Below are 55,851 nucleotides of genomic sequence, written 5' to 3' on the forward strand. Positions count from 1 at the left end.
GTACTCCCCCCCCCCCCCCCCCCCCCCCCCCCTCCCCCCCCCCCCCCCCCCCCCCCCCCCCCCCCCCCCCCCCCCCCCCCCCCACCCCCCCCCCCCCCCCCCCCCCCCCCCCCCCCCCCCCCCCCGCCGGCGTCTCCGGCCCGCTGACGCCTCCCCTCAGGACAGCTTGTAGGAGAGCGTGTAGTGGGCACCGTCCTCTCGGAACTTCATCTCGCCGTAGCCGAGGAGCGGAACCTGCTCGCCGAGCAGGTCGTCGTCGTCGAGCCGGTCGCTCTCGTACATGCGGACCGTCGCGACATCGCCCGAGAAGGGGAAGGACTTGTTGATATGGCGCTTGTCGATGTTCTCGATGCTGGTCGAGTAGACCCGCACGCCATTGATGGTGAGGTAGATGTCGTCCGCCCCGTTCCAGTCCTCCTGCTCGACGCATTCGAGCGTGTAGAACGTCACGACACTCATCGGTTCCCCCTAAATGGTCGGTGGTGTGCGCCTGCGGACCGATCTTGCCCGCCGGGGATCAACGGTTGCTAAACGGGGCTTGAGGAACATCCGCGCCAGATCGCGCGCCGCCGTCGCCCAGCTGCGGTCGCTTCCCGCCGCCGAGCGGGAGCACGATGTCCTGGACGAGGACGTCGCCCGGCTCTCCCCGCTCAAGCACGCCAAAGGGGAGGCTACGAGGGGCGGGCTGATCGGCGCCGGGGACGGGGCCGAGGTAGGTATGACCGGTCATACGGCAACAGGCGGGCAGGTCGAGCGGGACGGCGGTGACCTGCCCGGCCACGCCCTGCGCCTGGGCTGCGTCGCGCAGTTGCTCCGGCCCGGTGGGGCTGAAGTCCGTGGCCTGACGAGCCCACTGCCGTTCAGTCTTCCGGGCGGAGGGCCAGGTCGAGGAGGCCGGGGAAGCGGGCGTCGAACTCCTCGCGGCGCAGCCGGTTGAGGCGTTTGGTGCCCTGGTCGCGTTGTTCGACGAGGCCGGCGTCGCGAAGGACGCTGAAGTGGTGGCTCTTTGCGGCTCTGCCGACGGGTACGTCGAAGTTGCTGCAGCTGAGCATCCAGTCGGAGTGGGCCGCCAGCTCGCGGATCAGCTGAATGCGCACCGGGTCCGCGAGTGCGGCCAGGGCGGTGAGCAGGGCGACGTCGGCGGGGTGTGTGTGCACGGGCGCCGGTCGGTGCCCTCCGGCTTCGGTGCGCTCCGACATCCCTCTTCCTCCTGCGCGGTCATCACACCCGTTTGCGGAATGTTCGACTTCCATCTTACATTGCCGATGTTCGCTTCCGGTTGAACATTGATGGAAGGGGGGTCCGAGGATGCGCGCCGTCGAGTTCCAGGCGTATGGCGGCCCCGACGTGCTGCGGCTCGTGCAGGCCGCGGTGCCCGAGCCGGGGCCGGGGCCGGGCCAGGTGACCGTTGACGCCGCCTGGGCAGGGGTGGACTCCGCGGACGTGAAGACGCGCGCCGAGGGGTGCCGGGTGGCGTCCCTGCCCTACTGTCCCGGCCTGGAGGTAGCCGCGCTCGTCGACGACGGCGGCTGTGCCGAGGAGGTTCGCCGCGCCGCCAGCGGCAGGGGGTCGACCTTTGCGACGCGAGCGGCGCCCACCGGCTCAGGGGCGGACGCACCTCTACCGGCAAGCCGCTGCTGCGCGTCGCCGACCGACCGCCCACGTCCCGGGACACGACAGCCCGACAGCCGGTCGAACCTGTTCGACCATCCGCACGACCACCGGCCCCGGCACCTGCCCGGGGCCCGAAACCACGGACCGAGGAATGCAGCAACACAGCGCCGCCCAAGGACTGTCCGCCGTCGCAGGCAAGGTGCCCGCACCCTGTCTCGTCCTGGCCGGCGTGTGCGGGCTCCAGTTCGGTGCGGCCCTCGCCCCGCGCGCGTATCCGCAGGCAGGCGCCGCGGGCGTGGTGTTCCTGCGGCTGCTGATCGCCGGCGTGATTCTCTGCGCCCTGTGGCGCCCGAAGCGCCGGGCGCTGAGCTCGACCAAGGGGGCCTGGAAGACCGTGCTCACCGCCGGGACCCTCCTCGCGGGACACCACATCGCCTTCTTCGAAGCCGTCAACCACCTCCCCCTCGGAATCGTCGCCACGATCGAATTCCTCGGCCCCTTCACCATCGCCCTGGCCGGCTCCCGCCGCGCAGTCGACCTGCTCCCCGCCTGCCTGGCCGCAGCAGGCGTGTTCCTGCTGAGCGGCACAGGCTGCACCTCCCTGCCCGCGGTCGGCCTCGCCCTGGCCGCCACGGCGGCCTGCTGCTGGGCCGGATACATCCTCGTCTCCGCGCGCATGGCCACCCGCCTCAGCGGCGGCCAGGGCCTGGCCGTGGCCATCACCTGGGCGGCCCTGCTCAGCGCCCCCTATGGCATCGCCCACGCCGGCAGCGCGCTGCTGGACCCGCACGTCCTGTGGGTAGCGGCCGTAGTGGCGGTGGCCTCCAGCGTGCTCCCGTACTCGCTCAACCTGGAGGCCATGCGTCGGATCCCGCCACACGTCTTCGGCGTACTGACCAGCCTGGAACCGGCCGCAGGCGCTCTGTTCGGCCTGCTCATCCTCGGCCAGTACCTCGCCTGGCCCCAGTGGGTCGGTATCGCCGCAGTCGCCTGCGCCTCCATCGCGGCCACGTACCTGGGAGCCGGAAAGCGCAGGACGTCACGCGTCCGGGCCGCCGTCACCTCCCCGCCCGGCGCGACAGCCGAGCGGAGCGAAGGCGATGTCCCCGGGGGATGTTCCTCAAGCCCCTGAACGGACCAGACCGACCGGCGATCGGTGTTCCGCGTTCCGGGCCCGTTCAACTGCCGGCCACGAGCCTCCCGCAGAGTTCGGAATGAGAGATTCCGAATCTTGGTGACACCGCTGTGGCCGGGTCCGCCCGCCACCGCAGGAGGGCCCCATGGCCGGCATTGACATCACCACCGACCGTCGTCGATTCCTCTTCACCTCCGGTGCCGCCGTCGCCGCGACCGGCGCCGCCTTCGCACTCCCCCACATGGGCCGCGGCGGCACGACCGCGGGCGCCGTGCCGGCACAGCGCGGCGGCCCCGGCCCGTCGTCGGCACGCCCGCTCTCCGGACGAGCGGCACCGTATGGGACCACCACCTTGGAGACGACCGCCCGGCTCGCCGGCCGTGGTGGCTACCGGCGCATCGCCCCCGGCCCCGGATGGCCCCTGGTCGTACGGGGCGAACTCGCCACCGCCAGGGCCGCCCGCCGGGACCGGCGCACCGCCCTGGCGTGCTTCGTGCAGTTCACCGACCTGCATGTGGCCGACGTCCAGAGCCCGTTGCGGACCGAATTCCTGCGCGCCGGGTCCCCGGGATCGTGGCGGGGGCAGGAGGCGCTGTCCGTGGCGGGCGCGGTGTCGCTGGTGGAGCAGGTGAACGCGCTGGGCGGCGGCCCCCATACCGGCCGGCCGCCGGGCTTCGTGATGTCCACGGGGGACAACATCGACAACCACTCGATGGTGGAGCTGGAGTGGTTCCTCACCGTGATGAGCGGGGGCCGGATCACCCCCAACACCGGCGACCCGACGGCGTACGAAGGCGTCCAGAACTCCGGCCTCCCGCTGTACTGGCATCCCGACGACAGTCTGCGCGACCAGGACAAGCGGCGCGGAATGCCGCGGATACCCGGCTTCCTCGACGCCGCGATCCGCCCGGTCACCAGCCCCGGCCTGCGCATTCCGTGGTACTCGACGCCCGGCAACCACGACGACCTCCCGGGCGGTTGCCTGGCTCCGCAGGACCCTCAGCTGGCCGAGTACATCACCGGGGCGCGCAAGCTCTTCTCCGTGCCGGACGCCGACGTGGCCGCCTTCGCCAAGGTGCTGGAGACCGGCGACGATCCCAAGAGCACCGTGCTCAGGGACATCCTGCGCCGCAACTCCGCCAGGGCGCGGACGGTGACCGCCGACGACCGCCGGCGCCTGGCCACGCCGCACGAGTACCTGCGCGCGCATCTGGACCCGGCCTTCGCGGGAGCGGGGCCGGTGGGGCACGGCTACACCGAGAACCACCTGGACGGCGACCGGATGTACTACTCCTTCCCCATCGCGGACGGAGTGGTGGGCATCAGCATCGACACCACCTACCGCAGCGGCCACTACGAAGGATCACTGGGAACCGAGCAACTGCGCTGGCTGGAACGGACATTGGCCGCGCACAGCACGCGCCATCACGACGCGGACGGCCGGGTGGTGCGCAACCCCGGGGGCGACGACGCGCACCTCCTCGTCTTCAGCCACCATCACAGTCCGAGCATGACGCGGCGCCCCGACGCGGCCCGCACCGACGAGACCCGGCACGACGGCGCGGAGGTCATCGCGCTGCTCAGCCGCTTTCCGAACGTGGTGGCCTGGATCAACGGGCACAGCCACGTCAACCGCATCACCCCGCACGCCCATGCCACCCCCGCCCGCTCCTTCTGGGAGGTCAACACCGCCTCCCACATCGACTACCCCCAGCACGCACGGCTCCTGGAACTGGTCGACAACCACGACGGAACGCTGTCGCTGTTCACCACGCTCATCGAATCGGCCGCGCCGTACCGCACGGACTTCGACGACCTGTCCGCCGTCGGGCTGGCGTCCCTCTACCGGGAGCTGTCCTACAACGCCCCCGGTCTCGCCGACCGCATGCCGGCGCCCGGCGCGGTCCACGAAGTGATGGCGGGCACGGCCGCGGACCGCAACACCGAACTTCTCCTGCCCCGGGCGTGACCCATCGGACAGACCCTAAGGGCGGACCCCTACCCCCATACCTGAGAGCCAGGCCGTAAGTACGCTCCCTGGCGGGACGTGGACCAAGCGGTGTGATCCATAGCTTCGGTACCGGAAGCACCACCGGCTTCCGGTACGGAAGGATCACCGCTCATGGCGTCCCGCCCGCGCGGCCAGCGTCTGCTGCGCACCCTGCTCGCCACTCTTGTCGCCGCCTCGGTGGCCGTGCCCGTCTCGGGTGCGGCGCGCCCCGCGGCCGTCCCGGCGCCCGCCCCGGCCGACCTCGGCCCGCTGCGCTCCGCCACGCCGGGCGCGCTCGCCGCGCGGTACGCCGTCAACCGCGACGGCATCGGCGCGGCGGAGCGGATGGCCGCCGGCCACGGCGACCGGAGGCGGGCCGCCGCGCTGCGCGCCATGGCGGCTCCGGCGCGGCAGTTCCTGTCGTTCGACGGCCGCGGCGGGGGCCGCACCACCGAGGTCCTCGGCGACCTGGCGCGGGCCGAGCGGATCGCCGTACTGGTGCCGGGGTCCGACACCAGCCTCGACACCTACGAGCGCTTTCGGGCCGGTGCGCGAGCACTCCACCACGAAGTGGGCTCCCGCACCGCCGTCGTCGCCTGGCTGGGCTACCAGACCCCGGGCACGCTGAGCACCGAGGTGCTCACTCCCGCCCTAGCCGCGGATGCCGCACCCCACCTCGTGCGATTCGTCGACGAGTTGAACAAGGCACGGCCGACTGCGCGGGTCTCCGTCCTGTGCCACTCCTACGGCTCGGTCGTCTGCGGGCGGGCCGCGGCGGGCCTCGCCGTGGCGGACATCGTGCTGTACGGCAGCCCCGGCGCCGGCTGCGACGGTGTCGCCGCGCTGCGCACCCGGGCGACGGTCTGGGCCGGGCGCGGCGGCGCCGACTGGATCGCCGACGTGCCGCACGGGCAGATCCCTCTGCCGTTCGGCACACTCGGGCTGGGCGAGGACCCGCTCTCCCCGGCCTTCGGCGCCCGGATCTTCGCGGCGGGTTCCGGCGGCCACAGCGACTATCTGCGCCCGGGATCGGTGTCGCTGGAGAATCTCGCGCGGATCGTCTCCGGACGCCTGCCGGTCGAGGAGCGCCACCGTGCTGCGTGACCTCGTCCAGCGGATCGACTCCGCGACCCCGGCCGGCCGCGACCGCACCATCGACGCACTCCGCGCGCTGGCCATCCTCGGTGTGGTGCTCGGGCACTGGCTGGTGACCGCCCTCGTCGTCGACAGCGGCACCGTGCACGGTGCCAGCCCGCTGCAGTATCTGCCGCGACTGGCCCCGGTTTCCTGGGTGCTGCAGACCCTGGCGGTCTTCTTCCTGGTGGGCGGGCAGGCGGGGGCGCGCAGTTACGCCGCCGCCCGGGCCCGGGGCGGGACCTATCGGCGGTGGCTCGGCGCCCGGATGGCGCGGCTGTTCCGGCCGGTTGCCGCGGTGCTGGTGGTCTGGAGCGCCGCGGCGGCGGTGATGCTGGCATCCGGGGCCGGTGTGGAGACGGTACGGACGTTGGCCAAGCTGGTGCTGTCCCCGCTCTGGTTCCTGCTGGTCTTCGCCGCGCTGACGGCGGCGACGCCGCTGGTGGCCAGGCTGCACCCGCTGTGGGCACTGGCCGTCGTGCTGCACGTCGACCTGGTCCGGTTCGGTCTGGGCGGGCCCGCCTGGCCGGGCTGGATCAATGTGGTGGCCGGGTGGCTGGTCCCGTACTGCCTGGGGGCGTTCTGGTCGCGGGGCGGGCTGCGCGAACGCCGGACCGGATGGGCGCTGCTGGTCGGGGGCGCCGCCGCCACCGCCGGGCTCGTGCTGTGGGGCGGCTATCCGGCCGCCATGGTCGGGGTGCCGGGCGCCGGGATCTCCAATCTCAACCCGCCCACCCTCGCGGTCGTCTGCTTCGGTCTCGCGCAGTGCGGGGTGGCGCTGCTGGTGCGTGATCGGCTGCGCCGGGCGCTGCGACGTCCCGCGGTGTGGGCCGCGGTGGCGCTGCTGAACCTTTCGGCGATGACGGTGTTCCTGTGGCATCAGACCGCGATGATGGCGGTGACGGCGGTGGGTCTGCTGGCCGGCCGGCCGTTGCCCGGTCTGCACACCGTGCCCGACGGCGCCGGCTGGGTGCTCGCCCGGCTGGGCTGGCTGCCGGTGTTCGCGGTGGCGCTGCTGGTGTGCTGGGCGGCGTTTCGTACGTACGAGCAGGGGCGGCGGGCAAGTCGTGGCGGCAGCCGGGTCGTGCGGGAGCGGCGCTCCGTTCCGGTGACAACGGGGCGAGGCTAGAGTGGATCTTGTGAACGAGGGGGCCGGGGACGGCGGGGGGCGGCGGCTGCGGGCCGCCGCGGGGACGGCGTTGCGCACGCTGCGCGGCGATCTGTGGACGGCGGCGCGGGATCCGTTGCCGCGCATGCGCTGGCTCGGACGGCTGCCGCACGCCCATGTGGTGCTGTTCGCGGTGCTGATGTTCCTACTCAATGCGAATGACTACCAGGAGTTGCTCGGCGGGGACCGGCACCAGGACGAGACGTTCCCGACGCGGGTGCTGCTGCTCCTCGTGCTCCAGACGGCGGCGGCCGTCCTCGCGTTGACCCGCCCGGTCCTCGCCTGGTGGCTGTCGACACTCGCGCTCTTCCTGACTGCACAGGCCGCGGAGCCCGTCGTCGACCACGACAGTCTGTGGCCCTGGAGCGTCGCGGGGGTCGCCCTGCACACCCTCGTGCTGCTCCTCCTCGCGCTGCGGGTCCGCCCCCGCGTCGCGGTCGAGGCGCTGGTGGTCACGCTCCTGGCGGGGATGGTCAACATGGCCCTCGCCGCCCCCGCCCCGGCACCGGGCGGGCACAACAACGACCTCACCCGCGGCGCGGTGAGCTTCGCGACCGCGGTGGTGGTCGGCGCCTCGCTGCGCATCAGCCGGGTGGCCCGTAGCCGGCTGATCGTTCAGGAGGAGCTCACCGCCGAGGAACGGGCCCGCCGCACCCTGCTGGAGGAGCGTGGGCGGATCGCCCGCGAGCTGCACGACGTGGTCGCCCATCACATGTCGGTGATCTCCATCCAGGCACAGGTCGCTCCGCATCTGGTCGACAACCCGTCGGACGCGCTGAAGGAGAACCTCGCGGGCATACGGGAGAACGCCGTCGAGGCGCTGACCGAACTGCGGCGCGTACTGGGCGTGCTGCGCTCGGAGGAAGCGCCGTCGCAGGAGGTGCGGCACGCCCCGCAGCCCACCCTCGACCGGCTGGACGAGCTGATCGGCAAGGTGCGCTCCGCCGGGGTCGCGGTCACCGCCGAGACCACCGGAGAGCCGCGTCCGCTGGCTCCGGGCGTCGAGCTGTCGGCGTTCCGCATCGTGCAGGAGGCCCTGAGCAATGCGCTGCGGCACGCGCCGGGGGCGGCGGTGCGGGTGGCCATCGAATACCACGCCGACGGGCTCGCGCTCAAGGTCACCAATGCCGCGTCGGGCGGCCCCGCCCCGCTTTCCCCCGGCTCCGGTCACGGACTGCTCGGGATGCGCGAACGCACCGCCATGCTCGGCGGTGAACTGGCCGCGGGGCGCACCCCGGACGGCGGCTACGAGGTGACCGCGCTGCTGCCCGCCAACGCCCACCGCCCCTCCGCCGACCCTGGTTCCACCGGTACCCCTGATTCCCCCGTTGAGGACACCCCATGACGAGCATCCGCGTGCTGATCGCCGACGACCAGGTGATGGTCCGTCAGGGCTTTACGGTGCTGCTCAACGCCGAGCCCGGTATCGAGGTGGTCGGCCAGGCCGTCGACGGCCTGGACGCCGTCGCCAAGGTCGCCGAACTCGCCCCGGACGTCGTCCTGATGGACGTCCGCATGCCCCGGCTCGGCGGGATCGAGGCGACCCGCCAGATCACCGAACCGGCCGGCGCCACCGTCAAAGTGCTGGTCCTGACCACCTTCGACCTCGACGAGTATGTGTACGAGGCGCTGCGCGCGGGCGCCTCCGGCTTCCTGCTCAAGGACGCCTCGGCCGCCGAACTCGCCCAGGCGGTACGGGTGGTGGCCGCCGGTGACGCGCTGCTCGCCCCGAACATCACCAAGCGGCTGATCGCCGAGTTCTCCCGGGTCACCAGTACCCCCCGCACCCCGCTCAAGGACCGTGTCGGCGATCTGACGGAGCGCGAGACCGAGGTGCTGGCGTTGATCGCGCAGGGACTGTCCAACGGCGAGATAGCCGAGCGGCTGGTGGTGGCGGAACAGACGGTCAAGAGCCATGTGGGCCGGATCCTGGTCAAGCTGGGACTGCGCGACCGGACGCAGGCGACCGTCTTCGCCTACGAGACGGGGCTGGTGCGGCCGTCGGGGTACTGAGCCGAGGGGCCGGCCACCCGACGACGAGCGGCGGCTGCCCGGGTGCGCGTTTCACGCACCGGGGCAGCCGCCGCACACCTCGTGCCCGCAAAGGCTCCGTCAGGCCCGGGAACTCATCGCCCGGCGACCGCCGCGGCGAGCGCGAGGATCCGGCGGGCGTCCTCGACGTGCAGATTCTCGATCAGCCGCCCGTCGACGGTGGCGACTCCGCGTCCCTCACGGGTGGCTTCGTCGAACGCGTCGATGATCTTCCGTGCGCGCTCGATCTGGTCGGCGGACGGGGCGAACACCCGGTTGCACGGCTCGACCTGCGAGGGGTGGATGAGCGTCTTGCCGTCGAAGCCGAACTGCCGTCCCTGTACGCATTCGGCCTCGAAACCCGCGGCGTCCTTCACGTCGTTGTAGACGCCGTCGAGGATCACCTTGCCGGCGTCGCGGGCACCCAGCAGGGCCAGCGACAGTCCGGTCAGCAGCGGGGCGCGGCCGGTGACGTGTTCGGCGTGGAGCTCCTTGGCCAGATCGTTGGTGCCCATCACCAGTACGGTGAGTCGCTCGCTGGCGGCGGCCACCGCACGGGCGTCGAGCATCGCACGGGGCGTTTCGACCATCGCCCAGATGGCGGTGCGGTCCGGGGCGCCGGCCGCTTCGAGCGCGCGCTCGACCTCCCGCACGGTGTGGGCGGAGTCCACCTTGGGCACCACGACCGCGTCCGGGCCGGCCTCGGCGGCGGCCCGCAGGTCGTCGGCGTGCCAGGCGGTGCCCGGCGCGTTGACCCGGATCGTCACCTCGCGGTAGCCGTACTCGCCGGAGGCCGCCGCGGCGGCGACCCGCTTGCGGGCGTCGGCCTTGGCGTCGGGGGCGACGGCGTCCTCCAGGTCGAGGATGAGGGCGTCGGCGGGGATGGACTTGGCCTTCTCCAGGGCGCGTTCGTTGGCGCCCGGCATGTAGAGCACGGAGCGGCGCGGCCGCAGGGTCGCGTCGGACATGGGACTTACTCCTTGTTCTGCCGGGTGTCGGCCGCCGCGTAGGCGTCGCGCAGCTCGGGGTCGCGGGCGGCGAGGGTGTCCGCCAGCTGGGCGACCACCTGGCACTGCTTGTACGTGGCGTCGTCCTGCATCTTGCCGTCGATCATCACCGCGCCGGTGCCGTCGCCCATCGCCTCGATGACCCTGCGGGCCCAGGCGACATCGGCGGGGGCGGGCGAGAAGACCTTCTTGGCGATCGCGATCTGCACCGGGTGCAGGCTCCAGGCGCCGACGCAGCCGAGCAGGAAGGCGTTGCGGAACTGGTCCTCGCAGGCGGTGGTGTCCTTGATGTCGCCGAACGGCCCGTAGTACGGGAGGATGCCGTGCGCCGCGCAGGCGTCGACCATGCGCGCGAGGGTGTAGTGCCACAGGTCCTGCTGGAAGGTGGCCCGCGGCGCGGTGTCGTCCTGGCCGTGCGGGTCCTCCCGGACCAGGTATCCGGGGTGTCCGCCGCCGACGCGGGTGGTCTTCATCCGGCGGCTGGCGGCCAGGTCGGCGGGGCCGAGCGAGATGCCCTGCATCCGGGGGCTGGCTCCGGCGATCTCCTCCACGTTGGCGACGCCGGTGGCGGTCTCCAGGATGGCGTGCACCAGGATCGGCCGCTGGATCTGCGCCTTCGCCTCCAGCTGCGCGAGCAGCCGGTCGACGTAGTGGATGTCCTCGGCGCCCTCCACCTTCGGCACCATGATCACGTCCAGCTTGTCACCGATCTCGGTGACCAGCGTGAGCAGGTCGTCCAGCGCCCACGGCGAGTCCAGGCTGTTGATCCGGGTCCACAGCTGCGTCTCGCCGAACTCGGTTTTCCTGGCGATCTCCACCAGGCCCGACCTGGCCGCCTCCTTGCGGTCGGCTGCGACGGCGTCCTCCAGATTGCCGAGCAGTACGTCCACGGTGGGGGCGATGGCCGGCACCTTGGCCGCCATCTTCTCGTTGCCCGGGTCGAAGAAGTGGATCATCCGGGACGGCCGGAAAGGTACTTCACGCACGGGTGTCGGCGCGCCGACGGCCAGCGGGCGGAAGAAGTCCTTCGGAGAGCGCATGCAGTCTCCCTGGTCGGATCGAGGGGTGCGGGGCCACCGCCGGGTGTCCGGCGGCGGCATCCGGCCTCACTTTAGGCCCGCGGGGCGGTGACGCTACTGATCAGTATGTGTGCTGTTGGTCACCGAACGGCTCAGGTGAGCGCGGTCCGACGGCTCAGGTGAGGGCGCGGCCGGACCGTGCCGAGGTGCGGGTCTCGCCGGCGGCTTCGACGACGGTGACGGGCCTTCTCGCGCCTCTGGCGCTGGCGGCTCGCGCTCTGCCATGCGGTGCCGGTGCTGCTGGATCCGCCCGACCACGACCGTGCCGTGGCGCCAGGGCCTCTCCGACCCTGACCCATCGGACAGGCCCTAGTGGCCCCGGACATCGCCCCCCCCGCTCACCGAAGTGCTCAGAAGCCGGGGCTGGGCGGTCCGTTAGTGTCCCTCCCCGTACACCTGTCGGTGTCCACCAGTTGGAAGGAGAACGAGAGAATGCCGCACATACTCGTCGACTACGACGAAGCACTGCAGGAGTCCTTCGATCGCCGTGGCTTCGCCCGCGAACTGCACAAGCTGGCCGCCGAGACGGTCGACGGCATCACCGTCGAGAGCTGCAAGACCCGTTTCCGCCGCGTCGACGAGGCCGTCATCGGCCACGACGAGCCCGGACACGCCCTGATCCACGTGGAGTTCGCGATCCTGCCCGGGCGCAGCACCCAGACCAAGTCCGCGCTGAGCCAGGCGGTCCTGGACCTGGTACGGCGCCACACCGCATCGGCGGGTGCCGTGGCGGTGCATGCCTCCGTGGACGTACGCGACCTCGGCGCGGCGTACGCCAATCATGTGGCGCCCGCGAGGGACCGCTGACGATCCTCGTCTCCCGCGAGGGCGTCATCGGCGGGCCTCAGCGGCCGTCGCGGTTCAGCAGCCCGAACACCGCGCAGACCAGCACCGCCAGCAACGCGCCCGCCCCGAGGAGCGCCGGTACCCCGAGCGTGGCGGAGGACAGTGCGGCAAGGGCGTACGGAGTGAACATGCCGGTGTAGGCCAGCGTCCAGAACAGGGAGGTCAGGCGGGCCAGGTGTGCCCGCGGGGCGAGGGCGGCGACCTCGGTGAGGCCGAAACTCAGGGTCAGCCCGTAGCCGGCGCCGAGGATCGCGGCGGCGCCCAGCGCGAGCCACGGCTGCTCGGCGGCCGCGGCGGGTGCGGCGCAGGCGAGCCCGGCCGCGATGACCAGAAGGCCGGCGACCCCGTTGGCCAGCCGGTGCCGGGTGGCCAGGTGCCGGGCCAGCGGCTGGACGACCAGCCCGGCACCGGGGACGACGGCGGTGGCGACGCCGGCGTAGACGGTCTGCCACCCCGTCAAACCACCGTCGACCAGGCTCGGCAGGGTCACGAAGCCGATCGTCGGGGCCGCGAACACCCAGGGGGCGACCGGCAGTACGGCCCGCCAGAACCTCGCCCACGGGAAGGCCTCCGGCACGGCGGGGGCGGGGCCGGTTCCCACGGTCGGCCGGGGACGCACCGGCCGGGACTCCGGCGCGCCCCATGCCGCCGCGCCCGCCCCGACGGCCAGGACGAGGTGCGGCAGATACGCGGTGAGCATCGGGTACGGCGCCCACTGGGCGATCAGTGAGGCGATCAGCCCTCCCGAGGCGAAGCCCGCCGAGACGAACATCCCGGACCGCTTGGCGGCCGTGCCCGGCGAGGCGGTCGGGTCGTACGGCGGTGCGGACAGTTCCTTGACCCATGCGCTGCCGGCGGCCAGCAGCGCGCCCGCGCCGAGGCCGGTCAGGAAACGGCCCGGCAGCAGGCACCAGGTGGCGGCCGAGCCCGCCATGAGCAGGAAGGTCGATATCAGGTTGATGCCCAGGGCGAGGAGCGCGACGGGGCGGCGGCCGCACCGGTCGGCCAGTGGGCCGCCGGTCAGCAGCCCGGGGATCAGGCCGATGACGTACACCGCGAACAGGCCGGTCACCGCGGACTGCGACAGGCCCGCCTCGGTGCGGTAGGCGCCCAGCAGGGCGGAGAACTGGTTGGCGCTCCAACCGGAGGCCAGCATCAGGCAGGCGACGCGTCGTCCGTAGCGGCGCGGCGGTGGCATGGGGGCGGGGTCGGCGGTGCGGTCGGCGGCGAACGGCTCGGGGCGCGCCGGAGGGTTGACTGTGCTGCTCATGGCGCTCAGTCTCACCACCGCCGGTCCGTCGGCGCGGCCCGCGTTCACGAATCGTGAACGCCCGTGCGGGCGCCGCCCACCTGGCCCCTTAGGGTGGCTGACATGGACCTTCGCTTGCTGTCGTCCTTCCTGGCGGTGGTCGAGGAAGGACATTTCAAACGGGCGGCCGCGCGGCTGTTCCTCTCCCCTCCCGCGGTCACTCAGCATGTGCGGCAGCTCGAGAGTGAGCTCGGCACCCGGCTGCTGCACCGCAACCCGGTCTCCCCCACCCGGGCCGGAGCGCGGCTGGCCGGGCACGCGCGTACCCTGCTGGCCGCCGCGAACGCGGCGCTGGACGACATCTCCGAGGTCATACGCGAGCCCCTGGACGAGGTCACCCGCCCGCTGCGGATCGGCATCATGGGCCATGGTTCGGCGGAGCTGACACCGGCCGCGATCAACGCCTACCGGCGGGCCCGCCCCGGCGTCCCCGTCGAGCTGCGGCAGCTGAACTTCACCGAACACGTCACCGCGCTCACCGAGGACCGGGTGGATGTCGCGTTCGTGCGGCCGGCACCGGACGACGAGCGGGTCGTCGCGGACGTGCTCACCACGGAGCAGCGCATCGTCGCGGTGCCGGCGGCGTCGGCGATCGCGGACGCCCGTGAGGAGGGGGTGCGCGTGGCCGACATCGTCGACCTGCCGTTCGTCCGGGTGCCGGGTCACACACCGGCACCGTTCACCGACTACCTGTACTTCGATCATGAGGCCCAGCGCCGCAGCCCGGACTGTGCGCTGACGCCCCACGAGGTGCTGACCGGCGTGATCACCGGTCGCGCGGCCGGCTCGGGGCTGAAGTCCTTCGCCCGCTACTACGCGTGGCCGGGGGCGGCGTTCGTACCGGTGCTGGACGCGCCCTGGGAGAGCAGCTACCTCGCCGTACGGGCGGACGACGCCGACCCGGAGGTGAAGATCTTCCGGGCCCTGACCATGGCCCTGGCGCCGGAGCTGAGGCCCCACATCGAGCGGTGACCGCGGCGCCGTCAGGCGTTCCGGGTGGGCCGCAGGGCCCGCCCGGGTGCGGTGCCGAGGTATCCGTACGCGGAGAACGCGCTGGCGAGGAAGGCCTCCTCCGGGCGGGCGAGTTCGGTGGCGACCTCCTGTTTGCAGGCGGTCTGCGGCTCGGTGGTGCTCTGGCCGAAGCGGCAGGCGACGGCCATGAGCTTGATGGTGATGAAGTCGGCGATCTGGGCGCCGTACTGGATGGGCCGGCCGTTGATGGTGATGTCGCCGACGGTGAAGTCCTTGCCGGCGGGGACCTCGTAGACGGCGCGTACGCGGTGGTCCGCCTCGCCGCGCTCATAGGTCCAGTAGCTCTGCGGGTCGGAGCCGTCGGGGGTGGCCCAGCCCTCGGTGGACAGGCCGTCGAAGTAGAGGCCCACGGGGTCGGCGAGGCTGATGGACGCCTTCTGGCGGGCGAGCGCGTTGACCGACGCGCCGATGTGGGGGTCGCTGTTGCGCTCGGCCTGGCCGTAGGCGCTGCACTTGATGAGCTCCTGTTCGGCGGTCAGCTCCGTTCCGTCGACGACCCGGCGGATGGTGCCCGCGGCGGCCAGTTCGATCTCCGCGGCAAGGGTGTTGTTCTTCTGGATGAGGTGCATCGCACCGTTCGTCGTGGTGCTGTTCCACTTGTTGGCCCGGTCGTACTCGCCGTTGACGAAGAGGTCGCTCTCCTGCACGTCGGGGCTGATGTGCCGGCGGTAGAGGCGGAGCACGGTCTCCGGGCTGGTCTTCACCAGGACGTCCCAGTACTCGGGGCTCTCGCAGGTGAAGGCGGCCTTGGTGATCTTGCCGTCGCGGCGGGTGACGCTCCACTCGCAGTACTCGTCCTGGGCCTTGCGGCTGGCCTCGGCCTTCTTCCAGCGCTGCGCGTCGGAGGTGGAGCTGATCTTGAGGATGCGGGGGAAGGCCGTCCAGCTGACGGTGGCGGTCCGGGCGTCGGCGGCGGTGTCGGTCTTGGTGAGGTTGTAGAACTGCGACCGGGGGCTGTCGTGGAGCACCTCGCCGGGGTCGGGGCCCTGGATGGCGGCGTCGATGTTGTCCGAGACGAAGACGTCCCACGCCTTGCGGCCGAATTCGCCGAGGTCGGTCAGTCCCCCGGGCGGTCCATAGCTGCTGATGGTGGTCATGGTGGTGCTCCTCGCATCTGTGCGGTCGCGGTGGCGGCGCCGTCAGGGCTGGTCGGTCACGGTGGCGTCCTCGCGCATCCGCAGCGGCGGGGCGGTGGCGGGGATGTCGGTGGTGGGCAGGGTCAGCTCGAACTCGTGGAGCTTCATCGCCTTGAACTGCCTGCGGCGCGACTCGGCGAGCAGGACGTAGTCGTCGAAGCCTTCTCGTGTGGTGATCCGTTGCCGGACCTTCGCCAGGTAGTCGGTGAGCCGTCGGGAGAAGTCCGCGCGCCAAGTGGCGTCCGGGCGGGTCCAGTTCGCCGCAAACTGGGCTTCGGGGCTGTAGGCGGTCAGCTGGCCGGCGGCCTCCAGGATCCGCTGGGCGATCCGGTCGCCGAGTCCTTCGGCGGCGGTGGCCTCGGTGGGCACGTACCGCATCAGCCGGGCGCGGTGGGCGCTGAAGACGGGGTTGGGGAAGTCGACCATCAGCGCGCAGGCGGCGAACTTCGGTGAGATCAGTTGCTGTTCGCACATGGCCCGTACGACGCTGTTGTCCTCCAGGGCGGCTTCGGGCACCACGAAGGCGAAGAAGGTGTCTCCGGGCCGGCTGAAGCCGCTGGCCTTCTCCTCCAGCCGGAAGCCGAAGGTGTCGAGGCTGTCGGCGTAGAGGGTGGCGGTGGTGGCCGGGACGGTGGCGTCCACCTCGATCCCGAGGTCGTCGAGCAGCGCGTCGTTGTTCAGCCAGAAGCCCATCGGCAGCGGCAGCGGATCGTCACCGCCGCGGTCGACGGCCGCGCTCTGGGTGGCGGTGCTGGTGAGGTTGACGGCCGTCGTGGTGAACAGCTGCCGCAGGAGGTGGTCGGGGTTCTCCACGGTGGCGCCGGCGGTGACCGCGCGCAGCCTGGCCCGCGTCCAGCGGTCGATCTGGGAGCGGACCGTCGATTCCAGGTTCTCCGCGCCGATCACCCGCTGGTACAGGGGGTTGGCCCGCAGGGGGTCGTCCGCGTCGAGTTGGATGGCGGCGGACTGGGACTGCCAGTTGATCCAGGGTTGCTTCAGTTCCTTCATCACGACGCTGCCGTTGACGTGGCTGTCGAAGCAGCCGCTGCCGCGGGAGGCGGCGGCCAGCGCGTCCCAGGAGTTGCCGGTCCACACCCAGGCGGGGGTGATCCGCATGTAGTAGTTGAAGACCTGGTTCGCCTCGTCCCAGGCGGCGACCTGGAGGAACGTGGTCCTGGGGTCGCTGTTGGCGCCGGTGCTGATCAGCAGGTCGGCCTCGTTGCCCCGTACGGCGTAGGTGAGGGCGAAGCGGATGTCCCGCCGCAGGTGCGGTGCGTCGGCGGGCGGGATCGTTCCCGACTCGCTGACCAGGTAGACCTTGGGCTGATCCGCGACACGGGGAAGTCCGTCCAGGAGTTCCTCCACGGCCATGGGGAAACTGTTCCGCTGGAAGAACACGGTGGCCATGGGATCCCCCAGGGCGGCGAGTTCCTTCTCGCTCACTTCCCTGGCGTGCCGGTCCACTCCGCTCACCCTGCGGTAGAGCCGGCTGTCCCGCAGCGCGGGATGCCCGGGCCCGAGGTCGTCCTCTTCGCTGTGTTCCTCGAATTGTCCGTCAGGGCCGTGCAGCCAAGCCGTCGCCCGGCGCCGCTGCGAAAACTCCTCGGGCATTCCCGTCCTCTCGCCACCCGCCCGGTTCAAGGAAATGAAAGCCGTCATTTCCGCTGGATCAGAAGTGTCGGTGTCCGGTGGCAGTATGAACGTCGTACGGAAAAGACCCGATGAGCCTCGCCGCCGCGGGTCCGACGCCATGCGATCGCGTGAGTGAGAAAGGGGCCGAGTAGTCGAGCGAATCACGGATCCCCTCGCGACACGGGTGTCACCCGGACGGCGAAGTCCCGGCCCCCCACGCGTAGGCTCCGGCCATGCCATCGCTCCGCCACTTCGCCCTGGGCGCCGCTGTCCTGGCCCTGGCGCTCGGCACGGCGTGCTCCGCCGCCCGCCCCCGGCAGGACACCGACTCCGTGCGGCCGCCGGTCGCGAACGCCGTGTTCGACTATCAGCTCGGCGGCGCCTATGCACCACCCCGCACGGTACGGGCCGTCGCCCGCGACCGCACCGCCAAGCCCGTTCCCGGTCTCTACAACATCTGCTACGTCAATGCCTTCCAGGCCCAGCCCGACGCCGTCGACACCTGGCAGGCCCGCCACCCCGAACTCCTGCTGCGCGACGAGGACGGAAAGCCCGTCATCGACCGGGGCTGGGACGAGCCGCTGCTCGATATCTCCACCGCCGCCAAACGCGAGGCGCTGATGGACGTCGTCGGCCCCTGGATCGACGGCTGCGCCGAGGCCGGATATGACGCCGTGGAACCCGACAATCTCGATTCCTACGAGCGCTCCCGGAACAGGCTCACCGCCCGCCACGCGGCCGCCTTCGCCGAACTCCTCGCGCGCCGCGCGCATCAGCGGCAGCTGGCCATCGCCCAGAAGAACACCACCGATCTGCTGCCCCGGCGCGAGCGCATCGGCTTCGACTTCGCCATCGTCGAAGAATGCACCCGCTACAAGGAATGCAGCGATTTCGCGGACGCCTACGACAACAGGATCTTCGTCGTCGAGTACCGGAAGAAGGACTTCGCCGCCGCCTGCCGCTCCTGGGGCGAGAGCCTGTCCATCACCCTGCGCGATCGCGATGTCCGGCCGGCCGGCGCCGACGGCTACACCGACGAGCACTGCTGAGCCGGCGCGCGTCCCGGCTACGCGGTCTCATGCCCGACGGCGGTGCCGTTGATCTTCTCGATCGCCTGCCGGGCCTGTTCCTGCGGGGAGCGGGCCGGCAGCGTCGACACGGTCGTCCCGGCGACGGCCGGCTGCGCCCGCTGCTCCTGCGGCACCGTCTTGGGCTGGGGCGCCGGCGGCCGGATCCGCAGCCGGTGACTGGCGGCCTCGTCCAGGGTCACCGGGCGCTTCACCCGGGCCGCGAGGCGGGCCGCATCCTGGCCCAGCGCGGCGACGTCCTCCCACGTCAGGCGCACCACCAAGGACACCTCGGCGTCGCCGTCCGGCAGCGCCTGGATCGATGGGAAACCAGGGTCGGTCATGAGCCCTCCTCGCATCGTGGACCGGTGCCCTCCAGAGGCACGGCTACCAAGGGATACGGAAGTCCGCCCGCCTCCGTTCACCTCGATGTGTGCCCGGCCCATGCCAGGGGCGCATTCGCTCCCTCCCCGTGCGCCCTGCCCGACTGTCACACCCAGCCGTCACCATGGAAGGAGCAGCCCACCACCGGCTTGGAGGCCGACTGATGGACGCACAGCGCCTGGCCCGGCTCGACGACTCCGACTACGAACAACTGGTGCTCGACCACGCCCACCCCCCGGCGCGTGACCCGGACGTCTGGGCGGTGCTGATCGACCCCGCCCTCATCGACCGCACCCGCGGCGCCCTCAACACGCTCTTCCAACGCAACTCGTCGGTGCTGCGCAAACGGCGGGAAGAGCGCGAGCAGTTCCGGCTGGCGTGCTTCGCCCGCGGGCAGGCCGGCAAGGAGGAGTGGTTCGCCTCGAAGCGGGAGTACGACGCATGGCGGCACCGCGCGGCGAACTTCAGCCGGACGGTGCAGAACGCCCTGTCGGAGATCAACAAGGCGAAGAAGGACCTCAACCGTTCCCTGAACCACCAGGTCGCCCAGAACCACCGGGACCGCCTGCGCGACCTCGCCCTCGCCGTGCACAAGCACCAGGCCGCGCACGCCAGGGCCGGCGGCATCGCCGAGCAGGCCGACTACGAACTGTGGCGCGCCCTGGACCAGATCACGGTGCCGATAGGGCCGGCGAGCGAGCCGACGTCGCTGCGGACGATGCTCGACATCTACTGGACCGATGTGACACCGGTGGCCGAGGCCGACGAGCAACGTGCGGGCGCGGAGCGGACGATGCGTACGGCGCCGGGCGGGCAGGCCGCACGGTTCAGCGGCGTGCCCCGGGCCCGGCACGTGGACAACGGCAAGCACCTCGCCTGACCTGATCCGCTGCCCCGGCCCCCCGACGGTCGCTCGCCACCGCGGGAAGTCCCTACGGCGACGCTCCTACGCCACCGTGTGGAAGAGCGCCGCCGCCTCACCGCGGGACCCGACACCCAGCTTGGTCAGGATCTTCGCGACATGGAACTTCACCGTCGACTCGCTGATGTGCAGCTCCTGGGCGATCGCCCGGTTGCGATGGCCGAGCGCGAGCCGGGCCAGCACCTCCAGTTCCCGTTCGCCCAACGCGATGAGCGGGTCGGGGGCCGGGTCCTGGGATACCCGTAGCGGGATCGTCGCCGACACCGTGGTCCCCCAGCCGGGTACGGCATCGACGTCCAGCCGCCCGTTCAGTACGTCGAGACGGTCGGTGACCCGGCCTGTTGCCAGCCCGTCGGGGGTGAGGGTGCCCGGCCCGTCGTCGCGTACGGTCGCGCGCAGTTCGGCGTCGGTGAGCTGCCAGCCGACATGGACACGGGTCACGGTCTCCTGCTCCAGGACCTTCAGCAGCACGGCCCGCACGATCACGCGTGCCGTGTGCGCCACGTCGGCGGCCACCGTCCGCTGGGAGTCGGGCGCGCCCAGCTCCAGACGGACGGGGCTGTAGCGCACGAGCGGCCGGAGCGATTCGGCGAGCCGGGCGAAGGCCTGTCCGGCCGGCTCCTCGGCGATCTCCTGGTCGCGTTCCGCCTCCGCCCGCAGCTCCACCAGCGCCGAGACCGCCAGATCCGTGGCGGTGGCGCGGGCCGCCGCATCGTCGAGGGTGCGGCTGCGCAGCACACCCAGCAGGCCGGTGAGCGCGGCCGAGTACGCCTCGCCCAGCTCCGCGATCACCTGGGCCCGGGTCCCGGCGGCGGTCCGCGAGCGGGCCAGCGCCCCGGGCACGGCCTCGGCCGCCAGCCGGTCGAAGTGGCTGGTCACCACGTCCCACAGGGCCTGTACGAGCGCGGCGGCAGGCTCGTCGACCGCCGACAGCCCGCCCTCGTTCCCGCCTCCGTCGCCTTCTCCGCCGCCGTCCGCCTCCCGTACGAGCAGCAGAACGGCCCCCCGAGGTGTCGCATGGCTCGTCACGGCGAGCACGGGGCGCTCGGCGCCGGCGAGGGGGAGGGTGCCCTGCCACGGGCGGCCCGGGGTGCCCGTGGCGAGCAGCGGAGCCAGGTCGGCGGTGGAGAGCCGGCCGATGATCTCCGCATCGCCGTACGTCTTGAACGGTGAGTGCGCACAGTGCGTGGAGAGTTCGGCCGCCGCCCGGTGCGGGACCAGTTCGGCCAGGAGTGTGGAGAGTCGCGGCAGGATCTCGCCCAGCGGCTGGCGGATCACCTCGTAGGCGGCGGTCAGGGCGGGTACGGATCCGGATCCGGTCATCTCCATGTACTCCAGCGTAGCCAGCGACGCCGGGGCGAACGCTGGCCTTTCGGCCAGGCCGGACTGTCCTGATGGCCGGCGGCCGGACCCCACCCCACCGACGAAGCTGAAGCCATCAACCGATCCAGCACATGCGGCATATGCAGCACAGGTCAGACATACAACGCATACAACGCATACGCCGTAGCCAGTGCGTCCAACGCATGAGTGCGTTCAGCGCATCAGTGCATCAGTGAGTCAGTGAGTCAGTGCATCCAGCGGGGAGTTTCCACATGCAGGCGATCATCTACAACGAGTTCGGCGGCTCGGACGTGCTCACGTTCGGGCAGACCGACAAGCCGGAGCCCGGCCCGGGTGAAGTACGGGTCAAGGTCGTGGCGATCGGCGTCAATCCGCTGGACTACAAGCGGCGTTACGGGTGGATGGAGCAGTACTACCCGACGACGTTCCCCGCCGTGCCCGGCCTGGAGTTCGCCGGGGTCGTCGACGCGATCGGCGCCGACGGCGGGGGCACCACCGACCGCAGGGCGGCGGACGGGCTGGCCGTCGGCGACGAGGTCTTCGGCTGGACCAGGACCGGTGCGTACGCGGAGTACGCCATCGCGGGAGACATCGCACCCAAGCCGGCCGAGCTCTCCTTCGCGACCGCGGCGACGCTGCCCGTCGCCGGTGAGACCGCGCAGCGCGTACTGGATCTGCTGGGCCTGACGGCGGGCGAGACGCTGCTGCTGCACGGCGCGGCGGGGGCGGTCGGCCAGGTCGCCATCCAGCTCGCGGTGGCCTTGGGCGCCACGGTGATCGGTACCGCGTCGCCGGTCAACCACGACTTCCTGCGCGCGCTGGGCGCCGTCCCGGTGGCGTACGGAGAGGGCCTGGCCGACCGGGTCCGGGCGGCCGCTCCGCAGGGCGTGGACGCGGTCTTCGACGCGGCCGGCCATGACGCGCTGCCGGTCTCCATCGCACTGCGCGGCGGGACCACGGACCGCATCGTCACCATCGCCGATCCGCAGGCCGCCGATCACGGCGTGCCGTTCTCCGCGGGCGGTACGCCGTCGGAGCAGGTCGTGGCGGGCCTGGCCGCGCAGGCCCGCCTCGCGGTCGCGGGGCGGCTGACCGTACCGGTCGCCGAGACCTTCCCGCTCGCCGACGCCGCCAAGGCCCAGGAGCTGAGCGAGGCGGGCCACGTGCCCGGCAAGCTCATCATCGAGGTCTGAGCCGCATCGGGACGGTGGCGGGCGAGGAAACCGCCCGCCACCGTCCCGAACTCATCCCTCCATCTGGACACTTGAGCCACTTCCGTTGCCCGCGTCCTTCCGCAGCGCTTACGTTGAGCGCGCTCAATCCGTCTCAACCCGCCTTCCCTACGGCGGGCTTCGGAAGGAAACCCCCCATGATCAGACGCATATCCGTCGGCATATCCGTGCGCACCGCGGTCTCCGCCGGACTGGCCGTCGCGGCGCTGGCCGCCACGACGGCCGTCGCGGCCACCGCCCAGGGAGCCACCTCGGCCCCGCACACCCAACGCACCCAGAAGGTCGAGTACTTCACCGGTTCGGGCTCCCACCCTCGTGAGGCCACCGTCCCGGCCTCCAAGCCACTCTCCGCTTCCGACAAGGCCGCCATCGCCGCGGGCGACGGCGATGTCACGACGATCGTGCGGAACGGCCCGGTCGACAAGAAGCTCGACGTGGCCTTCGTCGGTGACGGCTACACCGCCGACCAGCAGGAGGACTTCCACGCCGACGTCCGTGCCAAGTGGGCCAAGATGACCGCCGTGGAGCCCTACGCCTCGTACACCGGCCTGTTCAACGTCTGGGCGGTCGACGCGGTCTCCAACGAGTCCGGCGTCTCCGGCGACCCCACGAAGGACGTGGTCCGCGACACCGCGCTCGACTCGGCCTTCTACTGCGACGGCATCGAGCGCCTGCTCTGCGTCGACACCGGCAAGGTCGAGTCGTACGCCTCCAAGGCTCCGGCCGCCGACCTCGTCGTCGTCCTCTCCAACTCCACCAAGTACGGCGGCGCGGGCTACAACGACGTCTCCTCGCAGGTCGGTTACGACGGAATCGCCACCGCCTCCTCCGACAACGACCAGTCCGACCAGATCGCCGTGCACGAGACCGGCCACTCGCTCGGCAAGCTCGCCGACGAGTACGACTACGGCCAGTCCGGCACCTACACCGGCCCCGAGCCCACCGAGGTCAACCTCACCAAGCTGTCCGCCGAGGAGATGGGCTCCCAGCAGCAGAAGTGGTACCGCTGGCTCGGCCAGGAGTCGCCGGACGGCGGCCCGGTCGGTGCGTACGAGGGCGGCGGCTACTACCAGTACGGCCTCAACCGGCCCACGGAGAACTCGATCATGCGGACGCTGGGCCGCGAGTTCAACCTCCCCGGCCGCGAGGCGATGATCGCGGGCTTCTACCGCTACGCGAGCGCGCTCAGCAGCCCGGTGGCCACCGACCGCGCACTGCACCGCGGGGACCGCATCCGGGTCACCGTGCCCTCCTCGGCGCAGGTCAAGTGGTACGTCGACGGCCGCGAGCGCAAGGCCGCGCGCGGCAAGACCTCGGTCGTGCCGCGGACGCTCGGCGTCCCCGCGGACGGCAAGCGGCACACGGTCACCGCCCGCGCCACCGACCGCACGAAGGCAGTCCGTGACCCGGCACTGCGCAAACTGCTGGCCGGGTCGCTGAGCTGGCGAGTGGCCCCGTAGGGCCTGTCTGACGGATCGGAGATCAGGTAGCCGCCGCGGGCTTGATGAGCTGTTCTCCCATGGACCTCTGGGGAGCGCGCCCGTACGGAAGCTCCTTCCTGGACCACGGCTTCGACCGGTCATTGACTCCGGCGAAGCCGTGGACCGGGTGCAGAGCCTTCCTGAGCAATACGCAGCTATTGCAGCCGTTCGGCTTGAATCACGTCAGTTGAGTCGTTTTACGGAAGTCGGCTACCGTTCGGCGGAACCAGAGGGAGGGGCCTTGATGTGGAGCCACGTACGCCGACAGGCGTCCTGGGTGCTTGGCGCCGCGCTGCTGGTGGGAGCAGCCGTCGGGTGTGCGCGGGACGAGCGCGAATCCGTTGAGTCGGTGGGCGGTCCCCGTTCGGCGTGCGAGTTGCCGGTGACGTTCGAGGTGGGCGGGCCCTGGAAGGCGAAGCCGCTCAAACCGAACGACCCGAGCACGAAGACGTGGGGCCGCTACACCCTTGCCTGTGACCTCGACCTGGGAGTGGGGAAGGAGAAGGTGAAGCTCTCCGTTGATATCGACGACGTGAAGGGCGACAACCCCCGCCGGGTACTGGGCGGCCACGACGGCGAGGGCATGGCCAACTACGGCGAGTACACGCACGACAGGCATGGGAACGACTCGACGACGGTCGCCGGAAAGCCGGCAGCGGAAATGGACTACCGGATCCAACCGCCGGCCACTATGCCCGACATCTGGGTCCGAAAGCTCGCGGTGGTGGCACCAAAAGGCACCATCGTGCTGCGGGTGCAGAGCAACGACCCCGGCGGCAAGGAACGTACCCGCCAGGTGTACGAGCGGGCGAAAGCCTCCATGCGGGTTGCCTCCTGACGTCTGCAGCCTGCGTTCAGTGGGCGATCCGGGCTGGGTTCCGTCTGCCGGACCCTGCCATTGCGGCTGTCCTGATGAGCGGTTGTTCGTCAGACCGTCCAGCGCAGGCCAAGGAGTGGCAACGGGATTACTGCACCAAGCTGGGCTCGGGGTAGAGACGCGGAAGGCCCCGCACGGAACCGGGAGGCCGGGGGTTCACGTGCGGGGCCGCGCTCACGGGGTGGGGGCCGTCAGACTCCGGTCAGGGTGTACGTACCCGTACCGTCCTGCCTGCCGCTGGAGTACTGGCGGATCAACTCCCCGTCCGCGTACCGGTCGTGGCCCATCATGGAGCCGGTGTACTTGTTCTGCACACCGATCTTCGAGCTGCCGGGTACGTCGCGGTAGATGTAGAACCGCTGGAGGTCGTCCTCCCCGCAGGTGGCCGTCGTCAGGTAGGCCTGCTCCTGGTTGGCGATGTTCGCCGGGACGGTCGCGCATCCGCCGTTGCCCCAGTTCCACAGGGACGCCTCGATGACCCCGTTGTGCTCCGTCACATTGCACAGCCGCCAGTTGTCCAGGTGGGCGCTGAAGAAGGTGGATTCGCGCAGGCGGATGCCGTCGTTGGCCAGGAGCGGTGCGCTCCAGTTCAGGGGCTTGCCGGGGACGTCGATCTTGTAGACGGCGGGTCGGCAGTTCAGGGCGGCCCGCGTGGCGGGGGCCGGGCTCCCGGTGGCCTTCACGCTCTTCTCAGCCTTGGCGGCCTTTTCGGCTTCGTGCTTGGCTTTGGCGGCCTTCGCCGAGGGGACCGGCCCGGCCGGGTGCTTCGCGGTGGCGGTGGCGGAGCCGCAGTCGAGGAGGTCCTGCGCCTTGCGCATGATGCTGTTGGCGGGGACCTTGTCCTCGCAGCGCACCGCGCCTTCTTCGAGGGTGGTGAAGGTGGTGTAGCTGCCGGTGTCGGCCCCTTCGATCCACTTCAGCGCCCAACTGCCGTCGTCCTGTTGGACGCGGTTGCAGTGGAGGCTGCCGTACGTACCGGTGACCTTCTTGGTGCCCTTGTAGAGGCCGTAATAGCCGGGATTGCGGAAGTTCCACGTGACGGCCGTCGACGTGCTGCTGGTGGAGGTGTAGTTCACCTGCACGTTCAGGCCCAGGCTCGCGCCGACTTTGCCGAGGGTCTCGACGGCGAAGCTACCTTCGACGTTGCCGGTGAGGCCGACGGACACCGAGATGGTCGTCTGGACGCTGGTGTTGACGGACTGGGTACCGGTCGAGCCGGCGGTGACGTACCAGCCTTTGAAGTGGGTGATCGTCGGGGTCACTTCGGAGGTCTTGATGTACGGGTGCCGTGTGCCGAGGTCGGCCGCCGTGCAGGCGCCGCCGGGCTCGACCTGCGTGGTGGTGGCGGGCTCGGCGGGTGCGGCGGCGGCCGGTGAGACGGCAAGTCCCACGGTGGCTACAGCGGCCGAGGCGGCACAGGCCATGAGTGTTCTGCCTATGCGGCTGACGGGTCTTAAGGGGCGCATCGTTGCCCTTTCCCCCTGGTTGTGTGTGTTCGGTCAAGGGGTGAACGTAGCGGCCACGGGGGTGGTGGTGTGAGCCCGCAACGGGCCAAAAATGATCATAGAGGGTCTTATTCCGCCCCTGTGCGCGCGGGCGGCGGCCCGGTTCGATCCCTGGTGGACCCGTACACCACCGATTGAGGGGAACCACCCTTTGAAACGCCTCAGACGCCTGCTCGCGGCCGTAGCCGCACTCGCCCTCACCGCGACCCTCCTCGCCCTGGGCACCTCACCGGTCGCCGCCGCACCCGCCAAGGCCGCCCCCAAGGGCTACGGCACATGCAAGGCCACAGCCCCGGGCTCCCAGGCGCGCCGCCAGGGCACCGGCTGGACCTGTGCCAAGGCGGTGCCCGTCGCCGACCCCGTCACTGTCACCGAACGCATCGTGCGCGGCGTCTCGGACGGTGCGTGCGCCAACGGCCGGGACTCCGACCGGCACAACTACTGCTGGGGCGAGAAGTTCACGAACTGGGCCTTCGACACCAACGGGCAAGGAGATAGGGCGCTCCGTCGTCGAGGCCGTGAGCTTCGCTCGCCTGAGCTCCTCCAGCGGGAAATGGACGGAGAACATCGCCGTCAAGGCCACCGAGATGGGGGGCAACGCGAAGACCGTGTCGATGGACCTGTCCGCCACCTGCAGCGGCCTGTGCACCGTGGACGCACCGGCCTGGGGCGGCGCGCCCGTCGAGCTGGCGCTGGGCGACGAGAGGACCGGGAACCTGTCCTTCACCTCCACTGTCGCCAAGGGCAGTTACTCGTTCATCTCCCCCACCTATACATCGCTCGGGGAGATCCTTGACGCGGGCGGCGGCCCTGCGAACCCGGTGACCTGGAACGGCCACGAGCTGCGCTGTGATGCGCAGGTCGGCCAGTACCCCGGCTGCATCGTGAGGGGACACCTGCCCAACGTGACCATCCGCGAATCCGCCTACGGGGCCGCCGCCGTCGCCTACGGGTGGGCGCAGAGCAACCTCAAGGGCGGCAACTTCGGCACCGAGACGAAGCCGCTGCAGCGTAATTCCGGTGGGCAGACGGAGGCGGCCAAGAAGCGCAGGCAGTCGTGCACGGCGGCCCCGGACCCGTTCAAGAAGGACCCCAGCGTCACGGACGACTCCTGCGACGAGTTTCCCTTCGCCAGCTCCGTGCAGGGTGGCACGAACGGCTCCGAGTGCACGGAGATCATCCCCAGGAAGACCGCCGGGGTGTGGCGCGTCGATGTCGTACGGGCCGGCCCCCACGGTACTAACGCGCCCTGTATCCGGGCTCATGTGCCCCTGCCCGAGAACACGGGGGCGGGGGGTGAACTCGGCCGAGCCGTCGTCGCGGACCGCATCCTCGAGATGGAGTGGTACGAAGTGATCATCGCCCCCTAGACGGCGGCCTCCCTCCCCGGCCAGGGCCGCGGTGCCGGCGGCCGCACCCGGGGAGGGGGCCCGGGACCGGCTACGTTCCGTGTGACGGGTCCTGCACGAAGCCACAGGCGTATGGCCGCAACGGTCACGAGTTCTCGTCTCGGTAAGTCACCGAACCATCAGACAGGCCCTAGTGAGGCCGAGGAAGGCAGTGATGAGCACACGCAGGATGCACGCCGACGAGGTGGACATCGACGACTCCCTCGTACGGCGGCTGCTCGGCACGCAGTTTCCGCAGTGGGCGGACCTCCCCGTCACGCTGGTCGAATCCGCCGGCACGTCCCATGTGATGTACCGGCTCGGTGAGGACCTGGTCGTACGGCTCCCCCGCATCGCGGGAGCCGCCGACGACGTGGCGAAGGAGCACCGGTGGCTGCCCCGGCTCGCCCCGCCGCTTCCGGTCGCCGTCCCCGAACCGCTGGGCATGGGAGCGCCCGCTGAGGGCTACCCCTTCCCCTGGTCCGTCTACCGCTGGCTCGAGGGCGAGACGCCGGTCGTCGGCCGGATCGCCGATCCCGGCCGACTGGCCAAGGACCTGGCGGAGTTCGTCGCCGCGCTGCACCGCATCGCCCCGGCGGACGGGCCCCCTTCGTACCGCAGTGAACCCTTGGCGGCGCGGGACGCCGCGACCCGCGCCGCGATCGAGGAACTGCGCGGAACCATCGATGCCGATGCCGCGGGCGCGGTCTGGGACACGGCCCTGGAGGCGCCCGCGTGGCCCGGCCCGCCCGTCTGGATCCACGCCGATCTGCAGCCCGGAAATCTGCTGATGGCCCGTGAACGGCTCAGCGCCGTCATCGACTTCGGGTGCCTGGGCGTGGGGGACCCCGCGGTCGACCTCATCGCGGCGTGGTACGTGCTGCCCGCCGGCGCGCGCGGCGCCTTCCGGGCCGCGCTGGACGCCGACGAGGCGACCTGGGCGCGAGGGCGCGGCTGGGCGCTGTCCGTCGCCCTCATGGAATGTGGCTACTACCAGGAGACGAACCCGGTGATGGCCGCGATCGCGCACCACGTCATCGATGAGGTCCTCGCCGAACGCCGACCAGGACCACACATGTGACCCACGTCACAGCGCGTGCTGTCATACGTCGCAGCCCCCGCATCCGTGTACGGAGCGACGGGCCCGCAAACAAGCAACGTCACTACGGGGAAAGGACATCACGTGCGTAACAAGCGAACTTTGACCACCGCACTCGCTGCCGCCGCGCTCACGGTCGTCAGCCTGGGCGGCGCCGCCCAGGCCCACGCCACCACCGGCACCGAGGCCGCCGCGCCGACCACCGCCTCCGCGCAGCACAAGGTCAAGCCGATGGACGGTCCTCCCGGAACGGTGTGGACCGGCAAGAAGTTCTGGACCCTCAGCGGATGCCAGGCGGCCGGCACCGACCTGGTCAGCAGCGGCAAGTGGGCCGACCCCTTCTGCGACGGCTCGGGCCTCCAGTGGGACCTGTGGGCACGGCCGCTGTAAAGCCTCGCGGCTTCGGGAGCTTCACCAGTAGTCGCAGATAGCCGCACCCGGTAAGCCGGCTCGTCCCCGCGCATGTCCGCGGCAGCGCGGGGACGAGCCGCCGCCCTTAGCCTCGTGACATGCTCACCGCCACCCTCGCCTTCGCCGGCGTCGCCGCGCTCATCAACGTCACCCCGGGACTGGACACTCTGCTCGTGGTCCGGACCTCCGTCGCACACGGCCGGACGGGCGGATACGCCGCCGCCCTGGGCATCATCACCGGCTGCCTCGCATGGGGCCTGGCGACCGCCGTCGGGCTCACCGCACTGCTCACCGCCTCCCGCCTGGCCTATGACACCCTGCGCATCGCCGGCGCCCTGTACTTGGCGTGGCTGGGCATCACGGCACTGTGGCGGTCCAGGCAACCCGGGCCGCATGACGGGGAGACGGACGCGACGGGCGACACCGCCGATGCCTCCCCCGCCGCCTCCCACGGACGGCTCGCCGCCTTCCGCGCCGGGCTCGCCACCAACCTGCTCAACCCCAAGGCGGGCGTGTTCTATATGAGCCTGATTCCGCAGTTCATCCCCCATGGGGCACCCGTCTTCAGCACCACTCTGCTGCTGACGGCGATCGACGTCGCGGAGCTGGCGATCTGGTTCGCGGTGCTCTCCCGGGCCGCTTCCGCCCTCGGCGAGCGGGCCCGACGCCGGTCCTTCCGCCGCCGCATGGAACAGGTCAGCGGCATCACCTTCCTGGGCTTCGCGGCGAACCTCGTGCTGGCCGACCGCGCCTGACGACGCAGGCGCGTACCCGACCCGCACGCGTCGATCGGACGCCGGGCCCGTACGCCCCTGCGGGAGGCCAGCAGCCGCGTCCCGAGGAAGGCCGCCGCCGTGGCCAGCAGACAGGCCAGTTCCAAGGCCGCGGCGTGGTCCGGAGCGATGCTCGCCGACCAGCCCGCCGAGCGCCGGTCCCCCTCGAACACCACCCGGTTGACGCTGAGCAGGGCGAGGTGGGCACCGATCGCCGTCCACAGCGGCGCCCGCCCCGGTGCCGTCCGCGCGGCCACCAGCGTGAGGCCGAAGACCGTGAGCAGCACCAGGTACGCGAGAGGGTCCTGCCCGGCGGGCGCGAGTCCGACGGGCGGAGCGCTCACCCCCACCACGTGCGCCACCCCGGCCTGCACCACGGTGGACGCGGCCGGTACCAGCAGGAAGACCGTCGTCGTCCCCAGAGCCGAGACCGCCCCGCCGAACCGCTCGCGCAACGAGGCCCAGGCGTGACCACGCAGCGTCAGCTCCTCCGGCAACGCCTCCAACAGCACGGCCACCAGGGCATTGCCCACCAGGAACGAGGCGAGGGCGACAGGCGCCAGCCCGGACCACCGGACCCATCCGACCGCGGTGCCGCCCGCGAGCACCAGGGCCGCACACCACCCCGTGACCACGATGCCGCGGGCGAGGCCCGCCGCCACCGCGGACGGCGGACCCAGCCCCAGCGGCCGACGCCGCGCCGGCCGCCCGGCCCGTAACCCCACGACGGCGGGCACGGCCAGCGCGCTCACGACAACGGCGGGCAGCAACCGGCCCGCATACCCCCCGATGTCGAGCGCCCGGGCACCCGCCTCCCCCACCGCGTTCCCGGTCCCCAGCGCACCCGCCATCACCGCTCCCCCGAGCAGCGCCCGTTGCCAAGGCCGCCAGGCCGACCCCCGCTCCCCCGCTCGCTGATACCTCGCCTTCACCGTCGCCGTCATGGGCTCCGACCTCCGCACACCTCTCCGCCAGGTCTCCGAGCCCTACGTGTGCCCGGGTCATCGGGCCTGATGCCGCACTCCGGCGCGCAGGACACGAACGGCCCGGCAAACCCTCCTGCGGTACGAACTGCCGGGGCCGGCACTACATCCGTCGGTCCAGCAGCCGTACGCGGAGGGTCCGAGGCCGCGGGTCACGGTTCAGTGGTGGCGGGGGCCCTCGTCCTCCGACGTCACCCCAGCGCCCGGTCCAGGTTGAACGCCGCGCTGATGAGTCCCAAGTGGGTGAAGGCCTGTGGGAAATTGCCGATCTGTTCGCCGGTGCGGCCGATTTCCTCGGCGTAGAGCCCGACATGGTTGGCGTACGTCAGCATCTTCTCGAAGGCGAGACGGGCCTCGTCCACGCGGCCGGCGCGGGAGAGCGCCTCGACGTACCAGAAGGAACAGATCGAGAAGGTGCCCTCTTCGCCGCGCAGTCCGTCGGGACTGCTGCGGGGGTCGTAGCGGTAGACCAGGGAGTCGGAGACCAGGTCCTCACCCAATACGTCCAGGGTCGACAGCCATTTCGGGTCGGTGGGCGAGATGAATTTGGCCAGCGGCATCATCAGCACGGAGGCGTCGAGAACATCGTCGCCTTCGTGCTGGACGAACGCCCTGCGCTCCGTGGACCAGCCGCGGTCCATGATCCGTCGGTAGATCGCGTCGCGGGCCCGGGACCAGCGGAGCATATCCGCCGGCAGGCCACGGTGGGTGGCGATCCGTATCGCCCGTTCGATCGCGACCCAGCACATCAGCTGCGAGTAGAGGAAGTTCTGGATCTTGCCGCGGGTCTCCCAGATGCCCTCGTCCGGCTGGTCCCAGTTGTCGCAGACCCATTCGACCAGCTTTCCGACGGTGTCCCAGTGGTCGCTGGACAGCGGCTCTCCCCATTTGTCGTAGAGATACAGGGAATCGATCAGGGCCCCGTAGATATCCAGTTGGAGTTGGTTGACGGCGTCATTTCCGATCCGGACCGGTGCCGAGCCCAAGTGGCCTTCCAGGTGGGGAAGTTCTTCCTCGGGGAGTTCGCTGCGACCGTCGATGCCGTACATGATCTGCAGCGGACCGTCGCAGCCGGTGTTGAGGCAGATGTTCTCGGACAGGAAGTGCACAAAGGCCTTGGCCTCGTCCGTGAATCCCAGTCTGAGCAGTGCGTAGATGCAGAATGCGGCGTCCCGCACCCAGGCGTAGCGGTAGTCCCAGTTGCGCTCCCCGCCGATCTGCTCGGGCAGGCTGGCCGTGGGGGCGGCCACGATCGCACCGGTCGGCGCGTACGTCAGCAGCTTGAGGGTGAGCGCGGAGCGGTGCACCATCTCCCGCCAGCGTCCCCGGTAGCGGGAGTGCGACAGCCAGCCGCGCCAGTACCGCACCGTGGCGCCGAACAGCTCCTCCGCCTCCAGCACCGCGCAGGACCGCGGCTCCAGCCCGCCGCCGATCCGGTCGAGGGCGAAGACCGCGGCCTCGCCTTCCTGCAGCGTGAAGGAGGACCAGGCGTCCGGACCGTCGATCCGCACCGGGACGGTGGACGTCAGCGCCAGGGACAGGTCCGGGGAGGCGAAGACGGTCTGGCCCTGCCGCGTGCTCACGGTGTGCGTCTGCCGGCCGTAGTCGAAGCGGGGAGCCACCCGTACGGTGAACGGGAGCGCACCGCGCACGCACAGCACCCGGCGGATCAGCCGGTGGCGGTCCGCCTCACGCGAGTCGTCGACGATCGGCATGAAGTCCTGGACCTCGCCGACGCCGTTGTCCGCGAAGAACCGGGTGATCAGGATGTTGGTGTCGGGGAAGTAGAACTGCTTCGTCCGGGCGGGCACGTCCGGGGCGAGCTCGAAGGCCCCGCCGCGGTCGGCGTCCAGGATCGCCGCGAAGACACTGGGTGCGTCGAAGCGGGTGCAGCAGTACCAGTCGATGGTGCCGTTCGTGCCGACCAGCGCGGCGGTGCGCATGTCGCCGATCAGGCCGTGCTCGGCGATGGGTGTGTAGCGGGGCGCGTCCGCCTTGCTGGGGCGCAGACTCTCGCAAGCGGTCATGGGACCTCCCCTGCGCGGGGGAGCAGGAGCAAGGGATTTAAGGTTACCTCCGGGTGGTTGCGGACCGCGACCAACCGCATCGGGGGCGGCTGACCTGCGCCGGAACCGGCGCGCCGGCCATCGGCGAGCGCGCCCGGGCGCCGTCTGCCGACCCACGGGCCGCGTCCCTCAGCGCGGGCCCCGGCCAGGTACCGCCCTCGGGAACGCCCGCCGGTACTCCCCCGGCGACACCCCCACCTGCTTGACGAAGTGATGCCGGAGATTGTTCGCCGTGCCCAGTCCGCTCAGCTCACCGATCTTGTCGATCGGCAGGTCGGTGGCTTCCAGAAGGCTCTGCGCACGACCCAGCCGCTGGTTGAGAAGCCACTGCAGGGGCGTCGTCCCGGTGGCCGCCTGGAGCCGGCGGTAGAACGTGCGCGGGCTCATCGCCGCCCGCCGTGCCAGGTCCTCGACCGACAGCGGCTGGTCCAGGTGCGCGCGAGCCCACTCCAGTACGGGCCCCAGGCCCCGGTCGTCGGTGACGGGTACGGACAGGTCGATGAACTGGGCCTGGCCGCCGGGCCGGTGTGCGGGGACGACCATCCGCCGCGCCAGCTGGTTGGCGACGTGTGCGCCCAGGTCGCGGCGTACGAGATGGAGGCAGAGGTCGAGTCCGGCGGTCAGCCCGGCGCTGGTGAGGACGTCGCCGTCGTCCACGTACAGCACCGAGTCGTCGACGTGCACCTTCGGGTAGCGCTCGGCCAGTTGGGCGGTGTGCATCCAGTGTGCGGTGGCACGGCGCCCGTCGAGCAGCCCCGCTTCGGCGAGCGCGAAGGCTCCGGTGCACAGGGAGACCATGCGGGCGCCCGCGTCGTAGGCGCGGCGCAGCGCGTCGATCAGGTCCGCCGGCAGCGGTGTGCCGTCCTCGACGCAGGGGTCGGGCACCGACGGCACGATGACGGTGTCGGCGCCGACGAGGTCGTCCAGCCCGTAGCGGGTCCGCAGCTCCAGGCCGGTGCCGCCGCCCGCGGCGGCCGGCTGGTCTCCCGCTCCGCACAGCCGCAGGTCGTACCAGGGGTCCGCCAGGTCGGGCTGCGGCTTGCCGAAGACGGTGCACGGGATGCTCAACTCGTAGAGGTCCCAGGAGGGAACCCCGATATCGGTGGGCACCACTACGGCCACGGAACCAGCGCTCATGCCTGAAGGATATGGCAGGAATTTGGTGCCGGCCGTCACCGCTGTCACTTCTTCCGGCCGCCGCCGGCTGCGAGCGTGGTCCGTACGTGATCGACCACCGCCGCGGGAGTCAGCCGCAGGCGGCGAACAAGGAGTTGTGCCATGAACGCCCTGAATACGCCTCACCCGGCCGTCACCGTCATCGGTTTGGGCCAGATGGGCTCGGCGCTGGCCGGCGCGCTGCTGGAGGCCGGCCACCCCACCACGGTGTGGAACCGCTCGGCACACAAGGCCGAACCGCTGGTCGCCCGGGGCGCCCGGTTGGCCGCGACGCCCGAGGAGGCCCTGGCGGCGGGCTCGCTCATCATCGCCTGCGTGCTGGACTACGAGGCGCTGCACACCGTCCTCGATCCCCTCGCCGGCTCCCTCGCCGGCAAGGTCCTGGTGAACCTCACCTCCGGCTCCCCGGAGCAGGCCCACGACGCGACGGCATGGGCCCGGTCGCACGGTGCCGACTACCTCGACGGCGCGATCATGACGACCCCGCCGGGCGTCGGAAGCCCGGAGATGATGTTCCTCTACAGCGGTTCCGACGCCGTCTTCGAAGCCCATCGGCCGACCCTCGCGGCCCTGGGAGACCCGCTGTACCTGGGCACCGACCCCGGTCTGGCCTCCCTCTACGACTCCGCCCTGCTCGGCCTGATGTGGTCCACCATGACCGGCTGGCTGCACGGCACCGCCCTGGTCGGCGCGGAGCAGACGCCGGCCACCGCCTTCACTCCCCTGGCAGTCCGCTGGCTGACGGCCGTGGCCGGCTTCCTGACCACGTACGCGCCTCAGGTGGACGCCGGCCGCTACCCCGGCGACGACGCCACCGTCGACGTACAGATCGCGGCCATCGACCACCTCATCCACGCGGCTGCGATACGCGGCATCGACAACGCCCTGCCGGACCTGCTGAAGGCGACCATGGAGCGTGCCAAGGCCGCCGGCCACGGCCAGGCCAGCTACGCGAGCGTGATCGAGGTGCTGAGGGGAGCCTGAGGCAGGGGGCCTGAGGCAGGGGGTCTGAGCAGTGGTGGAGCGGCGGGCTGTCGGCGCGGTCGGGCGCGCCGACAGCGCGCGCGAACCCTAGGTAACCGACTGCCGCACGGTAGGTGATCCCCGGGGCCTGCCACAGCGGGTATTGCAATGCACGAAGTCGAGGAGAATACTGAATATTCCTGGCTGGGAAGGCCCCGGAAACGCGCTGCGTGTGGACAAAGATGCCGCACGCAGCGTTTGTATTGCGCCCGCGACCACACAATGCGTGGACTGGACAACTTGGCAGGACCCGGGCCACCGTGACACCCGATGACATTCGAGGGCCACTTGAGAGAACCCCGGTTCACTGAGTGAACGAGGGTTCTCGTAGCGTCACTACCGATAGCTACCTGTTGCGGCCTTACTGCACACCGACCCCGTGACGCCTATGGTGTTTGCTTTTGCTTTCACCGTCGACGGCCGAAGTCAGTATGCCGCCGCATCAGATCGCACACCGATACGGGATATGAGGAACAGGCTCGGTGTCATCGAAGCCCGCGTCTCGCGGCAACTTACGAGGCCAGCCCTTATATGGGGGACCAGCCTCGAAGTTATCTCGTGAGTTCGCTAGAAACGGCCTCCGCGGCCGAATCCGCGTCCTCCTCGACCGTAGCCGCGTCCACGGCCACGTCCACGACCACGTCCGCGGCCGAAGCGACGTCCGCGACCGTAACCGCGTCCGTAGCCGTCATCCCAACCGCCGCAGTCGTCCCTGTGCCTGAGAGGGAGTACGTTGCGGAAGCTCATATGTGCCTCCTTGGGTCTCTGATGAATGGTCCAGCCCTCTCCAGTTGGACCACCTCCCACGGTACGCCGGGTCGCAAACCGAAATCAAACGCAAGACTGCTGAAACTTCACGTAAATTCAGGCAATTTCGTATACGCAAAGTGGCCGCCGGTCGCTCTCTGAATTCCCGCCACTCGCCCTTCCCTCGAGCCCAACAGATTCAGGCCAATCCACCGGCCCGTTGACCTCAGGTCCATCGCGAGTGGCGCCTGCCATAGCCGGTGTTGCCCGCGTCATCCGCTGCGGCGTCAGATCCGATACGCCGTCAAAGCTGCTCATGGAATCGGGTGTCGAGTTCCCTGAGGACTTCCACCACCCGGCCGGGGGGTACCCCTACCTCGAGCTGGGTGGGTAGCACGATCGTCCCGCGCGGTCGCTTTCAGAGATGCTGGGCCCACAAGCCGGTGATTGCCCAATGAATCCATAGGAGTTGGCTCGTGCGTGAGCAGGCATGGCAGAAGTTACGTTCGTCCGGGCGGCGGAGTGGTCCGCGCAGAACGGTGCCGGCCGCGGCCGTAGTGGCCGTCGGCGTCATGACGATGGGCGCCTTGGTCCCGCCCGCGGCGTCTGCCGCCGCCAGGCCGAACTCCGTCCAGCAGGGCCTCGACGCGCTGGTGCACACCGACGGCGTGCCCGCCGCGCTGGCGAGCGTCGAAGACCGTGCGGGCCGCACCCGTACCTACACCGCAGGGGTCGGCGACCTGGCCACCGGTGCGAAGGTGCCCAGGGACGGTCAGGTGCGCATCGGCAGCAACACCAAGACGTTCACCGCAGTGGTCGTGCTGCAACTGGTCAGTGAAGGGAAGATCGGCCTGGACGCCCCGGTCGACACCTTCCTGCCCGGCCTCGTCCGCGGGGACGGGATCGACGGACGCCGCATCACCGTCCGCCAACTACTCCAGCACACCAGCGGACTTCCCAACTACAGCGAGTACCTCGACGACGACATCCGCTACTACGACCCCCGCGAACTCCTCGACCTCGCTCTCCAGCACAAGGCCGACTTCGCCCCCGGCACGAAATGGGCCTACAGCAACACGAACTACGTGGTAACCGGCCTGATCGTGCAGAAGGTCAGCGGCCGCCCCCTCGCCGAGGAGATCGACCGACGCGTCATCAAACGCATCGGCCTGCGCCAGACGTACTTCCCCACCCCCGGCGAGGTGGCGATACGGGAGCGCCATCCCAAGGGCTACTACCAGGATTCGGCAGGCGCGCCTCTGGTCGACGCCACGGAATGGGACCCTTCCTGGGCCTGGGCCGCGGGCCAGATGGTGTCCACGACCTCCGACCTGAACCGGTTCTTCACCGCGCTGTTGGGCGGCCGCCTCCTGCCGAAGGCTCAGCTTGACCAGATGCGCACCACCGTCCCCGCCGGCTACCCCTTTCCCCCCGGTGCCCGTTACGGACTGGGAATCGTGAGCACGCCGCTGTCGTGCGGCGGTGTGTACTGGGGCCACGGCGGCAGCATGACGGGGTACGAAACCCGGGGCGGCGCCACCGACGACGGCCGCGCCGCCAACGTCGCCGTGACCATGCAGCCGAGCCGGACGACCAAGGAACGCATGGACGGTGTCCTGGAAACATCTCTGTGCCGCTGAACCGCCACGTCCACGGGCGTGTTCGGCAGGTCGCCTACGGCTCCCACCCCCCACTCCACACAGTCGCTATCGGAACGGTTCAGCCGGGCGTCTTCAGCGGAAGGCGGCACCGTTCTCTGATGCCCACTGCTGGAACGGTCTGGCCGGGGAGCCGGTGACGCGGGGAACGGTGTCGCGCACCTTCAGCAGTGCGCATACGTCCGCCCCCGGCGGCCGGGCTCGGTCAGCGCCGCGCAGGCCACCGCCGCTATGTCCGCGGGGTGGATGGCCGGAAGCCCGATGTCCGCATACGGCGCCCGGACCACGCCCTGCTCGTGAATCGACTGCGCCCACCACAGGTGCGCCCGGTCGTCCGAGGCGCGGCCCCGAGAGGCCTCGCAGGGCACCGTCACGCCGGCTGGGCTGTCGCCTGTCAGTGGTGTGTGCGAAGGTTCGGCACATGGTTACGACACCGGACGGACGCCGCATTCCGCCGCCGCAGGCGGATGAACGCACCATGCTGGAAGCCTGGTTGGACTTCCACCGTGCCACTCTCGCCCTCAAGTGCGCGGGACTCGACGATCGGCAGGTGCGCCTCTCCTCGGTGGCGCCGTCCTCGATGACGCTGCTGGGGCTGGTCCAGCACATGGCGGAGGTGGAACGCAACTGGTTCCAGCGGGTGTTCGCCGGGGAGGACATATCCGTGGTGTTCAAGGAAGGCAAGGGAGACGGCTTTGCGCTCGACCCTGACCGAGGGCTGGACGAGGTGCTGGCCACCTGGCGGGAGGCAGTCGCGCGCAGCCGCGCGCTGACCGCCGACGCTTCACTGGACGACTCCGGCCGGCTCTCCGAGTACGAGGCCGGCCATCTCGGCAGCCAAGAGGTCTCACTGCGCTGGATCCTGGTCCACATGATCGAGGAGTATGCGCGCCATAACGGCCATGCGGATCTGCTCCGGGAAAGCATCGACGGTGTCACGGGGGCATAAGGCAGTCATGAGTCGGCCCATCGTCGTACGTAGCCGCCGCGCCGTCCTGCTCGTTGCCGCGCTTCTCGGCCTGTCGCTCGCCGTCCCGTCCGGGCCGCTGGCGCACGCCGTGGACCCGCCGGACCGTTCGGCGGCGTCATCCGCCGACGCCTACTGGACTGCCCAGCGGATGGCGGCCGCCGAACCGGCCGTCGCCGCGCGGAGCGCGCGGGCGCCGCATCGGGCCGGGGGCACCGCGCCACCGAGCCACCCGTTCGACGGCCTCCCCCAGGTGGGAACGTTCTTCTGGACCGACGCGCACAACACCGGCCGGTTCTGCGGCGGAACGGTGGTCCGCAGCCCGCACCGCGACCTCGTGGTCACCGCCGGACACTGCCTGCGCTCCCCCGACCCCAAGCGCCGGCTGTCGTTCGTGCCGCAGTACCACGACGGGCTGAAGCCGCACGGTGTCTACCCCGTCGACCGCGTCTACCTGGACCAGCGGTACTACGACCTCGGCACCGACGCCGGTGCCCGCTGGGACTACGCCGTCGTCCGGCTCCTGCCGCGCGAGGACGGCGCCGAGGTGGAGGACGTGACCGGCGGCTTCGACCTCGTGCCGTACCCGGGATACGACCATCGGCGCGTACGGCTCATCGGCTACCCCGGCAACAGCGACACCACCCACCCCAAGCCGCTGGACTGCACCTCGTCCACGCATCGGTACACCAGTGCCGACCCGGCCGCCCCCGGCGATTTCCTGGAGATCGCCTGCGCCGGCTATATCGGCGGCACGTCGGGCGGACCGTTCCTGGTGAGGAACTTCACCGGTTACGCCCTGATCGGTGTCATCGGCGGGTACCACACCGGCGGCGACTTCCCCGACGTCTCCTACAGCTCGTATTTCACCCTCGACACCCTGGCGCTCTACCTGCACGCGGTGCGGGGCGACGCACCCGCGGAGCCACGCCGGTGAACTTCAGGGCCAGGGCAATGGCCAAGGCCACGGCCAGGACCAGGACCAGGACCCAAGGAATACGACGGCACGGTGTTTGACACGTCATCATCCGCCGGCATTTCCGGACACGACGATTTCCCCTGTTAATGTCGGCGTCGAGGGAAGGCCGGTTGTCCACCAGTTCCGCAAGGGAAGGGCACGTCCGTTGGTGCCGTCGTTTCTCGCCGCCGTACTGAACCGCCTCTTCAGAAATGAGGCATGGCGCCGACTTCACGCCCAGGCGGCGTTCTGGGTCACCTTGCTCATGACCGCGGTGCTGCTCGGTGGTGCCGCTCTGGTCGTCGTCGCCGAATCCGGTGCCCCGCACGCCAATATCACGTCATATCCGCGGGCGTTGTGGTGGTCGGTGGAGACGGCGACCACCGTGGGCTACGGGGATTTCTACCCGGTGACACTGTGGGGCCGCGTCCTTGCGACCCTGTTGATGCTGAGCGCCATTACGGCATTCGGCGTGATCACGGCCGCTCTCGCCACCTGGTTCGTCGGCCGCGCGGAGCAGGACGTGGTCCGCTTCGGTAGGGCGGTCGGGAATCACGCCCACGAGGAAGCGGAGGCGTTCCGTTCGGAGCTGCGCTCGCTGCACGCGCGTTTCGACCACGTCGAGAATCTGATCAGGGACGGCGGTCCGCGCTCCCCCTCCTGAACGGCGGCTGTCGCACCTCTGTGTTCGTGCGGTTCTTTGTATGCCTAAAGTGGAGCCATGCCCGATTCTGACGACGTCCGCCGCATCGCCCTCTCCCTGCCGGAAACGGTGGAGAAGGAAGCCTGGGAGATGCCCACGTTCCGGGTCGCCGGGAAGATGTTCATCACCATCCCCGACGATGAGACGTCATTCGCCGTGCGCTGCCCGATCCATGAGCGTCGGGAGCTGATCGCAGCGGAACCGAAGAAATTCTGGGTACCGCCGCACGAAGCCGGCTCCTCATGGGTGCGGGTTCGGCTGGCCGAGCTGGAGGACATGGACGAACTGCGGGACATCCTCGTGGACTCCTGGCGGCAGGCCGCTCCGACCCGGCTGTTGGACGCTTTCCCCGCATCTCCCCCGTCGGACTGACCCGCGCTCACCCGTGGTGGCGGCGCAGGTCGCTCCAGTCCAGGGCCTGGGACGCCTTCAGCTGGGAGCGCTCCGCTTCCTCACGGGTCTCGGCGAGGACATCGCCGTGCTCCTGGACGAGCTCCTCGTAGATGGGCGTGGCGTTGGAAGCGTGCATCGCGCTGTTCATGTCGGTGATCCCTTTCCCGTTGTGTCGATGGATGCGGCTCAGCAGGTTTCGCCGCCCCGGGATGAAGGGAGCACCTCAGTTGTCAGCTGAACTCTTGGTGCGCAAAGGGAGGTTGTCCCTACTCATGCGCCGCTCCCCCGTGCGGCGCGGGACATCCTGTCATGGGCGTGGCGAGCACGCAAAAGATCATCCCAATGCCTGAGACCGTTGAGGGGTGTTGATGGATGTTGATAGGCGTTGATGAGTATTGATGACCGTTGTCGGTTGAACGCACGGTTTGGATACCGCCCTATGCGGCATTTCCCCCCTTGGATCGCCAATGCATCGGCATGCCGCATGACACACCATTCGCCCCTCAATTCGACGCACGACCGGTGAGGGCCGGCGGTCGATCCACGCTCGGCTCGGCATAGAGGCCGTCCGACTCCTTCCAGTCGGGGTCCGTCGCGCAGGGGGCCGAACTGCCGCCGTTGAGGCGCCGCCGGTCCGCTTCCCAGGTGAGGGCGAGGGTGTAGCCGCCGTCCCGTTCCGCTTTCAGGGTCCGCTCGTGGCGTTGCTCTCCGTCCCCGAACTGCGTGATACGCCAGCCGGTGCCGGTGAGGTGGTCACGGAGTCTGCGCAGGGCGCCGGCCCCCGCGCGTGGGACCACTCTTCCCACCGACCAACGGTGGTAGAGCCGGTATGCGCCCGCTTCGGGTTGGTCGGCGATGCTCTCCAGGCCGTCCGGATAGCAGAAATCCGAGTCAAGGGTGTTCTCGTCGCCCTTGCGCATGTCGTAGACGTTCGGTTCGAGAGTGCGGTCGAGGCCGAGGGCCGCGAAGGCGCCCTTGGAGTAGTCCGTGACGCGGTGTGCCATGGTTTCCGGCTTGACGTCGGGGAAATCGGCGGGGGTGGCGCGCTCGATGGAGAAGGTGAGGAACACCCCTCCGACCACCAGGACCGGCAGCAGTACGGCCACCGCGCAGCCGATCCCCCCTGCCTTGAGTGCCGCACCGGACCTCGTCTTGCTCTCGATCATGCACGGGACACTACGGGCGCGGAGCGGCCGCCCGAATCCGCTCAGCTGCCTAGGGCCTGTCCGATGGGTCAGGGTCGGAGAGGCCGCGGCATCTGGTGCGGTGCATCGCAAGGCGCCGGAGCGTCTCGATAGCGGAGCTCTCGGGACGTTTCGGCAACGCCGCGAGGTGCCGTGCCAGACGCCGCGGACCCGGCCCTGACCCATCGGACAGGCCCTAGGCGCCCTGAGTAGCCGAACGGAGTGCGGAGGACTCTGCGGTCGGCATCCACAGCGGCCGCCACGCCCTCTCAGGTCTGGCGACAGCGCTGGCCGTCTCGCCGAACAGCCCGCCCTGTTCGGCGAGTTCAGCGGGGCGACTGTCCGTTTCCGGCACGTTCCTCGTCGGCCGGCCGGCCACGGAGGAACTCCAGGACGGCATCGGTCTGGCCGAGGATCGCGTGCCCGACCTCCGGCAGGACGTTCACGGTCGCGTGCGGGACGCACCGTCGCATACGCCGGGCGGTGCCCTCGGAGTCGAACATGGCATCGCGGCCACCGACCGTCACCAGTACAGGCATGGTCAGGCGCCGCAGCGCCTCGTCGGAGAACCGGGGCAGCCGCTCCGTACGCGGCTTGAAGTGCGTGAAGGTCAGCGCCACGGAGTCGAGGACGTCCCGGAGCGCCGGCGACTCCAGGCCGGCCATGGACGCGACCGACCGGCGCACCCCCGAGCGTCCCCATGGGTGCAGCAGGGCCCTGACCAGCCAGCCCGTCTTCTGCCGCCCCAGGCCACCGGGGCACAGCAGGGCCAGCCGCGTCACCCGCTCCGGCCAGCGGGTGGCGTAGTCCAGCGCCACCCAGCCGCCGAGGGACGTCGCGACGACCGAGGCACTCGTGATCCCCAGCCCCGCCAGCACATCGTCCAGCCACAGCGCGCAGGCGTCGGAGGCGAGCGGCGGACGGGACGGCGCGCTGAGTCCCGGCTCGCCTATGAGGTCGATGGCATAGGTGCGGAAGTGCCGTGCCCAGGAAGCGATGTCGTCCCGCCACATCATCGCGTTCGCCCCCGAGCCGTGGAGCAGCAGCACGGGCGGCGCGTCCTGCGGGCCGGAGACGACGACGAAGGTCTCGCCCTCACGGGTCGGCACCCGCACCTGCTCGGCGGGGACCGGCCAGCCGCCCAGCCCCTCCTGATAGTGCCGCTGGATCTCCCGCTCGCCGGCCTCGGACTTGTAGATCGTGCTCATGACGCGAGTACCCCTTCCATGTAGGTGAACAGCCAGGCGGTGTCGGCCAGGCCGCCCAGGACGATGACCTTCATCCGCGCCCGCTGCTTGTCGTAGACCGTCTCGATCCGCACCTGCGCGTCGCCCGGGCGGCGGGTGGCCGCCGAGGCCGTCAGCAGGGTGGTCAGCCGGTCGGCTGTCGCGGGGTCGATGGCGTCGATCTCCACGATGCTCGACACCTCGGTGTGCCGCGGCCGCTCAGCCGCGTCGTTCAGGGGTTCGGGCACCGGGCGGCCGGTGAACGCCTCCAGGTCCTCCTGTGCGATCCGGTACTGCTTGCCGATGCGGACCGCGGCGAGGCGCCCGTCGCGCACGTAGTTGCGGACGGTGCGTACGTGCAGGCCCAGCCGTTCGGCGACTTGCTCCACGGAGTACAGACGATCACTCATGAAAATACCCTAACTTCCTCTCAATGAGGAAACAATAGGGAAGTTTAAGGAATCTGACGGTGTGACAGTGGGTCGGGGCGGCCGGTGAAGCGGAGACCTGCCGGCGGGAGGGCGGGAAACCGGCAGCAGAGCTCCGGCGGCGGGCGTGCGGACATCGACGAGGCTAGGCATCCAAGTGCCGGTTCGCCGGGACCCGCTGCGCCGCTCGGGGGACCGTGCGGCTCGGCGCCACCGGGGGTGGGCACCGACTGTCGATACTGGCCGGATGCCGGGAATCGCTGGGGCAGGTGTGCTGGTGGTGGGGGCCGGATGAGCGCGCGGGAGGTGGCCGTCACAGGGTTGGGGCTGGTCACGCCCGCGGGCGTGGGGGTGGCGGCGACATGGCAGGGCGTGCTCGGCGGGTCGTCGACCGCGGTGTGCGATCCGGCGCTCGACGGCCTGCCGGTGGACTTCTGCTGCCGGGTGCCCGGCTTCGACGCGGACCGGCGCCTGGGACGGCGGCTGTCCTGGCGGCTGGACCGATGTGCCGCGATGGCGCTGGTGGCGGCCCGCGAGGCGGTGGCGGATGCCGGTCTCGGCGCGGGGAGCTGGGATCCGGTGCGGGTGGGTGTCGTGCTGGGCGTCGGCACGGCGAGCATGGAGCGCTACGAGGAGGAGTTCGCCAAGATCTCCGGCGGGCGGGCCACCGAGATCTCACCGTTGGCCATTCCGCGCAGTGTGCCGAACATGGTCGCCGGCGAGGTGGGGATGGACCTACGGGTGCGCGGGCCGAATCTGACGGTCAGTACGGCGTGCGCCTCAGGGGCGACGGCTCTGGGTACCGCCCGGCAACTGCTGCTCGCCGATGCCTGCGATGTCGTGGTGGCGGGCGGCAGCGAATCACTGTGCAGCCGCATCCCGGCGGCGTGCTTCCATCAGATGGGTGCGCTCTCGCGCCGCGGCGACGATCCCGCGGCCGCCTCCCGCCCCTTCGACGCCGACCGGGACGGGTTCGTCCTGGGCGAGGGCGCCGGGGTGCTGGTCCTGGAGCGGCTGGAGCACGCGCGGGCCCGGGGCTCCCGCATCCGGTCCTACCTGGCGGGTTACGGAGCGTCCTGCGACGCGTATCACTTCACCTCGCCGCATCCGGAGGGGCGGGGGGCGGCAGAGGCGCTGGCGGTCGCTCTGGACGATGCCGGGATGGAGCCGGGGGACATCGCGCACGTCAACGCCCATGGCACGGCCACGGTGTTGAACGACCGTGCCGAGGCGTCGGCGCTGCGCCAGGTGTTCCGCCGCCCGCCACCGGTGACCGCGGTGAAGGGGACGCTGGGGCATTCGGCCGGCGGCGCGGGAGCGATCGAGGCGGCCTGCACGGTGCTGTCCCTGGAGGATCAGGTGGTCCCCCCGACGGCGAATCTGCACCACCTGGATCCGGAGATCGAGCTGGATGTGGTCAGCAAGGCGCCGCGGCCGGTACGGATGACGGCCGCGGTGAGCAACGCGTTCGGCTTCGGGGGACAGAACGCGGTACTGGTGCTGCGCTCGGCACCCTGACGTGGAGCAGGGCGGCGGCCGGAGGCGCCGGCAGCGGTCCGCCACGGTGAGTTCACGCGAATGCGCGCCTTTTCGCCCGTGCGCCGGTGCGCCCGCCTTCCGACGCTCCGACATACTGCAATGTACGGCGCATAAATCGGAAAATCATCCGTTGCGCGAGTGTGGTGGTGTGTGGCTCGGCGGAGCTGCCGGACCGCGGCCGGCACACGGTCGAAGGAGTGATGCGTTGATCACGGTCACCGGTGCCACCGGTTTCCTCGGAGCCCATCTGCTCGCCGGGCTGCTCCGCAGGGACGACCGCCCCATCAGCGCCCTGGTACGGGATGATCCGGGCGCGGCCCGGGAGCGGTTGCTGCGGGCGGTGCGCAGTACGGGTACCCGGTGTGAGGCCGCCGACTTCCACCGGCGGGTCACCCCCGTACGGATCGAGCTGGCCGCGCCCCGGCTCGGCCTGTCCGCCGAGGACCACCGCGCGCTGGCCCGGCGGACGCAGGAGCTGTGGCACTGCGCCGCGGACACCAGCCCGATGGGCCCGGCCGCGGCACTGCGCCGGACCAACGTGGCGGGCACGGAGCACGTACTGCAGTTGCTGGACGCCGGTGAGCGCGGCGCGCGGCTGTTCCACATCAGTACCGCGTTCGTCGCCGGTGAGCGGCGCGAGGGGACCGTGTTCGAGGGCACGCTGGAAGAGGGACGGTACGGGTTCGCCACCTCGTACGAGGAGTCCAAGTTCCGTGCCGAGGCGCTGGTGCGTGGCTGGGCGCGGGACCGGGGCCGGCCGGTGGTGGTGATGCGGCCGGGTGTGCTGGTGACGGACCGGCCCGCCGAGCCGGGCGAACCTCGCCACTGGTTGGCGGTCCAGGCCGCGCGGGCCGGTGTCCTCGGGCGGCAGAACCCCTCGCACGTGCTGCGGGCGACCGGCCTGTCCCCCGAGGACATCAGCCTCCCCTATACGGCGCGGATGCCGGGCCGGCCCGATGCCGTGGTCAATCTGCTGCAGGTGGACTGGGCGGCGGCCGCGATGCTGCGGTGTGCCGACGCCCGCCTCCCGGGGCGGTCACGGCCGGCGGGCGGGCCCTGTGACCAAGGGGGCCTGGTGGCGACGTACCACCTGACGCACCCTCACGACTATCCGGTCCAGGAGCTGCTGCGGATCGCCCTGGAGCCGTGCGACTGGCTCGACTTCGCGCTGGATCCGGATCTCGCGATGGAGGAGGTCCGGCCGCTGGAGCGGTTCCTCATGCGACTCGCCGCCGGGCTGACGCCGTACTGGTGGGCCCGGCGCCGCTACGACCGCACTCGTCTGGACGCGGCCACGACAGGTCTGGAGCCGCCGGCGGAACTGTCGGCGCAGTATCTGCGGTCGGGGATGGCGGCGCCCGCGCCACTGTCCTGTTCATCTGCCGGCGCTGTACCCGCCGGCGCGGCAAGGAAGGGAGCCATGACGGCTCATGTCCGAACTCGCGTCTGACCCCGTATCCGATGTCGTGTCTGATCCCGTGTCCGACCCCACGTCCGCCCTCGGGTCCGGTGCCGGTGCCAGTGCCGGTGCCGGTGCCGCTACCGAGATCGGCTCCGGTTCCGGTGCCTATACCGAGATCTGTACGGTCCTGACGGAGACCTTCGGCGTCGAGCCGGATGCCCTTCGGCCGAGCGCGACGTTCGAGGCGCTCGACCTCGACTCGCTCGCACTCCTGGAGTTCACCCTGGTGATGGGCGAGCGACTCGGCGTGAGCGGCGCGGAGGCCGATCTGCGTCCGGCCATGACGCTCCGGGAGGCAGGCGCCTTCGTCGAGTCGCTGCGACCGCAGGCCTGCCACGGCCCGCGTCACCCGAGGTGACGGGCGGCGTTCCGGTCCATGGCCGTGGGCTCTGTAGTTGACGGCTGCTCGCCGGCGGTGCCCTCCGGGGCGGCGGTCCGTCCTGGGCGTGAACGGGTACGGGCGGGCGCCCACCAGTTGGCGCGCCCGGCGAGGCGCATCACGGACGGTACGAGCACACCGCGTACCACCGTGGCATCGACAACCACGGCCAGCGCGAGGCCGAACCCCAGCTCCTTCAGCAGCAGCACCCCTGAGGAGGCGAGCGCGCCCATGGCCACCGCCACGGCGAGCGCGGCCGCGGTGAACACCCGGCCCGTCCGGGCGATGCCGTGCACGACCGAGGCGGTGGTGTCTCCGGTGGCCCGCCAGTGCTCCTGGATACGGGAGAGCAGAAACAGCTCGTAGTCCACGGAGAGGGCGAACGCCACACTGAACAACAGCAGCGGAATGGTCATGTCCAGCGTGCCGGTGGTGGCGAAGTCACCCAGCAGCCACCGCAGATGACCGTCCTGGAAGACGAAGACGATGCCGCCGAGGGCCGCGGTGAGGCTCAGGGCGGCCACCGCGACGACCTTCAGCGGGATGAGGACGCTGCGGGTGAAGAAGTACACCACCGCCATGGTTCCCGCGGCGATCAGCGCCACGGCGAGCGGCAGCCTGCTCAGCAGCGCGCTGCGGGCATCGACGACCTGCGCGGCCCAGCCGGCCAGGTGCGCGGGGCCGGGTGACGGCAGCGCGCGGACCGCGCGCACCACGTCGGCCGCGCGCTCCGACTGGGGATCCGGCGTCATCGTCAGCGTCACCACGGTCCCGGGCACCCCTCTGCCGGGCGAGGCCGCGGGGAGCGGGGTTCGGACTCGCGGTGCCGCTGCCCCTGCCGCCCCGGCCGGGCGTGCCCAGGCAGCCCTTTCGCCGTCCGCGTAGTGTCCCGTCACCGTCGCCGCGCTGCGCACACCGGGCAGCGCGGACAGCCTCCTGCCGTAGGTGTCCAGCTCCGCCCGGCCGGCGACCGGATCGGCCCGCGGAAGCACCACGGCCAGCGAACGCTCCCCGGAAGTCCGCCACTCCCGGCGAATGAGCTCCCCCGTCGTGCGGGCCTCGGCGCCGCCGGACAGGATCCGCTCGTCGGCAAGCCCCAGACGGGCGTGCCCGAACGGCAGCACCAGCACCGCCAGCAGCACCAGGCAACCCGCTCCCCACCACAGCGGGCGTCGGGTGACCGCCGTGGCCACCGCATGCCACAGCGGACTGGCCGCGCCGATCGTCGGCGCCCTGACCCACCGCAGCCGCCCGAACGGATCCAGCGACGCGACCCGCGGCCCCCAGCACGCCAGTACGGCCGGCAGCACGACCACCGCGGTCAGCGCCGCCAGCAAGGCCACCGCCATCCCCGCGTACGCCATCGAGCGCAGGAAGGCGAAGGGGAACACCAGCAGCGCGGCCAGGGCGGCGGTCACCGTACCGGCCGACACCGCGACCGTACGGCCGGCCGTCGCCACGGTGGCCCGCGCGGCCTCCGGCGGTGCCAGGCCCCGCGCCCGCTCCTCGCGGAACCGCGCGACGATGAACAGCGCGTAGTCCACCGCGAGTCCGAAGCCCAGCGCCCCGATGAGGTTGACGGCGAACACCGAGACGTCCGTGACGGCGGTGAGCACCCGCAGCACCGCCAGCGCGCCGACCGCCGACAGCCCGCCCACCACGACCGGCAGCAGCGCCGCCACCAGTGACCGGAATGCCACGGTCAGGATCGCAAAGGTCAGCGGGGCCGCAATCAGCTCCGCCCGCACCAGGTCGGTACGCGCCTGCTCGGTGGACTGCGCCAGGCTCCAGGCGGGCCCGCCGGCCCGGATCTCGAAGGGGCCGCCCCGTTGGGTGTAGCGCGGCACCAACCGCTGCGCCGTGCGGGCGGTGGTGGTCTCGCTGCCGTCCAGATCGATCTGTACGAGGGCGGAGCGGCCATCGGCCGAAGGCGGCGCCTCAGCCGCGGCGGTCCAGTAGGAGCGCACCCGGGACACTCCCCGCTCGGCGGCCAGCCGCTCCGTGATACGGCGTCCCGCCTCCTCTGCCGTCGGGCTGTCGAGCGAGAGCCGGGCGGACTTCAGTCGGAGTACCAGGAGCAGTTCCGGCCGGTCGGTCCCGTAGCGAGCGGCCCAGGTCTCGGCCCGCGCGGACGGCGTCCCCGACGCGGCGAACCCCCCGACGGAGAGCCGCTCGCCCAGTCCCCACGCCACCCAGCCGAACAGCACGCACAGCATCCCGGCCGTGATCAGCACCCGCCGCGGATACCGCACACCCCAGTCGCCGAACGAGCGCTCCGGCCGCCGACCGCCGTCGCCTCCGCCGCATTCCCTCCGCATCTGAACCATGTTCCGGCCACACCCCGGACGGGGGGACATGACGCGCCGTCAGGAGTCGACTGGCTCGGTACGGCATGGGGCAAACGGGCGGGCCACGACGACGCGCCGCGGCCTGCGCCCTGGCAGACTCCCCTGCCAGAATCAACAAGTCGACCCGTTCGCCAATTCACCAGATCGCCAGATCGCCGGTTCACCAATGCACTGTCCACCGGTCCAAGAGGAGGAACCTTCGTGGGAGAGGCGCTGTACGTGCGTTTTCAGGGGACCACACGCAGTCCGCACGGACACTTCCCCGGCATCTTCGCCCTCGCCAACGGCCTCGCCCGCGAAGGCAGGCTCACCGACGCGCAGTACCGGTTCTGGCGCGCAAGCAACGACTGGTACGACACCCACTACACCAATCCCTCCGACGTCGATCCCACCGTCTACGACCGCGATCTCCACCCAGGGGCGGTGGCCTGGTTCAAGGCCACCGCCGTGCACCTCCTCGAACGGGTGGAGGGCTACCTCGACCTGCTCGCCCAGCATGAAGTGCCGTGCGAGCGGATCGAGTCCACCGACCCGGGGCGAATCATCTACGAGGACGACGAGCAGGTCGTGGTGGTGCCTGTCACCCCGCTCCCCGGTCACCCCGCAGCAGCGCCTCGCCCAGCGACCTGAGGGTGTGGTGCACGCTCGCGCCCGTGCGGTTGGCGGGCGGGTGGCTTCAGTGCGCGATGCCGTCGATCAGCTCGCGGGCGCCCTGCCGCAGCAGGGTGACCGCCACGGACGTGCCGAGCGTCTCCGGGGTGAGCGGTCCGGCCCATTCGTGCGCGTTGAGGACCGTCTTGCCGTCCGGGGTGAACACGCAGGCCCGCAGGGAGAGTTCACCGCGCCGGTCGGTGGTGGCGTAGCCGGCGATCGGGCTGTTGCAGTGGCCTTGCAGGACGTGCAGCAGCATGCGCTCGGCGGTGGTCTCCTGGTGTGTCCGGGGGTGGCCCAGACCGCTCACGGCATCGATGGTTTCGGTGTCGCCCTCGCGGCACTGGAGCGCCAGTACGCCCGCGCCGACGGGCGGGCACATCTCGTCCACGGACAGGATCTGGGTGATCACATCCGTACGGCCGATGCGCTCCAGCCCGGAGACCGCCAGCAGCAGCGCGTCGGCGTCGCCGGCCGCGAGCTTCTCCATGCGGCGGTTGGCGTTGCCGCGCATCGGCACACACTGCAGGTGCGGGTGGGACGCGGCGAGCTGGGCGATCCGGCGGACCGACGAGGTGCCGATCCGGGTGCCCGCGGGAAGCTCGTCGAGGGTGCGTCCGCCCGGGTGGATCAGCGCGTCACGGACGTCGTCGCGCTTCAGGAAGGCGGCGAAGGTCGTGCCGGCCGGCAGCGGGCGGTCGCCGGGGATGTCCTTGACGCAGTGCACCGCGAGGTCCGCCTCACCGGCCAGGAGGGCGGCGTCGACCTCTTTGGTGAACGCCCCCTTGCCCTCGACCTGGGAGAGCGCGCCCATCCAGCGGTCGCCGGTCGTCTTGACCGGGATGACCTCGGTGGCGATGCCGGGGTGGAGCGCGCCGAGTTCGGCGCGGACGCGCTCCACCTGGGCCAGGGCCATCGGCGAGTCGCGGGAGACGATGCGGATCAGTTCAGGGGCGGACATGCGCCCACGATAGACCGTCAGGTCCACGCCACGGTCACCAGCAGGCCCCCGCGCCTGACCAGTTGGCGACGGGAGGTACGGGGACGCCGATCGGGCCCGTCCGCCCCTGATCCACCGGACCGGATCTGGTTCCGGGCCCTTGCGCCGACTGGGTGAGCGGGTATCAGGCCGGGGCCGCCGAGTGCGGCGGGCGGCGTCCCGGCCAGCGCGGCTGCCGGTCGTCCTCAGTGCCTCGCCCACGGGTGCCGCAGCCGGATCCAGACGTCCCTGGCCCGCCGCCCCGCTTCGGTACGGCTCCTGGCGACCAGTTGGTGCGCCTGCTCCTCGGTCTCCACCATCGGGCCGGAGCCACGCAGCGGTCTGCCCGCCGTCTCGTGGAGGAAGAGGGTCGCGATCAGCCCGATGACCCCGGCGGCCATCAGGTAGTAGGCGGGGACCATGTCGCTGCCGGTGGCCTGCACCAGCGCGGACACGAACAACGGCGTCGTACCGCCGAAGAGCGAAACCGAGATGTTGAAGGAGATGGACAGCGCTCCGTAGCGCAGCCGGGTCGGGAACAGCGCCGGCAGCGTGGAGGCGGAGGTGCCGGCGAAGCACACCAGCAAGAGCCCCAGGATCAGGCATCCGAAGGCCGGCGCCAGGATGCCGCCGACGCGGATGAGGAGCACCGCGGGCACCGCGAGGGCGATCAGCGCGGCGCTGCCCGCCATGAAGACGGGCCGACGGCCCCACCGGTCGGAGGAGCGGCCCACGGTGGTGATGGTGAGCGCCACGACGATCATGGTGCCGAGTACGAGCAGCTGGGCGGTGAGGGCGTCCTCGCCGAGGGTCTCGGTCATGAACGTCGGCAGGTACGACGTCACCATGTAGTTGGTGACGTTGTAGAGCAGCACCAGGCCCATACAGATCAGCACCGCCTGCCAGTGCCGGGTGAAGATCTCCTTCAGCCGGCCCCGGCCGGACTGCCGGGCCTCCTCCACCGGGTCCTCGCCGCCCGCGGCACGGGCCTCGTCCGCATCGTGGTGGGCCTGCTCCGCCTCACGCTGGAAGGCCGGGGTCTCCTCCAGTCGCAGTCGCATGTACAGGCCGATCAGCCCCAGCGGTCCGGCGACCAGGAACGGCAGCCGCCATCCCCAGGCCACCAGGCCGTCGTCGCCGAGCACGGCCGTGAGGACGGTCACCAGTCCGGAGCCGAGCGAGTAGCCGACGAAGGTGCCGAAGTCGAGCCAGCTGCCGAGGAACCCGCGCCGGGTGTCCGGTGCGTATTCGGCGATGTATGTGGTCGCTCCGGCGTATTCGCCACCGGTGGAGAAGCCCTGCACCAGACGGCAGATCAGCAGCAGAATCGGTGCGGCGAAGCCGATGGTGTTGTAAGAGGGCAGGAATCCGACGGCGAAGGTGCTGACCGCCATCATGATCATGGTGGCGGCGAGCACGCGCTGGCGTCCGATACGGTCGCCGAGCGGCCCGAATACCAGGCCACCGAGCGGCCGGACGAGAAACGCCGCCGCGAATGTGGCGAACGTCGAGACCACCTGGGCACCGGGGGAGCTCGACGGAAAGAACACTTTGCCCAAGGTGCCCGCCAAATAGGCGTAGACCCCGAAGTCGAACCACTCCATGGTGTTGCCCAGCGCCGCCGCCGACACCGCTCTGCGCACCGCGGGTCGGTCGGTGACCGTCACGTCCTCGGCGCTCAGCGGCTGCTTGCGGCGGCGCAGCAGGATGCGGAGCATGCGATCGGTGGCGACGGTACCCCCACGCGAGGGATTCCGGCCCTTTCGCGGATTCGACGGTCTCCGGCCTCCGGCGCTCATTTCATCCCGTCAGCAGAGCGGATGCGGTACCGCATGAAATGCGGTGTCAGCGATGGCTCATTATTCCCCGCGTATTCCGTATCGGGAGAAGGAACGGGGTGCCGCGTGTCGTCGTCTCCAGGTCATCTCCCTTCAGGTCGTCCCCTTCCGGCGGTATGACGATGCCCAGACCGGCGGGGCGGGCGCCGGCCTGGGCTTGTCCGGTGACACCTGTGCGGAATGGCGGGATGGCCGCCGGGTGCGAAACGGACGTGTGTCAGGCGTGTCTGTACGAGGAGAGGTGGGCGAAGACCACCACGTTGTCGACGTAGTCCTTGACCTTCCTGTCGTATGCACCACCGCAGGTGATCACCCTGAGCAGGGCGCTCGGAGAGTCGGCGTAGACCCGGTCGTTGGGGAACCGTGCCTTGTTGAAGGTCTCGACGGAGTCGACCTTGAAGGTTGCGATCACGCCGTCCTCGCGGGTGATGTTGATCGCGCTGCCGGGCTTGAGCGATTCGAGTTGCATGAACACCGCCGGTCCGGTCTTGGTGTCCACGTGTCCGGCGATGATCGACGAGCCGCGCTCACCCGGCGTCGCACCGTCCTTGAACCAGCCCACGAGGTTCCGGTTTCCCGCGGGCGGTGCGTCGAGCTGGCCGGTCGGACCGATGGTCAGCTGCGTGAAGGGCGCGTCGACGGCGATCGCCGGAATCGTCACCCGCTTCGGCAGGGAGCGGGGCAGAGCCAGGCCGGCGGGCTGATCGGCGGGGGCGGCCGCCCTGGGCGAGGCGGAGGCGGCGACGGCGGTGGGGGACTGCGGCTTGGGGTCTGCCGAGGTGTCCACGGAGTTGTAGACGAGGAGGGAGCCCAGCAGGAACGCCGCCGCGGACCACAGCAAGCCCCGGCCCACGGGACGGGTCGCGGAGACGGCGGTGCGGGGTGGGTTCGTGTTCGGCTGGGGCGGCGACTGCTGGGCGGTCATGTGAGGGTGCCTTTCGTGAACGGGGCGGCGGCGAGGCGTGAAGGGGAAGCGGAACGCAATCGCCGCGGCCACCGTCCACGAGGAACGGTGGCCGCGACGGCGCAGCGGCCTCCGTACGGGGCAGCCTTGTCAGGCCGCCGCGGAGCCCGAGGCGTTACGACGGCGCAGCATGTAGGCACCGGCACCAAGACCACCGAGCATCAGCACCGAGCCGGCTGCCAGGCCACTGTTGGTCGCCAGGCCACCGCCACCGGTGTGGATGCCACCGCGCGGCTTGCGGTGGTCGCCGTAGCCGCCTCGACCGTGGTCGCCGTAGCCACCCCGGCCGTGGTCGCCGTAGCCACCCCGGTCGTGGTCGCGCCCGTAGCCGCCCCGGTCGTGGTCGCCGTAGCCGCCGTGGTCACGGCCGCCGTCGCGCCCGTGGTCCCGGCCGCCGCCACGGCCGTGGTCGTCGTCATCCCAGTCGTTGACCACGGTCTTGGCCAGGAAGCCACCGCCGGTGTGCACCCCACCGCTCGGACGGTGCCGGTGGCAGTAGCGACCGTAGTCACGGTCGTGGTCGCGCCCGTAGCCACGGCCGTAGTCACGATCGCCATCGCGGCCACCGTCGCGGCCGTTGTCACGACCGTTGTCGTGGCCGCCGTCACGACCCTTGTCGCGACCGTTGTCCCGGCCATTGTCACGGCCCTTGTCGCGACCGTTGTCCCGGCCATTGTCACGACCGTTGTCACGACCCTTGTCGCGACCGTTATCCCGGCCATTGTCACGACCACCATCGCGGCCGTGGTCACGACCGTAGTCGCGGCAGTTCCTGTCGTGGCCGCGGTCGCGGTCACGGTCGCGGTCACGGTCGTGGTCGCTGGAGGAGGAACCACCCGCGGCGTTGTCCTCCATGATCATGGCATTTGCGGCTGGAGCAGAGATTGCAAGGACCGCCGTGATGGCGGCCGAAGCGAACAGTGTGCGAGCAGTGCGCATGAGGACATGTTCCTTTCGGCACGACTGCGAAGGCTGACTGTTTGTCGGCGCATCGGAATCGCAGTAGCGACGTGATCACCGTCAGCCGAATCGGGGTCTCGCACCACCGGAGAACGTCGCATTCGGGGGAGCCCCTGGGCTCTTCGGGTGGCGGAAGGCAGCAGATTCACCCGTTGGATGGCGCGCGTCGTCGGCGTGTCGCGCTACGAGTGGGCTAAAGGGGCTCCAGCCCCCTTCCGAGGCGGGGCGATGCACGCCGAACGACCGCTCCGCACGGCCCCCCTCCGCGACACGCCGAGGCCTTTGCCGCCGCGCCCCACCACGTTCGGCACGGTCCCGCGGACGCCGACGGCACGCGGCTGGGAGGCGCTCCCGTACGGGTGAGGGGCGGCATGGGGGTCGGCCGCGGTCGACATGGGGCGGCGATCGCGGGTCGCCTGGGGCCGGCATCGGGTCGGCATCGGGTCGGCATCGGGGCAGCCTGGAAACCCGCCGACCTCGGCCAACCGAGAGGGCGGGTCCGATGCCCGTCGAGCGTCGCGCGAACGGATCGCGAACTCCGGTAAAAAAATGCCCTTTTGGCGAAGCATCAGCCGGCACACGCTCACTCAACTGATACCCAATCAGCTTCCTTCGGCGAAGGGAACCATCAGCCTGAGAACTCCCAAAATGCCTTTACCGAAGGGCAATTGGGAAGACACGGCGACGACCGCTTCCGCCCTCCCCCGCCCCGTCCCCCACACCTCCTCAAAGGAAAGCCATTCGTCACCCGAATTGCGGAATTCCTACGACTGACCGGACGCGTCCGCATGCCGCGGCCCTCGGTGCTTCCCAAGAAACACCGAGGGCCGCTGTTTCGCCCCGCCGCTCAGGTGGCGCTGTCCCTGAGCGCCTTCTCCACGATCGCCTCCAGCCGGGAGTGGTGAGCGCCGCGCCAGTAGACACGGCCGCACGAGGTGCACTGCGCGAAGACGTCGTACGTACGCTGGGTGCCGTGCTCGAGCTGCTCGCGGACCGAGTCCTTGTCGGCATCGGCCAGCCGGCCGTTGCAGGCGGTGCAGCGCGTCCATGGGGCGAGGATGGGGGCGAAGCGCTCCAGTACGTCCCGGAGTTGGTCATCGGGCCGGTCGCTGTAGACGAACGCGCCCGCCCAGATCTCCCGCCGGCGCAGCAGCCCCCGGTCCCGGGAGAGCAGCACCCGCCGTTCCTTCGCCGACAGCGCGGCCAGCGCCGCATCGCCGGGGTCCTCGTTCGTGTACGTCGCGTCCACGCCGAGCAGCCGCAGCCTGCGCGCGAGCGTGCCGAGGTGGACGTCGAGCAGGAACCGAAGCGGCGCGCCGGGGACCCGCTGCGGACGCTCGACGCCGTACACCTCGATGCTCTCGCCCGCGCCGGGGATGTGGGAGGCGGACACCTCGGCGCCGTCCACGACAAACCGCCCGACCTCGGTGAGGGGGACCCCCAGCGACTCCACGACATGGCCGAGTGTCGATGACCCGTCGGTCACCACGGGCGTACGGGCGGCGCGGTGCTCTGCCGCAACGAAAAGGTGCAGCTCAGGGGCGAAGCTGAGGTGGATTACGGGTCCGTTCACGCCGGCCAGCATGTCATCGCCCGGCCCGGGGCGGCCAGTGGATTCCCGCC

At 70.8% G+C, this 55,851-nt stretch carries 50 protein-coding genes and 2 pseudogenes; 28 read left to right on the forward strand and 24 right to left on the reverse strand.

Going from position 1 to position 55,851, the window contains the following annotated elements:
• Positions 1-156: 156 nt before the first annotated feature.
• Together ACZ5XZ_RS19605 and ACZ5XZ_RS19610 are read right to left on the reverse strand one after the other, a co-directional pair.
• Positions 157-459 carry a hypothetical protein gene (locus ACZ5XZ_RS19605; protein WP_468979589.1) on the reverse strand — a complete coding sequence of 101 codons (303 nt, stop codon included), beginning with the start codon at positions 457-459 and terminating at the stop codon, positions 157-159.
• Positions 460-860: 401 nt separating this feature from the next.
• Positions 861-1,199 (reverse strand): ArsR/SmtB family transcription factor, encoded by a 339-nt coding sequence (locus ACZ5XZ_RS19610; RefSeq protein WP_468979591.1) that lies wholly within the window; start codon positions 1,197-1,199, stop codon positions 861-863.
• A 566-nt stretch (positions 1,200-1,765) separates the two neighbouring features.
• On the opposite strand from ACZ5XZ_RS19610, the gene ACZ5XZ_RS19615 reads away from it, so the two are divergent.
• The 6 genes from ACZ5XZ_RS19615 (at position 1,766) to ACZ5XZ_RS19640 (ending at position 9,054) form a co-directional block, all read left to right on the forward strand.
• A complete protein-coding gene (locus tag ACZ5XZ_RS19615; RefSeq protein WP_468979593.1) occupies positions 1,766-2,746 on the forward strand; it encodes an EamA family transporter in 981 nt (326 codons plus the stop codon).
• 148 nt (positions 2,747-2,894) lie between these two features.
• Positions 2,895-4,718 carry a TIGR03767 family metallophosphoesterase gene (locus ACZ5XZ_RS19620; RefSeq protein ID WP_468979594.1) on the forward strand — a complete coding sequence of 608 codons (1,824 nt, stop codon included), beginning with the start codon at positions 2,895-2,897 and terminating at the stop codon, positions 4,716-4,718.
• 153 nt (positions 4,719-4,871) lie between these two features.
• Positions 4,872-5,843, forward strand: coding sequence for an alpha/beta hydrolase (locus tag ACZ5XZ_RS19625; RefSeq protein ID WP_468979596.1), 972 nt, complete (start codon positions 4,872-4,874; stop codon positions 5,841-5,843).
• The gene (locus ACZ5XZ_RS19630) at positions 5,836-7,002 is read left to right on the forward strand and encodes an acyltransferase family protein (RefSeq protein ID WP_468979843.1); all 1,167 of its coding nucleotides are present in this window, start codon (positions 5,836-5,838) and stop codon (positions 7,000-7,002) included. Before ACZ5XZ_RS19625 ends, ACZ5XZ_RS19630 begins: the two co-directional genes overlap by 8 nt.
• 10 nt (positions 7,003-7,012) lie before the next feature.
• Positions 7,013-8,386 (forward strand): sensor histidine kinase, encoded by a 1,374-nt coding sequence (locus tag ACZ5XZ_RS19635; RefSeq protein WP_468979598.1) that lies wholly within the window; start codon positions 7,013-7,015, stop codon positions 8,384-8,386.
• A complete protein-coding gene (locus ACZ5XZ_RS19640) occupies positions 8,383-9,054 on the forward strand; it encodes a response regulator (protein ID WP_468979600.1) in 672 nt (223 codons plus the stop codon). Before ACZ5XZ_RS19635 ends, ACZ5XZ_RS19640 begins: the two co-directional genes overlap by 4 nt.
• 113 nt (positions 9,055-9,167) lie before the next feature.
• On the opposite strand, the gene ACZ5XZ_RS19645 is transcribed toward ACZ5XZ_RS19640, so the two are convergent.
• Complete coding sequence (locus ACZ5XZ_RS19645) at positions 9,168-10,040, reverse strand: HpcH/HpaI aldolase/citrate lyase family protein (RefSeq protein ID WP_468979603.1); 873 nt, start codon at positions 10,038-10,040, stop codon at positions 9,168-9,170.
• A gap of 5 nt (positions 10,041-10,045) precedes the next feature.
• Entirely contained in the window at positions 10,046-11,119 is a 1,074-nt protein-coding gene (locus ACZ5XZ_RS19650) for an HpcH/HpaI aldolase/citrate lyase family protein (protein WP_468979605.1), read from the reverse strand.
• 471 nt (positions 11,120-11,590) lie between these two features.
• On the opposite strand from ACZ5XZ_RS19650, the gene ACZ5XZ_RS19655 reads away from it, so the two are divergent.
• The gene (locus ACZ5XZ_RS19655; protein WP_468979608.1) at positions 11,591-11,965 is read left to right on the forward strand and encodes a 5-carboxymethyl-2-hydroxymuconate Delta-isomerase; all 375 of its coding nucleotides are present in this window, start codon (positions 11,591-11,593) and stop codon (positions 11,963-11,965) included.
• A 37-nt stretch (positions 11,966-12,002) separates the two neighbouring features.
• On the opposite strand, the gene ACZ5XZ_RS19660 is transcribed toward ACZ5XZ_RS19655, so the two are convergent.
• Positions 12,003-13,274: an MFS transporter gene (locus ACZ5XZ_RS19660; protein WP_468979610.1), complete on the reverse strand. Its 1,272-nt coding sequence runs from the start codon at positions 13,272-13,274 to the stop codon at positions 12,003-12,005.
• A 102-nt stretch (positions 13,275-13,376) separates the two neighbouring features.
• Between ACZ5XZ_RS19660 and ACZ5XZ_RS19665 the strand changes: the two genes are divergently transcribed.
• Positions 13,377-14,285 carry a LysR family transcriptional regulator gene (locus tag ACZ5XZ_RS19665; RefSeq protein WP_468979612.1) on the forward strand — a complete coding sequence of 303 codons (909 nt, stop codon included), beginning with the start codon at positions 13,377-13,379 and terminating at the stop codon, positions 14,283-14,285.
• A gap of 11 nt (positions 14,286-14,296) precedes the next feature.
• On the opposite strand, the gene ACZ5XZ_RS19670 is transcribed toward ACZ5XZ_RS19665, so the two are convergent.
• Both ACZ5XZ_RS19670 and ACZ5XZ_RS19675 read right to left on the reverse strand, forming a co-directional pair.
• Positions 14,297-15,442 (reverse strand): hypothetical protein, encoded by a 1,146-nt coding sequence (locus ACZ5XZ_RS19670; protein WP_468979615.1) that lies wholly within the window; start codon positions 15,440-15,442, stop codon positions 14,297-14,299.
• Between the two features lie 42 nt (positions 15,443-15,484).
• Positions 15,485-17,092: a hypothetical protein gene (locus ACZ5XZ_RS19675; RefSeq protein ID WP_468979618.1), complete on the reverse strand. Its 1,608-nt coding sequence runs from the start codon at positions 17,090-17,092 to the stop codon at positions 15,485-15,487.
• A 254-nt stretch (positions 17,093-17,346) separates the two neighbouring features.
• Between ACZ5XZ_RS19675 and ACZ5XZ_RS19680 the strand changes: the two genes are divergently transcribed.
• Positions 17,347-18,162 carry an endo alpha-1,4 polygalactosaminidase gene (locus tag ACZ5XZ_RS19680; RefSeq protein WP_468979621.1) on the forward strand — a complete coding sequence of 272 codons (816 nt, stop codon included), beginning with the start codon at positions 17,347-17,349 and terminating at the stop codon, positions 18,160-18,162.
• 17 nt (positions 18,163-18,179) lie between these two features.
• Here ACZ5XZ_RS19680 and ACZ5XZ_RS19685 read toward each other — a convergent pair whose 3' ends face one another.
• Positions 18,180-18,524 carry a hypothetical protein gene (locus ACZ5XZ_RS19685; protein WP_384430275.1) on the reverse strand — a complete coding sequence of 115 codons (345 nt, stop codon included), beginning with the start codon at positions 18,522-18,524 and terminating at the stop codon, positions 18,180-18,182.
• Positions 18,525-18,727: 203 nt separating this feature from the next.
• On the opposite strand from ACZ5XZ_RS19685, the gene ACZ5XZ_RS19690 reads away from it, so the two are divergent.
• The gene (locus ACZ5XZ_RS19690; protein WP_468979623.1) at positions 18,728-19,444 is read left to right on the forward strand and encodes a hypothetical protein; all 717 of its coding nucleotides are present in this window, start codon (positions 18,728-18,730) and stop codon (positions 19,442-19,444) included.
• A 66-nt stretch (positions 19,445-19,510) separates the two neighbouring features.
• On the opposite strand, the gene ACZ5XZ_RS19695 is transcribed toward ACZ5XZ_RS19690, so the two are convergent.
• Positions 19,511-20,815 (reverse strand): helix-turn-helix transcriptional regulator, encoded by a 1,305-nt coding sequence (locus tag ACZ5XZ_RS19695; RefSeq protein WP_468979626.1) that lies wholly within the window; start codon positions 20,813-20,815, stop codon positions 19,511-19,513.
• Positions 20,816-21,081: 266 nt separating this feature from the next.
• Between ACZ5XZ_RS19695 and ACZ5XZ_RS19700 the strand changes: the two genes are divergently transcribed.
• From ACZ5XZ_RS19700 to ACZ5XZ_RS19710, 3 genes are all read left to right on the forward strand, one after another.
• A complete protein-coding gene (locus tag ACZ5XZ_RS19700; protein WP_468979628.1) occupies positions 21,082-22,023 on the forward strand; it encodes an NADP-dependent oxidoreductase in 942 nt (313 codons plus the stop codon).
• Between the two features lie 176 nt (positions 22,024-22,199).
• The gene (locus tag ACZ5XZ_RS19705) at positions 22,200-23,522 is read left to right on the forward strand and encodes a M64 family metallopeptidase (protein WP_468979630.1); all 1,323 of its coding nucleotides are present in this window, start codon (positions 22,200-22,202) and stop codon (positions 23,520-23,522) included.
• Between the two features lie 265 nt (positions 23,523-23,787).
• Positions 23,788-24,381, forward strand: coding sequence for a lipoprotein (locus tag ACZ5XZ_RS19710; protein WP_468979632.1), 594 nt, complete (start codon positions 23,788-23,790; stop codon positions 24,379-24,381).
• Positions 24,382-24,611: 230 nt separating this feature from the next.
• Here ACZ5XZ_RS19710 and ACZ5XZ_RS19715 read toward each other — a convergent pair whose 3' ends face one another.
• A complete protein-coding gene (locus ACZ5XZ_RS19715) occupies positions 24,612-25,886 on the reverse strand; it encodes a hypothetical protein (protein ID WP_468979634.1) in 1,275 nt (424 codons plus the stop codon).
• 557 nt (positions 25,887-26,443) lie between these two features.
• Between ACZ5XZ_RS19715 and ACZ5XZ_RS19720 the strand changes: the two genes are divergently transcribed.
• The 4 genes from ACZ5XZ_RS19720 to ACZ5XZ_RS19735 all read left to right on the forward strand — a co-directional run bounded on the left by ACZ5XZ_RS19720 (position 26,444) and on the right by ACZ5XZ_RS19735 (position 29,578).
• On the forward strand, positions 26,444-27,295 hold the full coding sequence (locus ACZ5XZ_RS19720; RefSeq protein WP_468979637.1) for a NucA/NucB deoxyribonuclease domain-containing protein: 852 nt from the start codon (positions 26,444-26,446) through the stop codon (positions 27,293-27,295).
• A 193-nt stretch (positions 27,296-27,488) separates the two neighbouring features.
• Positions 27,489-28,394: an aminoglycoside phosphotransferase family protein gene (locus ACZ5XZ_RS19725; RefSeq protein ID WP_468979639.1), complete on the forward strand. Its 906-nt coding sequence runs from the start codon at positions 27,489-27,491 to the stop codon at positions 28,392-28,394.
• Between the two features lie 120 nt (positions 28,395-28,514).
• Entirely contained in the window at positions 28,515-28,802 is a 288-nt protein-coding gene (locus ACZ5XZ_RS19730; RefSeq protein ID WP_468979642.1) for a hypothetical protein, read from the forward strand.
• A gap of 119 nt (positions 28,803-28,921) precedes the next feature.
• The gene (locus ACZ5XZ_RS19735; protein WP_468979644.1) at positions 28,922-29,578 is read left to right on the forward strand and encodes a LysE family translocator; all 657 of its coding nucleotides are present in this window, start codon (positions 28,922-28,924) and stop codon (positions 29,576-29,578) included.
• 272 nt (positions 29,579-29,850) lie between these two features.
• On the opposite strand, the pseudogene ACZ5XZ_RS19740 reads toward ACZ5XZ_RS19735, so the two are convergent.
• The 3 genes and pseudogenes from ACZ5XZ_RS19740 to ACZ5XZ_RS19750 all read right to left on the reverse strand — a co-directional run.
• Positions 29,851-30,540 (reverse strand): annotated as a pseudogene (locus tag ACZ5XZ_RS19740) (type II CAAX prenyl endopeptidase Rce1 family protein); the annotation flags it as partial.
• Positions 30,541-30,770: 230 nt separating this feature from the next.
• The gene (locus tag ACZ5XZ_RS19745) at positions 30,771-32,606 is read right to left on the reverse strand and encodes a glycoside hydrolase family 15 protein (RefSeq protein ID WP_468979646.1); all 1,836 of its coding nucleotides are present in this window, start codon (positions 32,604-32,606) and stop codon (positions 30,771-30,773) included.
• A gap of 168 nt (positions 32,607-32,774) precedes the next feature.
• Positions 32,775-33,782 (reverse strand): GlxA family transcriptional regulator, encoded by a 1,008-nt coding sequence (locus tag ACZ5XZ_RS19750; RefSeq protein ID WP_468979648.1) that lies wholly within the window; start codon positions 33,780-33,782, stop codon positions 32,775-32,777.
• Positions 33,783-33,923: 141 nt separating this feature from the next.
• On the opposite strand from ACZ5XZ_RS19750, the gene ACZ5XZ_RS19755 reads away from it, so the two are divergent.
• Together ACZ5XZ_RS19755 and ACZ5XZ_RS19760 are read left to right on the forward strand one after the other, a co-directional pair.
• Positions 33,924-34,805 (forward strand): NAD(P)-dependent oxidoreductase, encoded by an 882-nt coding sequence (locus ACZ5XZ_RS19755; protein ID WP_468979650.1) that lies wholly within the window; start codon positions 33,924-33,926, stop codon positions 34,803-34,805.
• A gap of 1,262 nt (positions 34,806-36,067) precedes the next feature.
• Complete coding sequence (locus ACZ5XZ_RS19760; protein ID WP_468979652.1) at positions 36,068-37,231, forward strand: serine hydrolase domain-containing protein; 1,164 nt, start codon at positions 36,068-36,070, stop codon at positions 37,229-37,231.
• A 93-nt stretch (positions 37,232-37,324) separates the two neighbouring features.
• On the opposite strand, the pseudogene ACZ5XZ_RS19765 reads toward ACZ5XZ_RS19760, so the two are convergent.
• Positions 37,325-37,569 (reverse strand): annotated as a pseudogene (locus ACZ5XZ_RS19765) (hypothetical protein); the annotation flags it as partial.
• Between the two features lie 101 nt (positions 37,570-37,670).
• On the opposite strand from ACZ5XZ_RS19765, the gene ACZ5XZ_RS19770 reads away from it, so the two are divergent.
• From ACZ5XZ_RS19770 to ACZ5XZ_RS19785, 4 genes are all read left to right on the forward strand, one after another.
• On the forward strand, positions 37,671-38,198 hold the full coding sequence (locus tag ACZ5XZ_RS19770; protein ID WP_468979654.1) for a DinB family protein: 528 nt from the start codon (positions 37,671-37,673) through the stop codon (positions 38,196-38,198).
• A 7-nt stretch (positions 38,199-38,205) separates the two neighbouring features.
• Positions 38,206-39,153, forward strand: a complete 948-nt coding sequence (locus ACZ5XZ_RS19775; RefSeq protein ID WP_468979655.1) for a trypsin-like serine peptidase — start codon at positions 38,206-38,208, stop codon at positions 39,151-39,153.
• A 187-nt stretch (positions 39,154-39,340) separates the two neighbouring features.
• Positions 39,341-39,838 (forward strand): potassium channel family protein, encoded by a 498-nt coding sequence (locus ACZ5XZ_RS19780; protein WP_468979657.1) that lies wholly within the window; start codon positions 39,341-39,343, stop codon positions 39,836-39,838.
• Positions 39,839-39,895: 57 nt separating this feature from the next.
• Entirely contained in the window at positions 39,896-40,249 is a 354-nt protein-coding gene (locus ACZ5XZ_RS19785) for an MmcQ/YjbR family DNA-binding protein (protein ID WP_468979659.1), read from the forward strand.
• A 7-nt stretch (positions 40,250-40,256) separates the two neighbouring features.
• Here ACZ5XZ_RS19785 and ACZ5XZ_RS19790 read toward each other — a convergent pair whose 3' ends face one another.
• The 4 genes from ACZ5XZ_RS19790 to ACZ5XZ_RS19805 all read right to left on the reverse strand — a co-directional run bounded on the left by ACZ5XZ_RS19790 (position 40,257) and on the right by ACZ5XZ_RS19805 (position 43,090).
• Positions 40,257-40,418, reverse strand: a complete 162-nt coding sequence (locus tag ACZ5XZ_RS19790) for a hypothetical protein (protein WP_468979662.1) — start codon at positions 40,416-40,418, stop codon at positions 40,257-40,259.
• A gap of 355 nt (positions 40,419-40,773) precedes the next feature.
• A complete protein-coding gene (locus tag ACZ5XZ_RS19795; protein WP_468979664.1) occupies positions 40,774-41,436 on the reverse strand; it encodes a hypothetical protein in 663 nt (220 codons plus the stop codon).
• A gap of 344 nt (positions 41,437-41,780) precedes the next feature.
• A complete protein-coding gene (locus ACZ5XZ_RS19800; RefSeq protein WP_468979666.1) occupies positions 41,781-42,662 on the reverse strand; it encodes an alpha/beta fold hydrolase in 882 nt (293 codons plus the stop codon).
• Positions 42,659-43,090: a helix-turn-helix domain-containing protein gene (locus tag ACZ5XZ_RS19805; RefSeq protein ID WP_468979669.1), complete on the reverse strand. Its 432-nt coding sequence runs from the start codon at positions 43,088-43,090 to the stop codon at positions 42,659-42,661. The genes ACZ5XZ_RS19800 and ACZ5XZ_RS19805 overlap by 4 nt, the downstream gene beginning before the upstream one ends.
• A 309-nt stretch (positions 43,091-43,399) precedes the next feature.
• Here ACZ5XZ_RS19805 and ACZ5XZ_RS19810 point away from each other — a divergent pair, with 309 nt between their 5' ends.
• From ACZ5XZ_RS19810 to ACZ5XZ_RS19820, 3 genes are all read left to right on the forward strand, one after another.
• Positions 43,400-44,626: a beta-ketoacyl-[acyl-carrier-protein] synthase family protein gene (locus ACZ5XZ_RS19810; protein WP_468979671.1), complete on the forward strand. Its 1,227-nt coding sequence runs from the start codon at positions 43,400-43,402 to the stop codon at positions 44,624-44,626.
• 226 nt (positions 44,627-44,852) lie between these two features.
• Positions 44,853-46,097, forward strand: a complete 1,245-nt coding sequence (locus ACZ5XZ_RS19815) for an SDR family oxidoreductase (RefSeq protein ID WP_468979673.1) — start codon at positions 44,853-44,855, stop codon at positions 46,095-46,097.
• Between the two features lie 28 nt (positions 46,098-46,125).
• Positions 46,126-46,467 (forward strand): phosphopantetheine-binding protein, encoded by a 342-nt coding sequence (locus tag ACZ5XZ_RS19820; RefSeq protein WP_468979675.1) that lies wholly within the window; start codon positions 46,126-46,128, stop codon positions 46,465-46,467.
• On the opposite strand, the gene ACZ5XZ_RS19825 is transcribed toward ACZ5XZ_RS19820, so the two are convergent.
• The gene (locus ACZ5XZ_RS19825; protein WP_468979677.1) at positions 46,455-48,806 is read right to left on the reverse strand and encodes an MMPL family transporter; all 2,352 of its coding nucleotides are present in this window, start codon (positions 48,804-48,806) and stop codon (positions 46,455-46,457) included. The two genes, ACZ5XZ_RS19820 and ACZ5XZ_RS19825, sit on opposite strands and share 13 nt — an antisense overlap.
• Positions 48,807-49,037: 231 nt before the next feature.
• On the opposite strand from ACZ5XZ_RS19825, the gene ACZ5XZ_RS19830 reads away from it, so the two are divergent.
• The gene (locus ACZ5XZ_RS19830; RefSeq protein ID WP_468979679.1) at positions 49,038-49,466 is read left to right on the forward strand and encodes a hypothetical protein; all 429 of its coding nucleotides are present in this window, start codon (positions 49,038-49,040) and stop codon (positions 49,464-49,466) included.
• Between the two features lie 46 nt (positions 49,467-49,512).
• On the opposite strand, the gene hemC is transcribed toward ACZ5XZ_RS19830, so the two are convergent.
• The 4 genes from hemC to ACZ5XZ_RS19850 all read right to left on the reverse strand — a co-directional run bounded on the left by hemC (position 49,513) and on the right by ACZ5XZ_RS19850 (position 53,736).
• Positions 49,513-50,448 carry a hydroxymethylbilane synthase gene (gene hemC / locus ACZ5XZ_RS19835; protein WP_468979680.1) on the reverse strand — a complete coding sequence of 312 codons (936 nt, stop codon included), beginning with the start codon at positions 50,446-50,448 and terminating at the stop codon, positions 49,513-49,515.
• Between the two features lie 224 nt (positions 50,449-50,672).
• A complete protein-coding gene (gene proP, locus ACZ5XZ_RS19840) occupies positions 50,673-52,184 on the reverse strand; it encodes a glycine betaine/L-proline transporter ProP (protein ID WP_468979681.1) in 1,512 nt (503 codons plus the stop codon).
• A 337-nt stretch (positions 52,185-52,521) separates the two neighbouring features.
• Complete coding sequence (locus tag ACZ5XZ_RS19845) at positions 52,522-53,229, reverse strand: class F sortase (RefSeq protein ID WP_468979684.1); 708 nt, start codon at positions 53,227-53,229, stop codon at positions 52,522-52,524.
• 129 nt (positions 53,230-53,358) lie between these two features.
• Positions 53,359-53,736 (reverse strand): hypothetical protein, encoded by a 378-nt coding sequence (locus ACZ5XZ_RS19850; RefSeq protein ID WP_468979686.1) that lies wholly within the window; start codon positions 53,734-53,736, stop codon positions 53,359-53,361.
• Positions 53,737-53,757: 21 nt separating this feature from the next.
• On the opposite strand from ACZ5XZ_RS19850, the gene ACZ5XZ_RS19855 reads away from it, so the two are divergent.
• Positions 53,758-54,282 (forward strand): hypothetical protein, encoded by a 525-nt coding sequence (locus tag ACZ5XZ_RS19855; protein ID WP_468979688.1) that lies wholly within the window; start codon positions 53,758-53,760, stop codon positions 54,280-54,282.
• Positions 54,283-55,075: 793 nt separating this feature from the next.
• On the opposite strand, the gene ACZ5XZ_RS19860 is transcribed toward ACZ5XZ_RS19855, so the two are convergent.
• A complete protein-coding gene (locus tag ACZ5XZ_RS19860) occupies positions 55,076-55,801 on the reverse strand; it encodes a Mut7-C RNAse domain-containing protein (RefSeq protein WP_468979689.1) in 726 nt (241 codons plus the stop codon).
• Positions 55,802-55,851: the final 50 nt, after the last annotated feature.

The organism is Streptomyces sp. NPDC033270, from assembly GCF_055576575.1.

Bases quoted from the DNA above. Each gene is read 5' to 3' on its own strand.
- ACZ5XZ_RS19605 (WP_468979589.1), bottom strand. From the start codon at position 459: ATGAGTGTCGTGACGTTCTACACGCTCGAATGCGTCGAGCAGGAGGAC.
- ACZ5XZ_RS19610 (WP_468979591.1), bottom strand. From the start codon at position 1,199: ATGTCGGAGCGCACCGAAGCCGGAGGGCACCGACCGGCGCCCGTGCAC.
- ACZ5XZ_RS19615 (WP_468979593.1), top strand. From the start codon at position 1,766: ATGCAGCAACACAGCGCCGCCCAAGGACTGTCCGCCGTCGCAGGCAAG.
- ACZ5XZ_RS19620 (WP_468979594.1), top strand. From the start codon at position 2,895: ATGGCCGGCATTGACATCACCACCGACCGTCGTCGATTCCTCTTCACC.
- ACZ5XZ_RS19625 (WP_468979596.1), top strand. From the start codon at position 4,872: ATGGCGTCCCGCCCGCGCGGCCAGCGTCTGCTGCGCACCCTGCTCGCC.
- ACZ5XZ_RS19640 (WP_468979600.1), top strand. From the start codon at position 8,383: ATGACGAGCATCCGCGTGCTGATCGCCGACGACCAGGTGATGGTCCGT.
- ACZ5XZ_RS19645 (WP_468979603.1), bottom strand. From the start codon at position 10,040: ATGTCCGACGCGACCCTGCGGCCGCGCCGCTCCGTGCTCTACATGCCG.
- ACZ5XZ_RS19650 (WP_468979605.1), bottom strand. From the start codon at position 11,119: ATGCGCTCTCCGAAGGACTTCTTCCGCCCGCTGGCCGTCGGCGCGCCG.
- ACZ5XZ_RS19655 (WP_468979608.1), top strand. From the start codon at position 11,591: ATGCCGCACATACTCGTCGACTACGACGAAGCACTGCAGGAGTCCTTC.
- ACZ5XZ_RS19660 (WP_468979610.1), bottom strand. From the start codon at position 13,274: ATGAGCAGCACAGTCAACCCTCCGGCGCGCCCCGAGCCGTTCGCCGCC.
- ACZ5XZ_RS19665 (WP_468979612.1), top strand. From the start codon at position 13,377: ATGGACCTTCGCTTGCTGTCGTCCTTCCTGGCGGTGGTCGAGGAAGGA.
- ACZ5XZ_RS19670 (WP_468979615.1), bottom strand. From the start codon at position 15,442: ATGACCACCATCAGCAGCTATGGACCGCCCGGGGGACTGACCGACCTC.
- ACZ5XZ_RS19675 (WP_468979618.1), bottom strand. From the start codon at position 17,092: ATGCCCGAGGAGTTTTCGCAGCGGCGCCGGGCGACGGCTTGGCTGCAC.
- ACZ5XZ_RS19680 (WP_468979621.1), top strand. From the start codon at position 17,347: ATGCCATCGCTCCGCCACTTCGCCCTGGGCGCCGCTGTCCTGGCCCTG.
- ACZ5XZ_RS19685 (WP_384430275.1), bottom strand. From the start codon at position 18,524: ATGACCGACCCTGGTTTCCCATCGATCCAGGCGCTGCCGGACGGCGAC.
- ACZ5XZ_RS19690 (WP_468979623.1), top strand. From the start codon at position 18,728: ATGGACGCACAGCGCCTGGCCCGGCTCGACGACTCCGACTACGAACAA.
- ACZ5XZ_RS19695 (WP_468979626.1), bottom strand. From the start codon at position 20,815: ATGGAGATGACCGGATCCGGATCCGTACCCGCCCTGACCGCCGCCTAC.
- ACZ5XZ_RS19700 (WP_468979628.1), top strand. From the start codon at position 21,082: ATGCAGGCGATCATCTACAACGAGTTCGGCGGCTCGGACGTGCTCACG.
- ACZ5XZ_RS19705 (WP_468979630.1), top strand. From the start codon at position 22,200: ATGATCAGACGCATATCCGTCGGCATATCCGTGCGCACCGCGGTCTCC.
- ACZ5XZ_RS19710 (WP_468979632.1), top strand. From the start codon at position 23,788: ATGTGGAGCCACGTACGCCGACAGGCGTCCTGGGTGCTTGGCGCCGCG.
- ACZ5XZ_RS19715 (WP_468979634.1), bottom strand. From the start codon at position 25,886: ATGCGCCCCTTAAGACCCGTCAGCCGCATAGGCAGAACACTCATGGCC.
- ACZ5XZ_RS19725 (WP_468979639.1), top strand. From the start codon at position 27,489: ATGAGCACACGCAGGATGCACGCCGACGAGGTGGACATCGACGACTCC.
- ACZ5XZ_RS19735 (WP_468979644.1), top strand. From the start codon at position 28,922: ATGCTCACCGCCACCCTCGCCTTCGCCGGCGTCGCCGCGCTCATCAAC.
- ACZ5XZ_RS19745 (WP_468979646.1), bottom strand. From the start codon at position 32,606: ATGACCGCTTGCGAGAGTCTGCGCCCCAGCAAGGCGGACGCGCCCCGC.
- ACZ5XZ_RS19750 (WP_468979648.1), bottom strand. From the start codon at position 33,782: ATGAGCGCTGGTTCCGTGGCCGTAGTGGTGCCCACCGATATCGGGGTT.
- ACZ5XZ_RS19755 (WP_468979650.1), top strand. From the start codon at position 33,924: ATGAACGCCCTGAATACGCCTCACCCGGCCGTCACCGTCATCGGTTTG.
- ACZ5XZ_RS19770 (WP_468979654.1), top strand. From the start codon at position 37,671: ATGGTTACGACACCGGACGGACGCCGCATTCCGCCGCCGCAGGCGGAT.
- ACZ5XZ_RS19775 (WP_468979655.1), top strand. From the start codon at position 38,206: ATGAGTCGGCCCATCGTCGTACGTAGCCGCCGCGCCGTCCTGCTCGTT.
- ACZ5XZ_RS19785 (WP_468979659.1), top strand. From the start codon at position 39,896: ATGCCCGATTCTGACGACGTCCGCCGCATCGCCCTCTCCCTGCCGGAA.
- ACZ5XZ_RS19790 (WP_468979662.1), bottom strand. From the start codon at position 40,418: ATGAACAGCGCGATGCACGCTTCCAACGCCACGCCCATCTACGAGGAG.
- ACZ5XZ_RS19795 (WP_468979664.1), bottom strand. From the start codon at position 41,436: ATGATCGAGAGCAAGACGAGGTCCGGTGCGGCACTCAAGGCAGGGGGG.
- ACZ5XZ_RS19800 (WP_468979666.1), bottom strand. From the start codon at position 42,662: ATGAGCACGATCTACAAGTCCGAGGCCGGCGAGCGGGAGATCCAGCGG.
- ACZ5XZ_RS19805 (WP_468979669.1), bottom strand. From the start codon at position 43,090: ATGAGTGATCGTCTGTACTCCGTGGAGCAAGTCGCCGAACGGCTGGGC.
- ACZ5XZ_RS19810 (WP_468979671.1), top strand. From the start codon at position 43,400: ATGAGCGCGCGGGAGGTGGCCGTCACAGGGTTGGGGCTGGTCACGCCC.
- ACZ5XZ_RS19825 (WP_468979677.1), bottom strand. From the start codon at position 48,806: ATGCGGAGGGAATGCGGCGGAGGCGACGGCGGTCGGCGGCCGGAGCGC.
- hemC (WP_468979680.1), bottom strand. From the start codon at position 50,448: ATGTCCGCCCCTGAACTGATCCGCATCGTCTCCCGCGACTCGCCGATG.
- proP (WP_468979681.1), bottom strand. From the start codon at position 52,184: ATGCTCCGCATCCTGCTGCGCCGCCGCAAGCAGCCGCTGAGCGCCGAG.
- ACZ5XZ_RS19845 (WP_468979684.1), bottom strand. From the start codon at position 53,229: ATGACCGCCCAGCAGTCGCCGCCCCAGCCGAACACGAACCCACCCCGC.